At 60.4% G+C, this 56,795-nt stretch carries 55 protein-coding genes, 1 tRNA gene and 2 pseudogenes (1 of these 58 running past the window's edge); 24 read left to right on the top strand and 34 right to left on the bottom strand.

Annotated features, from left to right (window positions below):
- The 5 genes in view from FHT87_RS14335 to FHT87_RS14315 are tightly spaced (at most 49 nt apart) and all read right to left on the bottom strand, a layout consistent with a single transcriptional unit that may run on beyond the window.
- Positions 1-421 carry the beginning of a DUF1932 domain-containing protein gene (locus FHT87_RS14335; protein ID WP_183802804.1) on the bottom strand. It extends 446 nt beyond the left edge of the window, so only the first 421 of its 867 coding nucleotides appear in the window; the start codon lies at positions 419-421; the stop codon falls past the left edge of the window.
- A gap of 49 nt (positions 422-470) precedes the next feature.
- Complete coding sequence (locus FHT87_RS14330) at positions 471-1,517, bottom strand: 4-oxalomesaconate tautomerase (protein WP_348649379.1); 1,047 nt, start codon at positions 1,515-1,517, stop codon at positions 471-473.
- A gap of 4 nt (positions 1,518-1,521) precedes the next feature.
- Positions 1,522-2,193 carry a 4-carboxy-4-hydroxy-2-oxoadipate aldolase/oxaloacetate decarboxylase gene (locus FHT87_RS14325; RefSeq protein WP_210276779.1) on the bottom strand — a complete coding sequence of 224 codons (672 nt, stop codon included), beginning with the start codon at positions 2,191-2,193 and terminating at the stop codon, positions 1,522-1,524.
- Positions 2,193-2,921, bottom strand: coding sequence for a PIG-L deacetylase family protein (locus FHT87_RS14320; protein WP_183732572.1), 729 nt, complete (start codon positions 2,919-2,921; stop codon positions 2,193-2,195). Before FHT87_RS14320 ends, FHT87_RS14325 begins: the two co-directional genes overlap by 1 nt.
- A gap of 3 nt (positions 2,922-2,924) precedes the next feature.
- Entirely contained in the window at positions 2,925-3,884 is a 960-nt protein-coding gene (locus tag FHT87_RS14315) for a VOC family protein (protein ID WP_183802798.1), read from the bottom strand.
- 408 nt (positions 3,885-4,292) lie between these two features.
- Here FHT87_RS14315 and FHT87_RS14310 point away from each other — a divergent pair, with 408 nt between their 5' ends.
- The 3 genes from FHT87_RS14310 (at position 4,293) to FHT87_RS14300 (ending at position 7,512) form a co-directional block, all read left to right on the top strand.
- A complete protein-coding gene (locus FHT87_RS14310) occupies positions 4,293-5,213 on the top strand; it encodes a methylenetetrahydrofolate reductase (RefSeq protein WP_183802795.1) in 921 nt (306 codons plus the stop codon).
- 32 nt (positions 5,214-5,245) lie between these two features.
- Complete coding sequence (locus tag FHT87_RS14305) at positions 5,246-6,442, top strand: LysR substrate-binding domain-containing protein (RefSeq protein ID WP_183802792.1); 1,197 nt, start codon at positions 5,246-5,248, stop codon at positions 6,440-6,442.
- A gap of 110 nt (positions 6,443-6,552) precedes the next feature.
- Positions 6,553-7,512, top strand: coding sequence for an NAD(P)-dependent oxidoreductase (locus tag FHT87_RS14300; protein WP_183732584.1), 960 nt, complete (start codon positions 6,553-6,555; stop codon positions 7,510-7,512).
- Between the two features lie 41 nt (positions 7,513-7,553).
- Here the strand turns inward: FHT87_RS14300 and FHT87_RS14295 are convergent, their stop codons facing one another.
- The 3 genes from FHT87_RS14295 to FHT87_RS14285 are packed head-to-tail and all read right to left on the bottom strand — an operon-like array spanning position 7,554 to position 9,970.
- Positions 7,554-8,480, bottom strand: a complete 927-nt coding sequence (locus tag FHT87_RS14295; protein WP_183802789.1) for a dihydrodipicolinate synthase family protein — start codon at positions 8,478-8,480, stop codon at positions 7,554-7,556.
- Positions 8,477-9,181 (bottom strand): ribonuclease activity regulator RraA, encoded by a 705-nt coding sequence (locus tag FHT87_RS14290; RefSeq protein ID WP_183803974.1) that lies wholly within the window; start codon positions 9,179-9,181, stop codon positions 8,477-8,479. Before FHT87_RS14290 ends, FHT87_RS14295 begins: the two co-directional genes overlap by 4 nt.
- Positions 9,182-9,190: 9 nt before the next feature.
- Positions 9,191-9,970 (bottom strand): SDR family oxidoreductase, encoded by a 780-nt coding sequence (locus tag FHT87_RS14285; protein ID WP_183732823.1) that lies wholly within the window; start codon positions 9,968-9,970, stop codon positions 9,191-9,193.
- Positions 9,971-10,069: 99 nt separating this feature from the next.
- Here FHT87_RS14285 and FHT87_RS14280 point away from each other — a divergent pair, with 99 nt between their 5' ends.
- Entirely contained in the window at positions 10,070-10,951 is an 882-nt protein-coding gene (locus FHT87_RS14280; RefSeq protein ID WP_183802786.1) for a LysR family transcriptional regulator, read from the top strand.
- Here FHT87_RS14280 and FHT87_RS14275 read toward each other — a convergent pair.
- The 5 genes from FHT87_RS14275 to FHT87_RS14255 form a co-directional block, all read right to left on the bottom strand.
- Positions 10,948-11,778, bottom strand: coding sequence for a glycoside hydrolase family 16 protein (locus tag FHT87_RS14275; RefSeq protein WP_183802783.1), 831 nt, complete (start codon positions 11,776-11,778; stop codon positions 10,948-10,950). The genes FHT87_RS14280 and FHT87_RS14275 overlap by 4 nt on opposite strands.
- Positions 11,779-11,828: 50 nt before the next feature.
- Positions 11,829-13,310: a lipopolysaccharide biosynthesis protein gene (locus FHT87_RS14270; RefSeq protein ID WP_183802780.1), complete on the bottom strand. Its 1,482-nt coding sequence runs from the start codon at positions 13,308-13,310 to the stop codon at positions 11,829-11,831.
- A 77-nt stretch (positions 13,311-13,387) separates the two neighbouring features.
- Positions 13,388-14,632, bottom strand: a complete 1,245-nt coding sequence (locus FHT87_RS14265) for a glycosyltransferase family 4 protein (RefSeq protein ID WP_183732598.1) — start codon at positions 14,630-14,632, stop codon at positions 13,388-13,390.
- Positions 14,629-16,020, bottom strand: coding sequence for a glycosyltransferase family 4 protein (locus FHT87_RS14260; RefSeq protein WP_183802777.1), 1,392 nt, complete (start codon positions 16,018-16,020; stop codon positions 14,629-14,631). The genes FHT87_RS14265 and FHT87_RS14260 overlap by 4 nt, the downstream gene beginning before the upstream one ends.
- A 115-nt stretch (positions 16,021-16,135) precedes the next feature.
- Complete coding sequence (locus tag FHT87_RS14255; protein WP_183732604.1) at positions 16,136-16,879, bottom strand: Crp/Fnr family transcriptional regulator; 744 nt, start codon at positions 16,877-16,879, stop codon at positions 16,136-16,138.
- A gap of 460 nt (positions 16,880-17,339) precedes the next feature.
- Here FHT87_RS14255 and FHT87_RS14250 point away from each other — a divergent pair, with 460 nt between their 5' ends.
- On the top strand, positions 17,340-18,053 hold the full coding sequence (locus tag FHT87_RS14250) for a sugar transferase (protein WP_183732607.1): 714 nt from the start codon (positions 17,340-17,342) through the stop codon (positions 18,051-18,053).
- Positions 18,054-18,151: 98 nt separating this feature from the next.
- Here FHT87_RS14250 and FHT87_RS31535 read toward each other — a convergent pair whose 3' ends face one another.
- Positions 18,152-18,274 (bottom strand): hypothetical protein, encoded by a 123-nt coding sequence (locus FHT87_RS31535; protein ID WP_301925011.1) that lies wholly within the window; start codon positions 18,272-18,274, stop codon positions 18,152-18,154.
- Between FHT87_RS31535 and FHT87_RS14245 the strand changes: the two genes are divergently transcribed.
- The 4 genes from FHT87_RS14245 to FHT87_RS14230 all read left to right on the top strand — a co-directional run bounded on the left by FHT87_RS14245 (position 18,264) and on the right by FHT87_RS14230 (position 23,800).
- Positions 18,264-19,892 carry a Wzz/FepE/Etk N-terminal domain-containing protein gene (locus tag FHT87_RS14245; RefSeq protein ID WP_348647622.1) on the top strand — a complete coding sequence of 543 codons (1,629 nt, stop codon included), beginning with the start codon at positions 18,264-18,266 and terminating at the stop codon, positions 19,890-19,892. The two genes, FHT87_RS31535 and FHT87_RS14245, sit on opposite strands and share 11 nt — an antisense overlap.
- Complete coding sequence (locus FHT87_RS14240) at positions 19,889-20,839, top strand: glycosyltransferase (protein ID WP_183732613.1); 951 nt, start codon at positions 19,889-19,891, stop codon at positions 20,837-20,839. The genes FHT87_RS14245 and FHT87_RS14240 overlap by 4 nt, the downstream gene beginning before the upstream one ends.
- A 17-nt stretch (positions 20,840-20,856) precedes the next feature.
- On the top strand, positions 20,857-22,215 hold the full coding sequence (locus FHT87_RS14235) for a polysaccharide biosynthesis/export family protein (RefSeq protein WP_246698150.1): 1,359 nt from the start codon (positions 20,857-20,859) through the stop codon (positions 22,213-22,215).
- Positions 22,216-22,348: 133 nt separating this feature from the next.
- Complete coding sequence (locus tag FHT87_RS14230; RefSeq protein WP_183732619.1) at positions 22,349-23,800, top strand: hypothetical protein; 1,452 nt, start codon at positions 22,349-22,351, stop codon at positions 23,798-23,800.
- A gap of 29 nt (positions 23,801-23,829) precedes the next feature.
- Here FHT87_RS14230 and FHT87_RS14225 read toward each other — a convergent pair whose 3' ends face one another.
- On the bottom strand, positions 23,830-24,126 hold the full coding sequence (locus FHT87_RS14225) for a hypothetical protein (protein ID WP_183732622.1): 297 nt from the start codon (positions 24,124-24,126) through the stop codon (positions 23,830-23,832).
- Between the two features lie 283 nt (positions 24,127-24,409).
- Between FHT87_RS14225 and FHT87_RS14220 the strand changes: the two genes are divergently transcribed.
- The 3 genes from FHT87_RS14220 to FHT87_RS14210 all read left to right on the top strand — a co-directional run bounded on the left by FHT87_RS14220 (position 24,410) and on the right by FHT87_RS14210 (position 27,806).
- Positions 24,410-25,321 (top strand): glycosyltransferase, encoded by a 912-nt coding sequence (locus FHT87_RS14220; RefSeq protein ID WP_183732625.1) that lies wholly within the window; start codon positions 24,410-24,412, stop codon positions 25,319-25,321.
- A gap of 69 nt (positions 25,322-25,390) precedes the next feature.
- Positions 25,391-26,494, top strand: a complete 1,104-nt coding sequence (locus FHT87_RS14215) for a glycosyltransferase family 2 protein (RefSeq protein ID WP_183732627.1) — start codon at positions 25,391-25,393, stop codon at positions 26,492-26,494.
- 100 nt (positions 26,495-26,594) lie between these two features.
- Entirely contained in the window at positions 26,595-27,806 is a 1,212-nt protein-coding gene (locus FHT87_RS14210) for an alpha/beta hydrolase (protein WP_183732630.1), read from the top strand.
- Between the two features lie 37 nt (positions 27,807-27,843).
- Here FHT87_RS14210 and FHT87_RS31220 read toward each other — a convergent pair.
- Positions 27,844-27,960: pseudogene (locus FHT87_RS31220) on the bottom strand (transporter); the annotation flags it as partial.
- A gap of 227 nt (positions 27,961-28,187) precedes the next feature.
- Between FHT87_RS31220 and FHT87_RS14205 the strand changes: the two are divergent.
- Positions 28,188-29,207, top strand: a complete 1,020-nt coding sequence (locus FHT87_RS14205; protein ID WP_183732633.1) for a formylglycine-generating enzyme family protein — start codon at positions 28,188-28,190, stop codon at positions 29,205-29,207.
- Positions 29,176-30,198: an HAD family hydrolase gene (locus FHT87_RS14200; protein WP_183732635.1), complete on the top strand. Its 1,023-nt coding sequence runs from the start codon at positions 29,176-29,178 to the stop codon at positions 30,196-30,198. Before FHT87_RS14205 ends, FHT87_RS14200 begins: the two co-directional genes overlap by 32 nt.
- Positions 30,199-30,445: 247 nt before the next feature.
- On the opposite strand, the gene FHT87_RS14195 is transcribed toward FHT87_RS14200, so the two are convergent.
- Entirely contained in the window at positions 30,446-32,143 is a 1,698-nt protein-coding gene (locus FHT87_RS14195; RefSeq protein WP_348647623.1) for a hypothetical protein, read from the bottom strand.
- Positions 32,144-32,311: 168 nt separating this feature from the next.
- On the bottom strand, positions 32,312-32,611 hold the full coding sequence (locus FHT87_RS14190) for a hypothetical protein (protein ID WP_183732641.1): 300 nt from the start codon (positions 32,609-32,611) through the stop codon (positions 32,312-32,314).
- 186 nt (positions 32,612-32,797) lie between these two features.
- On the opposite strand from FHT87_RS14190, the gene FHT87_RS14185 reads away from it, so the two are divergent.
- Complete coding sequence (locus FHT87_RS14185; RefSeq protein WP_183802774.1) at positions 32,798-34,735, top strand: mechanosensitive ion channel family protein; 1,938 nt, start codon at positions 32,798-32,800, stop codon at positions 34,733-34,735.
- A 57-nt stretch (positions 34,736-34,792) separates the two neighbouring features.
- Here FHT87_RS14185 and FHT87_RS14180 read toward each other — a convergent pair.
- From FHT87_RS14180 to FHT87_RS14165, 4 genes and pseudogenes are all read right to left on the bottom strand, one after another.
- Positions 34,793-35,092 (bottom strand): annotated as a pseudogene (locus tag FHT87_RS14180) (nitronate monooxygenase); the annotation flags it as partial.
- A gap of 24 nt (positions 35,093-35,116) precedes the next feature.
- Positions 35,117-35,362: a 4-oxalocrotonate tautomerase family protein gene (locus tag FHT87_RS14175; RefSeq protein WP_183732647.1), complete on the bottom strand. Its 246-nt coding sequence runs from the start codon at positions 35,360-35,362 to the stop codon at positions 35,117-35,119.
- Between the two features lie 64 nt (positions 35,363-35,426).
- Positions 35,427-36,140: an SDR family oxidoreductase gene (locus FHT87_RS14170; RefSeq protein WP_183802771.1), complete on the bottom strand. Its 714-nt coding sequence runs from the start codon at positions 36,138-36,140 to the stop codon at positions 35,427-35,429.
- A gap of 48 nt (positions 36,141-36,188) precedes the next feature.
- The gene (locus FHT87_RS14165; RefSeq protein WP_183802768.1) at positions 36,189-36,971 is read right to left on the bottom strand and encodes an MBL fold metallo-hydrolase; all 783 of its coding nucleotides are present in this window, start codon (positions 36,969-36,971) and stop codon (positions 36,189-36,191) included.
- 79 nt (positions 36,972-37,050) lie between these two features.
- Here FHT87_RS14165 and FHT87_RS14160 point away from each other — a divergent pair, with 79 nt between their 5' ends.
- Complete coding sequence (locus FHT87_RS14160; protein ID WP_183802765.1) at positions 37,051-37,938, top strand: LysR family transcriptional regulator; 888 nt, start codon at positions 37,051-37,053, stop codon at positions 37,936-37,938.
- A gap of 28 nt (positions 37,939-37,966) precedes the next feature.
- Here FHT87_RS14160 and FHT87_RS14155 read toward each other — a convergent pair whose 3' ends face one another.
- From FHT87_RS14155 to FHT87_RS14125, 7 genes are all read right to left on the bottom strand, one after another.
- Positions 37,967-38,725: a FadR/GntR family transcriptional regulator gene (locus tag FHT87_RS14155; protein ID WP_183732658.1), complete on the bottom strand. Its 759-nt coding sequence runs from the start codon at positions 38,723-38,725 to the stop codon at positions 37,967-37,969.
- Between the two features lie 25 nt (positions 38,726-38,750).
- Complete coding sequence (locus FHT87_RS14150; protein WP_183802762.1) at positions 38,751-39,812, bottom strand: four-carbon acid sugar kinase family protein; 1,062 nt, start codon at positions 39,810-39,812, stop codon at positions 38,751-38,753.
- On the bottom strand, positions 39,809-40,801 hold the full coding sequence (locus FHT87_RS14145; RefSeq protein ID WP_183802760.1) for an oligopeptide/dipeptide ABC transporter ATP-binding protein: 993 nt from the start codon (positions 40,799-40,801) through the stop codon (positions 39,809-39,811). The genes FHT87_RS14150 and FHT87_RS14145 overlap by 4 nt, the downstream gene beginning before the upstream one ends.
- A complete protein-coding gene (locus FHT87_RS14140) occupies positions 40,801-41,808 on the bottom strand; it encodes an ABC transporter ATP-binding protein (protein ID WP_183802757.1) in 1,008 nt (335 codons plus the stop codon). The genes FHT87_RS14145 and FHT87_RS14140 overlap by 1 nt, the downstream gene beginning before the upstream one ends.
- On the bottom strand, positions 41,805-42,764 hold the full coding sequence (locus FHT87_RS14135; protein WP_183802754.1) for an ABC transporter permease: 960 nt from the start codon (positions 42,762-42,764) through the stop codon (positions 41,805-41,807). Before FHT87_RS14135 ends, FHT87_RS14140 begins: the two co-directional genes overlap by 4 nt.
- A gap of 2 nt (positions 42,765-42,766) precedes the next feature.
- Positions 42,767-43,723, bottom strand: a complete 957-nt coding sequence (locus tag FHT87_RS14130) for an ABC transporter permease (protein ID WP_183802751.1) — start codon at positions 43,721-43,723, stop codon at positions 42,767-42,769.
- Between the two features lie 132 nt (positions 43,724-43,855).
- Positions 43,856-45,496: an ABC transporter substrate-binding protein gene (locus FHT87_RS14125; RefSeq protein ID WP_183802748.1), complete on the bottom strand. Its 1,641-nt coding sequence runs from the start codon at positions 45,494-45,496 to the stop codon at positions 43,856-43,858.
- 275 nt (positions 45,497-45,771) lie between these two features.
- Here FHT87_RS14125 and FHT87_RS14120 point away from each other — a divergent pair, with 275 nt between their 5' ends.
- From FHT87_RS14120 to pdxA, 4 genes are all read left to right on the top strand, one after another.
- Positions 45,772-46,677: a dihydrodipicolinate synthase family protein gene (locus FHT87_RS14120; protein WP_183802745.1), complete on the top strand. Its 906-nt coding sequence runs from the start codon at positions 45,772-45,774 to the stop codon at positions 46,675-46,677.
- Between the two features lie 13 nt (positions 46,678-46,690).
- A complete protein-coding gene (locus tag FHT87_RS14115; protein ID WP_183732693.1) occupies positions 46,691-47,875 on the top strand; it encodes an exo-alpha-sialidase in 1,185 nt (394 codons plus the stop codon).
- A gap of 324 nt (positions 47,876-48,199) precedes the next feature.
- Positions 48,200-49,333: an iron-containing alcohol dehydrogenase gene (locus FHT87_RS14110; RefSeq protein WP_183732696.1), complete on the top strand. Its 1,134-nt coding sequence runs from the start codon at positions 48,200-48,202 to the stop codon at positions 49,331-49,333.
- Positions 49,334-49,361: 28 nt separating this feature from the next.
- The gene (pdxA, locus tag FHT87_RS14105; RefSeq protein WP_183732699.1) at positions 49,362-50,354 is read left to right on the top strand and encodes a 4-hydroxythreonine-4-phosphate dehydrogenase PdxA; all 993 of its coding nucleotides are present in this window, start codon (positions 49,362-49,364) and stop codon (positions 50,352-50,354) included.
- A gap of 38 nt (positions 50,355-50,392) precedes the next feature.
- Here the strand turns inward: pdxA and FHT87_RS14100 are convergent, their stop codons facing one another.
- From FHT87_RS14100 to FHT87_RS14085, 4 genes are all read right to left on the bottom strand, one after another.
- Positions 50,393-51,082, bottom strand: coding sequence for an SH3 domain-containing protein (locus tag FHT87_RS14100; RefSeq protein WP_183732702.1), 690 nt, complete (start codon positions 51,080-51,082; stop codon positions 50,393-50,395).
- A gap of 90 nt (positions 51,083-51,172) precedes the next feature.
- Positions 51,173-51,736 carry an ATP-binding cassette domain-containing protein gene (locus FHT87_RS14095; protein WP_183732705.1) on the bottom strand — a complete coding sequence of 188 codons (564 nt, stop codon included), beginning with the start codon at positions 51,734-51,736 and terminating at the stop codon, positions 51,173-51,175.
- Positions 51,737-51,976: 240 nt separating this feature from the next.
- Positions 51,977-52,738, bottom strand: coding sequence for a hypothetical protein (locus tag FHT87_RS14090; RefSeq protein WP_246699607.1), 762 nt, complete (start codon positions 52,736-52,738; stop codon positions 51,977-51,979).
- A gap of 54 nt (positions 52,739-52,792) precedes the next feature.
- Positions 52,793-53,131, bottom strand: coding sequence for a biotin/lipoyl-binding protein (locus tag FHT87_RS14085; RefSeq protein ID WP_183732708.1), 339 nt, complete (start codon positions 53,129-53,131; stop codon positions 52,793-52,795).
- A gap of 225 nt (positions 53,132-53,356) precedes the next feature.
- On the opposite strand from FHT87_RS14085, the gene FHT87_RS14080 reads away from it, so the two are divergent.
- The 4 genes from FHT87_RS14080 (at position 53,357) to FHT87_RS14065 (ending at position 56,482) form a co-directional block, all read left to right on the top strand.
- A complete protein-coding gene (locus tag FHT87_RS14080; protein ID WP_183732711.1) occupies positions 53,357-54,073 on the top strand; it encodes a response regulator transcription factor in 717 nt (238 codons plus the stop codon).
- Between the two features lie 2 nt (positions 54,074-54,075).
- Positions 54,076-55,413, top strand: coding sequence for an ATP-binding protein (locus tag FHT87_RS14075; RefSeq protein WP_183802742.1), 1,338 nt, complete (start codon positions 54,076-54,078; stop codon positions 55,411-55,413).
- Between the two features lie 118 nt (positions 55,414-55,531).
- Positions 55,532-56,071 carry a hypothetical protein gene (locus tag FHT87_RS14070; protein ID WP_183732717.1) on the top strand — a complete coding sequence of 180 codons (540 nt, stop codon included), beginning with the start codon at positions 55,532-55,534 and terminating at the stop codon, positions 56,069-56,071.
- 168 nt (positions 56,072-56,239) lie between these two features.
- Positions 56,240-56,482 carry a cysteine rich repeat-containing protein gene (locus tag FHT87_RS14065; RefSeq protein ID WP_183732720.1) on the top strand — a complete coding sequence of 81 codons (243 nt, stop codon included), beginning with the start codon at positions 56,240-56,242 and terminating at the stop codon, positions 56,480-56,482.
- 219 nt (positions 56,483-56,701) lie between these two features.
- Here the strand turns inward: FHT87_RS14065 and FHT87_RS14060 are convergent.
- Positions 56,702-56,778: transfer RNA gene (locus tag FHT87_RS14060), tRNA-Met, on the bottom strand.
- Positions 56,779-56,795: the final 17 nt, after the last annotated feature.

Below are 56,795 nucleotides of genomic sequence, written 5' to 3'. Positions count from 1 at the left end.
CGGCCGGCGCACCGGCAAGCAGCACTGGCGTCTGATGCTTGCGCGGATGAACCGGCGCCATGACGGCCATATCGAGATAATCGCCGCCAGCCGCTTCCACGGCGGCAGCCGTCTCCCGCTTTCGCCCCGGAGAGACAGAATTGATATCGATCACCACCTGCCCCTGACGCAGATGCGGCACGAGCGGTTCAACGGCAAGCAGGCTCTGATCGGCGGTGACGGCGCTGAATACCCAGTCTGCATCCGAAAGTCCCACAATGGTCTCGGAAATCTCAGCACCACGGGCATGCATTGCTTCCCGCACCGTACTGCCGTCTGAGGCAAGCAAGATGTCATAGGCAATGAAGCTCGAACCCGATCCGCTGAGCCCTTCATGAAAGGCCCTCGCCGCTTCGCCGTAGCCCAGAAACCCGATCTTCATGTCATCCTCCAAATATAAGGATCATGCTGCGCTCGAAGTATCGCTGTGTTCATGCAAAGACATATCCATCGAAGAGCTTGCGAGCGGTGCGCAGCACGGCGGCATCGGTCACGACACCAACCCTGACAGTTGCAATCACGCTCATCTCGCCGGTCGGATGTTCGACTGAGAGCAGCTTTTCGTCACCATCGGGCACGATGGCGAGATCTGCCGCCGGCCCTTCCGGCAGCAGGCAGGCCGTCGCCACACTGACGGCACCGAGCACGCCGATCGCATCATGGCAACGATGCGGAATGAAGGTACGCGTCGAAATCGCGCCACCGGCTCTTGGCCGCGAAACCATCGTCATCTTCGGCACCGATTTCTTCGCGACGTCGCCGAGATTCATCATCGGCCCCGCCTTCAGCCGGATCGCCTCAAGCTTCGCCCGTAGCTCCAGATCGGCTTCGAGTTCATCAGGCATCTCCGTCCCCTCGATGCCGAGATCGCTGGCCAGCATGACGACGCAGGGCATGCCGTTGTCGATCAGCGTGCAAGCGATGCCCTCTATGACATCGACCGCACGGCCGGTCGGCAGCAGCGCGCCGCAACTCGAACCCGCCGTATCTGCGAAGTTAATCGGCACAGCGGCTGCCGTGCCCGGCACGCCGTCGATACGGGCGTCGCCCGCATAGGTCACGCGACGATCCGGTGTGGCGATCTTCGCGGTGGCCACCTGCCCGGTATTCTCCATGAAGATGCGAACGTCCGTCTGCCCGTCCTCGGCCTCGATCAGGCCGCGCTCGATGGCAAAAGGCCCGACACCGGCAAGGATATTGCCACAGTTCTGCGCATCGGTGACGATTGGCTCATCAACGAAGACCTGCAGGAAGAGATAGTCGATATCGACGCCGGGTCGTTCCGAGCGCTTCACGACGGCCACCTTTGAGGTCAGCGGGTCCGCGCCTCCCATGCCATCGATCTGCCGCGGATCGGGCGACCCCATGACGCGAAGGAGAAAGCCATCGCGATCTTCGGGCAGATCCTCCGCCAGGAAATAGCCGCCCTTAGACGTGCCGCCGCGCATCCACATGCAGCGTACGCCCTGTTGCGGAATGGTGTCAGACATATTTCAGCCCCTTCTCAGCGAGCCGCTCGCGCATCTTGTAGATGTCGAGCCCGAGTTCCCCTGCAGCAAGCCGCCGGCGCTTGTCTTCCTCCGCCGCAACGCGCTGTTCGGCCTTGCCGGCGACCTCGGCCGCCTCTTCCCGGCGCACGACACAGACCCCATCATCATCAGCAACGACAACGTCGCCCGGATTGACCAGTGCACCGGCACAGACGACGGGAATATTGACCGATCCCAGCGTTTCCTTGACGGTGCCCTGCGCGAAGATCGCCTTCGACCAGACAGGAAAATTCATTGCCTTGAGATCGGCGACGTCGCGCACGCCGGCATCGATGACGAGCCCGCGGCAGCCCCGCGCCATGGCAGACGCCGCCAGTAGATCACCGAAATAACCGTCCTCGCAGGGACTGGTTGGCGCAAGCAGCAGGATATCGCCTGCCTTGGTCTGCTCGATCGCCACATGCAGCATCCAGTTGTCACCCGGAGGGGCAGAAATGGTGACGGCGCTGGCCGCAATCCTCGCGCCCGGATAGATCGGCCGCATGTAGCTCGCAAGCAGGCCCTTGCGACCTTGCGCCTCATGCACGGTCGCCACTCCGCAGGCAGCGAGGCGATCGATGACGGACTGCTCCGCCCGTGCGATGTTTTGAACGACGACGCCCATCAGAGTTCATCCACAGTGCGCGGGAAGACGGACTGGAAACCCTCCGCATGTGTCGACTTGCGGCCTCCGGACTGCCCGCCGGAATTGCGCATGAAGTGGTTGCCGCGATTTTCGGCGACGTTCTTGTAATAATGCCAGAGGTGTTCCTGCCCCTCCATGCACTGGATTGCCGCCCACTTCTTCTCCCAGACGGGCGAGATATCGAGGAAGACGTCAGGCTTCCATTCCATCTGTTCGGTCTGGTGCGGCTCGAACAGATAGAGCTGCGGCGCACCCAGGATCTTCTCGCCGGGATTATGACCCCATGCCTGCGCAATCATTCGTGCTTCGAGCGCCACCTGCGTCGCATACATATGGTCGGTATTATAGGGATCCCATTTGGAATGGCTGAGCATGAATTCCGGCTGCACGGCGCGGATCACATCGACCAGCCGGAATTTTGCCTCCTGATCCACGGCCAGCGGATAATCGCCGAGATCGAAGAACTGGATGTCGTGCGCTCCAAGTGCCTTGGCAGCATTTTCGGCCTCGACGCGCCGCGCGGCCTTCACCTTCTCCAGCGTCATCCCGGCATTCTTCCAGAGCTTGGCGCTCTCCCCGCGCTCGCCATAGGACAGGCAGAGAACGGTGACCTCGTAACCCTTTTCCTGATGCAGCGCGATCGCGCCGCCGCAGCGCCAGACGAAATCTGCCGAATGGGCGCTGATGACCAAGGCCGTCTTTGCCATGAACTAGTCCTTCCTCGCCACGGGGGGCGTACCATGCGTGTGAAATGTCTCGATCGTCTTCAGGCCCCAGGCCTGGCCCTTCCTGCGCTCCGTCTCCGTCCAGGTGACGGTCAGCCAATCGGGCCTCAGGATCAGCCGCGCCCCGGCATTAGCGAGCTCGACGCGATTGCCCGAGGGTTCCCAGACATAGAGGAAGAAGGTGCCCTGGATCGCGTGCTTGTGCGGCCCGGTTTCGATATGGACGCCATTCTCGAGGAAGATATCGGCCGCGCGCAGAATGTCCTCACGCTGGTCGACGGCATAGGTGACGTGGTGGAAGCGCCCCTTCGCACCGGTATGATCCTCGGAATAGGCGATGTCGTAGGTCTTGTTGTTGACCGTGAACCAGCAGCCGCCAAGCCTTCCATTGTCGAGCAGGATCTGCTCCGTCACCCGGCTGCCGAGTGCTTTGATCATGAAATCTCTGATAGCCCGCACATCGCTTGCGAGCAGATTGAGGTGATCGAGCCGGCGCGGGCAGGCGCCGCGGCCGTGGTAGCGCTGCGCGATATTCTTCAGCGCCGGACGCTCGCCCTCGGGCGCTTCATAGACGTGCGTATCGTAATATAGCTCGAAAATATGGCCATCCGGATCGGTGAAACGATAGGCACGCCCATGTCCGACATCGCCTTCCACCCAGCCGATACCGCAGCCCATCTCCTCGATCACCTTCACCCGCCGCTCCAGCGCTTCCGGAGACGAGGTGCGATAGCCGACATGGCCGACACCGGTCGTGTGGTGGCGCACCAGCTTCAGCGTATGGAATTCGTAATCGTCGAAGGCGCGCAGATAGGCGACGCCATCTTCGATCAGGCTCGGCGTCAGCCCATAGACCCGCGTGAAGAAATCCAGGCTTTCCTCGAAACGGTCGCTGTAGAGTTCCACATGCCCGAGATGGGCAACGTCGAAGCAGGGTTCAGTCATGCGCCGATCCCCCGGCAGCGGCCTCGCCGACCTTCAAAAATCTCATGATGATCCTCCACATGGGGGGCGAACGCCTCCATGTTCGCTTGTCGTTTAAAACACTAGGAATGTCGTCGGGAGCAGGCAATTTCGTTCTTCTGACGGGTCATAAGCTGAGGTTACAGATCACGCGGAGGCGAACTGAAGGAACGCCCGCCAAAACCCTCAGCGGTAGCCGGCCAAGAATTTTCACGTGCAGGCTGATTTCAAGCAGTTCAACATCTCTCAGCAATCGAGATGCATACCGGTTATTTAAGCATTCTCCAGATTTCAGCATTTTACGTCGGAAAGTGACTCATTTTGATTGAATTCTTCTTTTCGATGTATACATTTTACAGGCATGGAGGAGTGCCAAAAGGGAGCGACGGAATGGCGTTGTTAAATTTCACAGGCAAGTCGAGGGAGGACAATCCCGAGCCCGAATTCGCAGATATGATTGAGGGTTGGACGATCGAGGTCATACCGCGCACGGCCGCCAAGATCGATGATTTCCGCGCGCTTCTGCCCACCGGGACACGTGTCTATATCGCTCACATCGACGGCACCCCGATCGAGGACATGGTGGCGACGGCACGGCGGCTGAATGCGCAGGGGTTTCCGGTCATGCCGCATATCCCGGCTCGCAGCGTTCCGGATCGCCGCACGCTGGCAGACTGGCTCGAACGCTACCGTAGCGAAGCCGATGTCCGTCAGGCGCTGCTGCTTGGTGGCGGCAGGGTAAGGCCCATAGGCGATTTTCACAGCTCGATGCAATTGATCGAGACCGGCCTTTTCGATCATCATGGCTTCACCGATCTGCATTTCGCCGGGCATCCGGAGGGCAGCCGCGATGTCGATCCCGATGGATCGACTGCCCTTGCCGATCGGGCACTGCTCTGGAAACAGGATTTTGCCTCGCGAACCAATGCGAAACTCGCGCTCACCACCCAGTTCACCTTCGACGCCCAACCTGTCATTGACTGGGCGGAGCGCATTCAGGAGGCCGGTGTCACAATGCCCATCCATGTCGGCATCGCAGGCCCGGCAAAGCTGCAAACGTTGCTAAAATATGCGATCTCCTGCGGCATCGGTCCATCCATGAAGGTGCTGCAAAAGCGCGCCATGGACATAACCAAGCTGCTGCTCCCCTATGAGCCAACGGAACTCATCGCTGCCCTTGCCGATCACAAGACAAGAAGGCCTGGAAGCCTCATCAGCCAGTTACACATCTTCCCGCTCGGCGGCATTCAGGTGGCAACGGACTGGATGAACAAACACCGTTCCGTCGAAACACCTATCGCGCTACCCTGATGCGGCCCGGCAGCGGGCTTTCAGGAAGAGCCATGCCGACGCCAATCCACCCAAATCTGCGCCATATCAGGCTATTCGTCGCCTGCGCCGAGACCGGCTCGCTGACTTCGGCCGCAACCACCCTCGGCATCACCCAGCCGGCAGCCTCGCAGGCCCTTCGGCGACTGGAGGAGTTGCTCAACGCAACTCTTATCGAACGTGATACCATGGCGTTGACGGCGGAAGGGAAAATCGCCCTGAAGCGGTTCGGCCGCCTCTGTGATCTCATCCGCCAAGCCTGCGCGCCGATAGCAAAAGCGGCAATCGGCGTCATCGAGACGCGTCTGACGTGGCCGCACCTTCATGCCATCACGGGTTTTGCCGAGCATAGCAGCTTCAGCGCCGCAGCCCGAATGCTGTCACTATCAGAACCAGCTGTACAGCGCGCCGCCCGCGAAGCCGAAGCCATGATGGGCATTTCCCTCTTCGAAAATTCCGGCAGGAATGTTCGTCTGACCACCATGGGTCTTTCCGCCGCCCGCTGGTTCGGCCTGGCACTTTCCGAATTCGAAAGCCTGCGCGACGAACTCTTGGAGGCTCGCAACCACTATGCCGGTCGTATTTCGATCGGCACCCTCCCGCTGACGCGCACGTTCCTCGTGCCCGACGTGATCGCCGTTCTCGCCAGCCGCTATCCGCATGCGCGCTTCGAAATCATGGAAGGCAGCTATGAAGTGCTGGTCGACAATCTCGAGCGTGGCCGTATCGATATCCTCGTCGGTGCACTGCGCAGGAATCTTGTCTCCAAAACCGTGCATCAGGAGCCGCTCTTCGATTTCGAGCTTAGCATTGTCGGACGTGTCGACCATCCGCTGAAACGGCATCGAGAGATCGCGCCGGACGATCTCGCAGACTACCCCTGGATCGTCGCCCGGCGCGACACGCCTTCGCGTGAGACCTTCAACGCCATGGCTGCAACCTTTCCCGCGGGCAAACCTGTACGCCAGAGCGTCGAAACCGGCTCGCTCAACGCGATCAGAGGCCTGCTCCTGAAATCCAATCACCTTGCCCTGCTCTCCCGCCATCAGATCCGTTATGAGCTGGAGGCAGGTTTCCTCTCCGTGATCGATCATCCGCTGCCGGATTCCCGTCGCCCCGTCGGCGTTACATTGCGCCGTCACTGGCTGCCGACAGCCCTTCAAGCCGAATTTCTGGCCCTGCTGAGGGAGCATTCGATAGGGCTGGATTGATATTAGCGTCACCCTTCGGAGCCCCTTGCCCGCAAACCATGCTTTCCGGACTTCCGGCAAGCAACGCAACGCAATATGCTTGCAGCATCTGACTCTCAGGGAAAGTGCATATGAGCCAAGAAGAATACCGCGTGCTCGTAACGAGTAATGCGCTGGCGAAGCCTGCTTGCGAAAGATTGGAACTGGCTGGCATCTCACTTGATTTCACCAATGCGGCGCCGGACGAGCAGGCTCTGCTCGAAGCCGTCAGCAAGGGACCAATCCACGCAATCCTGCTGCGCGGCAATCCGCCGATCACGCGCCGACTCATCGAAGCGGCGACGTCTCTAAAGATCATCGCCAAGCACGGCGCCGGCGTCGACAGCGTCGACCTGCAAGCCGCCCGCGATGCCGGTGTCGCCGTCACCACCGCCGGGGAGGCCGGCGCCGGTGCGGTCGCGGAACTGGCGCTCTCGATGATCATGGCTCTGGGCCGCGACTTACCCCGGCTGACCGATCGCATGCGGAGCGGCCATTGGGATCGCGGCGGATATCAGGGCCGCGAACTTGCGAGCAGAACACTCGGCATCATTGGCGTCGGCCTTATCGGCGGACGGCTTGCGACAATGGCCCATGCGCTGGGCATGAAGGTGATCGCCGCAAGGCCGGGCGGCACACCGCGAACGGAAGGGCTTCCCGTCACTGCTGTTGCCTTCGAGGAGTTCCTGCAAACGGCCGATATCGTCAGTCTCCATTGCCCCGCAACGCCGGAAACATCGGGCCTCATCGACGCAACAGCGATCGGCCGAATGAAAGCCGGCGCGCTGCTTATCAATACTGCCCGCGGCGCATTGGTGGATGAGGCAGCCGTTGCCGCAGCACTGCATTCCGGCAAACTTGCGGGCGCTGCTTTCGACGCGTTCTCGGAAGAGCCGATCAATCCGGAAAATCCGCTGCTGAAAGCGCCTAACGTCATCCTGACGCCGCACATCGCTTCACAGACGGTTGCGGCTGTCGAGCGGACAGGGCTTCAGACGGCAGACAACATCATTGCCGCACTGCTCGGAACGGAAACCGACCCCGCATTCTGAACACGAATGGCTCTCCGCTCGACCGCGAGGAGCCATGTTCGTCAGACGGGTGCGCGCGGATCATGCCGCGCGAGACGGCGCAGCAGATAATCGACCTCGGCGCGCGCCGTGGCGCTGAGTGCGCTTCCTGGTTTGCGCTGCGCATCCGAGGTGATGACACCCCGGCGCATGAGAACATGCTTGCGGACGGCGAGACCGACGCCGAGCTGCTGCTCATAACGGATCAGCGGCAGATGCGCGTCGAAGAGATCATGCGCTTTGTCGCGTTTGCCGGCAGCGAAGAGGCCGACCAACTCGACCAGCATGTCGGGAAAACCGTAGCCGGTCATGGCGCCGTCTGCGCCGCGCTCCGGTTCGAAATCGAGGAACATGCCGCCATTGCCGCAAAGGATCGAGAAGGGACGCAAATCGCCGGCTTTCTGCATGGCGCGCAGCTTCGAAATCTTCTCCAGCCCCGGCCAGTCCTCATGCTTGAGCATGACGCAGGAAGGATGATCGGAGATGATCTTGGCAATGACGCTGGCCGACATGACGACCGTCAGCGTCAGCGGATAATCCTGCAGCACGAAGGGAACATCCGTGCCGACTGCCTCGACGGCCTGCGCGAAATACTGAACGATCTGCTCGTCGGTGCGCAGCGCCGGCGTCGGCGCGATCATGACGCCGGCAGCCCCCATGTCCATCGCATCGCGGGCGAGCGAGCGCATCGCCGCTAAGCCGGGTGCAGAGACACCGACGACAACGGGCACCTTTGAGCGGCCGACGACCTGGCGGATGATCGCCCGCGATTCCGCAGGCTCCAGCTTCGGCGCTTCGCCCATGATGCCGAGGATCGTCATGCCGGTGACGCCGCTATCCTGATAGAAATCAGTCAGCCGGTCGATCGATGGCGTGTCCAAGGCACCATCAGGCAGGAATGGCGTGGTTGCGATTGCATAGACGCCCTTCGCGTCAATTCCGAAGCTCATTGTGCATCCTTCCACGCCTGATAGCGCGCCTTCGTTTCCGCATTCATGGGATAGAGACCGGGAAGCGGTACGCCCCGGTCGATTTCGGTCATGATCCAGCCTTCCATGCGCTCCTGCTCCGGCGCTTCGGCAAGCACGGCATCGAGCAGGGCGGTCGGGATGAGCACGGCGCCATCCTTGTCGGCGACGACGATATCGCCGGGGAAAACCGCGACACCGCCGCAGGCGATCGGCTGCTGCCAGCCCACGAAGGTCAGCCCGGCGATGGAAGGCGGCGCGGCCATGCCGTCGCACCAGACAGGCAAGCCGCTGCCAAGTACGCCTTCGAGATCACGCACGACACCATCACTGATCAAGGCGGCCACCTTACGCTTCATCATCCGGGCACAGAGGATATCGCCGAATATACCGGCATCCTGCACGCCCATCGCATCGACAACGGCAATACAGCCCTCCGGCATGTCCTCGATTGCCGCGCGCGTGGAAATCGGCGAAGCCCAGCTTTCGGGCGTTGCCAGATCCTCACGCGCCGGCACGAAACGCAGCGTGAAGGCGGGACCGACCACCCGTTCCTGACCAGGCTTCAACGGCTTGGTGCCGCGCATCCAGATATTCCTGAGCCCCTTTTTCAGAAGCACGGTCGTCAACGTCGCGGTGGAGACGCCCTTCAGGATTTCAATGGCCGCTGGATCGAGAGACATCATTGCACCTCATATGCTCTGGATGAGGCCGCCGTCGATGCGAATGACGGAGCCGGTGATATAGGATGCGCGTGGGCTGGCGAGAAAAGCAACTGCGTCGCCATATTCCTCAGGCCGGCCGTAGCGCCCAACCGGGATAGAGGCCGTGCTTTCCGCCGTAACCTCCTCTACGGGCCGGTTCTCGCGCTTGGCCTTCTGTTCATCGAGGAAGGTAATCCGCCCGGTTGCGATGCGGCCCGGCAGCACGATATTGGCAGTGATTCCGTCGCGGCCGACTTCGCGAGCAAGCGTCTTCGACCAGCCGACCAGCGCCAGGCGCAGGCTGTTGGAGATGCCGAGATTGGGGATCGGCGCTACGACGCCTGATGATGTCGACGTGACGATGCGGCCCCAGCCGCTCGCCTTCATGCCCGGCAGGACGGCATCCGTTACGGCAATCACCGAACGCACCATCATGTCGAAATATTTGGACCAGGTCTCCGCCGCCTGGCCGGAAGCCGGCGTCGGTGGCGGTCCGCCCGTATTGTTGACGAGGATATCGACCGGTCCGAAGGTCTCGGCGATCGAAGCCAGCCTCGTCTCGATGACGGAGAGATCGGCGATATCCCAGCCGATGGCGAGCGCCTTGCCCCCTGCGGAAACAATAGCTTCCGCCGTCTTCGCGGCAGCGGCTTCGTCGATATCGGCAACGGCGACGCGAACGCCTTCCGCAGCCAGCGAGCGGGCAATCGCCCCGCCCAGTCCACCACCAGCGCCGAATACCAGCGCGGTCTTTCCATTCAATTGCATGTCCAAGGCAGATACTCCGGTTTCGCTCTTATTATGGCGATCCCAAGAAGAAGAAAAATCTCGCTTTTTATGATTTCAGAAGATAGAAAAACTCTTCTTATGGAAACTCGCTTTCTCGATACTTTCCTGCTGGTTGCCGAGCTCGGATCGCTGGCCGAGGCCTCCCGCCGCCTCGGCATTACGCCTGCTGCGGTCGCCCAGCGCATGCAGGCGCTGGAAGACGATGTCGGCGTGCCGTTGCTGACCCGCGTCGGCCGTCGTGTCCGCCCAACCGACACCGGCCATGCCATCATCCAAAAAAGCCGCAAGATCCTCGCCGAGGTCCGCGACCTGAAGAGTCTCGCCAATGCCGACCTGCCCTCCGGCGAACTTCGCCTCGGGGCCATCACGACAGCGCTAACCGGACTGCTGCCGACAGCCTTGCATGAGGTCTTCGCCAGCATGCCGCTTGTCGAGGTCTTCCTGCTGCCTGGCCCCTCCACCGATCTCTATCAGCAGCTGATGGACAGGCATATCGACGCGGCAATCCTCGTAAAGCCGCCCTTTCCGATACCGAAGACATTGGAGTGGGAACTCCTGCGGGCCGAACGCCTGGTTCTTCTTGCCCCCGCCGACTGCCGGGGCGAGAACCCGCATGCTCTCCTGAAGACCCGTCCCTTCATCCGCTACGACCGGAACAACTGGGGCGGACGTCTTGCCGACGAATATCTTCAGAAACAAGGCTTGAAACCGGCCGAACGTCTGGAACTCGATTCCCTTGAAGCGATCTCGGTCATGGTCGCCAACGGGCTCGGCGTCTCGCTGGTGCCGGATTGGGCAAGACCGTGGCCGGAGGGCCTCAACATCGCCATCCTCGAACTGCCGGTGTCCTTCCCCCCACGCGAGGTCGGTTTACTCTGGCCACGCAGTTCGCCATCGCGCCGGCTGACCGGCATCGTGCTCGATGCACTGAAACGCTCGCAAGCCGCTAGCAGGCCCTAGCCGTTACTCGCCGACATCAAGCTTTTGCGCTGATAGACGTGGATATAATCAACCAGGAGGTAAGACGGGTTCGGCGTTTCATCGATCGGCCAGCCCGGCCCGAGTGCAAGATTGACCAGTGGATAGAAAGGCATTTGGAATTCCGGCGGTGTATCGAAACTCCACAGCGGCTTGCGGTCCAGATAGAAGGTCGATCTCTGCGGGCCGATATCCACACCGAACGTATGGTAGTCGCTGCTGAGCGAACCTTCGGGCACATTCGTCAGATGGCCATCCGTCGTATGCTGGTTGCTCGGACGCCAGACGTGATACCCCATGCTGAACTCGCCGGGTGCGCGGCCGTAATATTCGATCACGTCGATTTCCGAAGTGAATTTGGACCGGTCGAGGCCAATCAGCCAGAAGGCCGGCCAGACGCCCTTGCCGGGCGGCAGCTTCATGCGTGCTTCAAAGTAGCCGAATTTCTGGGAGAAACCCTCCCCCTTCGGATTGGTCGAGGCAAGCAGGCCGGAGCGCCACTGACCGTCTGCCTCCTTCCGCGCCTCGATCCGCAGAATGCCGTTATCGACCGTGAAGGGGAAACCGTCCATAGGGTCGGTAAAGCGCGCATCGCCGAAATCGCCGTTCCACGGCGTATGAGCAATCCAGCGCGATTTGGTCTCGCCCCATGCCGAAACGTCGAGCGTGTCGAAGTCTTCGGCAAAGGTTATCTGGAAATCATCGAGGTTGAGCGGCTCTTCCGCTTCGCTGGGCCGAGGGCTTGGCGGACCGAAAAGGCCGATGACAATCAGAAGCGCAAATCTTCCGGCGAATTTCGCGTGACGCATTTTTCTCCCTCCCGGAGATTTCGACCCCGTCGCGGGGTTTAGCGAGCAGATCATGAAACGACGACCCCGTTGCGCCGGGGCGTGATCTTCCTGATGACGATGGCTTCCAGCCCGTCGGGCCGCCCGACGGCCTGCCACAAGAGCAGGGAGAAAACCCAGAAGATCACCAGCGCGCCACCGCTGCAGAGGCCGACGCCGATGACGAGTTCTATGCCGAGCGGCATGGCGATCAAAACGGGCTGAACCCAAAGCAGGAAACCAATCATCGGCAGGCAGGCCGTAAGCGGCCGGATGAACACGTAAAGCTGCGCGCCGATCGCGGCACCGATCAACCGTCGCGTGATGACAAGGCAGACAAGATAGGAAACGACGGCGGCGATGACACGCGCCGCCAGCGCACCGTCAAGCCCGAACATCATCACGCCGAGCACCGTAACCGGCGCCCTCACTGCAAATTCAGCAAACATCCGCAACGCCACATAACGGGTCTTGTCGAGAACCATCACGAGCGGCGGCATGATGGTCGTCGGCAGGCCGATCAGGCTGACGATACAAAGCCACTGCAGGATCGGTGCCGCAAAGGCCCACTTCTCGCCGACGACGATGCGCAGGATCGGTTCGGCCAGGAAAATGATGATGAGCAGGATGGGTGACGCGACGACCATGATTGCATTGGTCGCCTTCAGATAGGCGGCAATCTGCTTGCCTCGGTCGCTGACATTGGAAAAGGCGGCCATCAGCGGGCGCATCAGCGGGCCGACGAATGTCTGATAGGGAATGCCTGCGAGATTGTCCGCAACGCTGAAGGCGCCGTAGGTGGAAAGGCTTGTAAAGCGCGGCAGCAGCAGCCGGTCCATCTGCCAGTTGAGCGAGTTGAGAACCTGCGAAATCGTGTTCCAGCCGATCATGTCCTGGAAGTGCTTCCATTCCGAGAGGCTGAGCCTCGGTCGCATCGGCGCAAAGATATAGGAGACGATGGTCGCCGCCGTCGGTCCCGCGACGGCCCCGATCGCCAGCCCCCAGTAGCTGTCGGTCGCAAGCGCGACGCCGACGCCGCAGATCAGCGTCGATCCCTTGGCAATGAGATCGAGGGCGAATTCGCGCCGGAAATCGAACCGCTGCATGAAAAGCACCATGCGTGGGCTGATCACGCTGCGCATCGCGGGTGCGATCGAAACTACGGCAACCAGCGTAAAAAGCCGCGGATCGTTGTAAATGAGAGCCATCGGCCAGGCGATGACGATCATCAGCAGGCTGATCGCCGTCCCTCTGATGAGGCTTAATGTAAAGGCTGTGGCAAACATCCGCTCGGACGGCGAGGAAACGCGCACCAGCGCCTGAGTGAGCGGCAGGTCGAGGATCGCCTCGACGATCACAAGAACCGATGTGGCAATGGCGACGATCCCGAAATCTGCCGGGCTCAAAAGTCTTGCGAGAATGAGCAGGCTCACGAAATCGAGCAGTCGTGCCAGGAATTTTCCGCTGATTGTCCAGATGCTTGCTGTCGCAGTTCTATGCGATACGCTTGACACGATCTATTCCTTGGCCATGAGCAACGAACCTCTTCTGGGGAACGCCGGGTGCCGCCGCTTCGGTTTTTTTGTGCGTGTCAGCTTACTTTCCTCCTGACGGGGCTTACAGCCTGATGGCCATGCTTGACGAGTTGCTCATCGATGAGCGTGCCGAGGCGATCGCGGAAAACCGCTGCGGAGAATCTCAGGGCATGGTTACGGATCGCCGCCGGATCGAGCGTATCCTCGACCGCTTCGAAGGCAGTGATTGTTTCCGTCAGCGCTTCCGCAGTCTGGTCCGCAAAGCGGAAGCCGACATGCGGTGCGCAGACGGTTTCGCGCGCTCCGCCCGCATCGAAAGCCAGAACCGGCCGGCCGGACGCCATCGCTTCCACCGGCAGAATGCCGAAGTCTTCGATGCCGGGGAACAACAGCGCGCGGCAGCGCGACAGATGATCGCGCAGAACCGGGAACGGCTGATGGCCGAGGAACTGCACCGTCGGTCCGGCAATTGACCTCAAGTAGGCTTCCTGCTCGCCCTCACCGATCACGACCAGATTGCGTCCCATTTCGGTGCAGGCCTTCACGGCAATATCCGGCCGCTTATAGGCGGTGAGCTGGCCCGCATAGAGATAGAACTCGCCCTTGCCTTGCCCAATCGCGAAATCATCGGTCGCAACCGGCGGATAGATGACAACGGCGTCACGGTCATAGAAACGGCGGATACGGCCCGCGACATAGCTGGAATTCGCCACGAACGTATCGACGCGCGAGGCGGTCGTCACGTCCCAGGCGCGCAGCATCGGAGCCGTGATCGACATCATTGCCTTGCCGATCCAGGAAACACCGCGCCGGTATAAGTGGAACTGATCCCAGATGTATCGCATCGGCGAATGGCAGTAGCAGATGTGAAGTGCATCCGCCCGCGTAATGATGCCCTTGGCGGGGCCGGATTCGCTTGAAATGACAAGATCATAGTCCTGAAGGTCGAAGTGCTCGAGCGCAAAGGGCATGAGCGGCAGCATCTTCGTGTAATGGCGCGTCGAACGCGGAATCTTCTGCAGGAAGGACGTATGGATGTTGCGGCTGTTCAGGAAATCGCTGGTACGATCAGGATTATACACCAGCGTGAAGATGTCTGCCTGCGGGAACATCCGGCAGAGCTCTTCCACCACCTTTTCGCCACCACGCATCGATACCAACCAGTAATGGACGATAGCGACGCGAAGCGGCTTCGCATCGGCCCTGCTGCCGGCCTCGACGGCACGGCTTCTTGCCACGACGGGCGCATCGCCCCGGAAGGCCATTGCTTCGGGGAGAGAGCTTGCTGCTTTGACAATCACCTGAACGCTCCTTGTACGATCGCCCCACCCCTCGGCTCGGGCACCACCTGTGTCGAAATCAGACTGCGGTATTGCGCGAGAAGGGCATCGCGCCATTCTTCATGCGTCGTTGCCAGATTGGGCGACAGCCGGAAGGCGCGTTCGCTCATGAGGAGGACATCCTCCCTCGGCATGTTGCGGAAGGCCGTCAGCGTTGCGGCGAAGGCTTCCTCGTCCGTCGTGTCGCAGGAGATCGCCATTCCGGCCCTCTCCATTTCCTCGGCAAGGAAGGCGCCCTTGGTCATGATGACGGGAAGGCCGCTGCGAGCCGCCTCGATCGCCACGAGGCCGAACGGCTCCGGATAGCGGGACGGCATGATGAGCGCGCTTGCCGTGCGGATGATCTGGCCGATCTCGGCATGCGACCGCCAGCCCATGGCCCTCACATGATCGCCGGCCGCCGTAATCTTGGAGATAAGCGGCCCGTCGCCGATCACGCAAAGCTTCACACCGGCCCTGGCCGTGGCGGCAAGCGCATCCTCAATACCCTTTTCCTCATCCAGCCGGCCGATGAAGACGAATTCGTCATTGTCCTCGGCCGCGACACGCTCGGCCGTCAGCGGCGCGATCGGATTGCGGATGGTGACGAGCCGTTCCGGCTGGTAGCCGGAGCCCACAAGGAACTCGGCCATCTTCTCATGGAGCAGGATGATCCTGCCGAAGGCGGGGCGGCTTCTGAGCGCGCGGAAGAGATTGGCGCCGCGGACCGTCCGCCAAAGCTTTTGCGCATAGCTGCGCTTGTCGCAGGAGGTGGCAATGCAGCCTGTCCCGAGCGGCGGCCGCTTGCAGATCTCCTGCGCCTGGTAATCGAAAAAGGCCCCATTGGGACAGCCGGTGAAGAAATCGTGTGCGTGAACGACGCATCGGGCGGCAACGGGCGTGAGTGCGTCGAAGACGGCCGGCGACAGGATCTGATGCCAGCCATGAACATGATAGGCAGTCTTCGGCGTATCGTTGGCGCGCACCCATGCGGAGATCATATTGCCGGCAGCGGGATTGTGAATGCCGGTCGCAAAAGCCTTGGCACGGCTGGAATTCAAGAGGTCACGGCTGTTCAGCTTGACGATTGAAACGCCGAAAGATGCAAGTTCCTCGTTCGCTCCATCGTCGCCGCAGATATAGGTCACGGCAATGCCGAGTCCGCAGAAGAGCTTCGCCGACAGGACCGCAAGCGCGGTCGCCCCACCCCTCGCCGTGGAATAGTCATCGATGATGACCACACGGTCGAGCGCTGGGCGCACAGCGATGCCGTCCCTCCATAGTTTTGCATAGCGCCCGGAAGCCGGCCACCGTAACGTTGAAACGGCAGATCCATTCTCATCAGGACGCAATTGGCCGATGTCGTTCATAGAAGCTCTCCGACGACAGACACAATGGATGCTTTTTGACGGCCCCGACGCCGTCCATGCGGGTGGAGTGGTCACGGACCGGCTGCGGGTGGCAGCCGGATCGTGACGAAGCGCATTATTTTGCCGACACTGCACCGTCGGCATAGGCTTCCAGCGCCTTGCGGTTGAGGATACGGATCCTGCCCTGGGCTCCTTCGATCACCTTGCATTCACGCAGGCGCCGCAAGCACTGGTTGACTTTTTCACGGGAAGCCGGAAGCGTCGCCGCCAGATCGTTCTGGGAGATTACCAGCACGTCCCGGTTGGCCGGCGTGTCCCTTCCGTAGACCGAAGATAGCCGCAGAAGCATTCCCGCCAGCCGCGATTGCAGGCTCGATCCGGCGTTCGAAATGATGCGGCGTTCCAGCTCGGAGACGCGCGCAAGCGTTCTCGAAAAGACCTTCTCCTGAAACTGCGGATCGGTTGCGTACCTTTCCCGCAGCAGACGGCCCTCGAAAAAGTAAAGCTCGCAATCCGAACTGGCTCTATACTCCAGATTCAGCATTTGCTTGCGCAATACTTCAAGCTCGCCGATCAAACCTCCCCTCGGAATGATCTCGACGATGAACTCCCTGCCGTCCGGCAGCATCGTACTGGCGCTGACCAGCCCGCGCTGCACGCGAGCGAACATGTCCACAAAGACTCCAGCGCCTGCAATAAGTTCGCCGCGACGGAAGTTGCGTACAGTCGCGCGGCAGAACGGGAAGTCGTCGTCACTTGAGATGCGATTGTTCAAAGACGTATCCGGAACAACGCTAATAGCCGCTTTGCCCACCGCGACTCTATAGTCTCTCGTTTGTGTAGCTCCGTCCATGCGCATAACTCCCCAACAAAAACAGATTGGTCGTAGCTGATGCTGCACTGCATCATTTATATTGTCCTAACTTGAGAGTCAAATAACAATCGAAGATGACAAGAGCATCTCAAATAATAGTGACATTACCACCAGTTATATAGATTATATTTTTTCTAGTATCCGTCGAATTCAGGAGGAGTACTACGCCCAACTGCCCATTTTTGGGGCTATCAGGATTAAAATTGTTCAAAAAATAGCTACAACGCCCGGCTTCATCTATTCCAGCCGTGCGCGCAAGACGCCATCTAAGTTAAATTTTCGAATAAATTAGGGTGCAGAAATCCCCAGCCGCCGAATTCGTAGAGAATTCCGTAGCGTTACAGTATTAGCATAAAGAATTTGCTAACCATTATGACCGCGGTCACAGACAAGCACATTGCGCTGCACCAAACTTCATGAGGTTCTAAACTTTTGGAGTCGGTCGATGACTTGGGAAGCACAGAGTATTGAAGTTCGTGAGCCCTGGCCGAACGTTGACCAGTCCGAGCCGAATAACGATCGTCGCATAGTATCGCGGCCTCACGTGGTCGGCAGGGCATCCAAGCGGGCGGTTGATATCGTGATGGCAACCACCGCTCTGGTTCTGCTGTTGCCTCTGATGCTGATCGTGGCACTCATCGTAAAGTTGAGCGACAAGGGGCCGGTCTTCTATTCGCATACACGCATTGGATATGGAGGCGCCGCCTTCGGCTGCCTCAAGTTCCGCACCATGAAGACCGATGCCGCCGCTCAGCTCGCCGAGTTGCTGCGCACCAATCCCTCAGCGCGGGCCGAGTGGGAAACGACGCGGAAGCTGAAGAACGATCCGCGCATCACCGCTGTCGGCGACATCCTGAGGAAGTCCAGCATCGATGAGCTCCCGCAGCTCATCAATATCCTGCGCGGCGAAATGAGCGTCGTGGGGCCGCGGCCGGTGACGGCTGAAGAACTCGCGCGTTACGGCGAACATGTAACGAGCTACATGGCCGCCAGGCCAGGCCTGACCGGACAGTGGCAGACCAGCGGCCGGAACGATGTCAGCTACGAATATCGAGTAGCGCTCGATGTCCAGTATATTCGCGACTGGTCGCTCACGCGCGACTTCATCATCATCGCGAAGACCGTTCCCGCCCTGTTCTCGCAGCGCGGCTGCTACTAATCCAAGAACGACGTATGGCCCGCCTGGGCCATACGCACCTGCTTGATATCAACGAAGAAGACCCTCTCGCTCTTGGATCAGGACACTATGAACTCAAATCACGTCTTCAGCAGCGTCTCCCCGATATCTTTGCCGGCCACTGCCAGCGGTAGTTCGTCGCTGACGCTGCGGGACATGTCCTTTTTCGTCAGGATGCGCTGGCCTTGGATCGTGTTTACCACACTGGTCTTCCTCGCACTCGCCGCTGCCTATCTCTTCATTGCCAAGCCGACTTATGTGGCCAGTACCCAGCTCATGGTCTTCCCGCAGGTGAACGGCTCGGATGCTCAAAGGGCGTTCGCCGAAGACGCCTTCATCGATGCCCAGCTCGAAATAGCAAAGTCCAGCGACGTCCTTGGCGGCGCCGCCAGCGCGCTGAATCTCGCCAACGATCCGGCCTTCTCCGATCAGGCCCTTTCCCTGCAAGACAAGGTCAAGGATTGGCTGACGGGCAACCCGGCGGCTACCGCACAGTCCGAAACGGCACCTGGCGACGCGGCCTCGGGCGATGCCCAGCCCGCCGCGGCGAGCCGGGAAGCGCCACGGACCGATCGGGCAATCGCGCGGCTGCGCAATATTGTCGCAATGCGCCGCATCGGCCAGTCGACGATCCTTGAAATATCTGCGTCCGCCTCCAACCCGCAGAAAGCGGTCGAGATCGCCGATGCGGTTGCCCAGCAGTATATCCGCAAGAATGTCCAGATGAAGGCTGCTGCGGCCCAGCAGTATAGCGAATGGCTGGAACAGTTCGTCAACGAGCAGCAGCGCGGGCTTGCCGAGGCCGCAAGCGCGCTTGCCACCTTCAAGGCAAATCCGCGCGACCAGTTCAAGCTTGCCGAGCTGCAGAGCGCGACCGACGCCCGCCGCACCCTCTTCGAAAACACCCTTACGCAATACACCGAGGCCAAGCAGCGCATTTCTTATCCGGTCTCCGACGCCACCATCGTTTCGCAGGCAACCTCGCCGCTCTCCAAGGCGCGGCCGAACAATTCGCTGATCCTCGCCTTCGCGCTGGTCGTCGGCGCCGGTTCTGGCCTCGGCCTTGCCATGATCCGCCACGTCAGCGACAGGCGCATCATGCGCACACAGCAACTCTCACAGGCGGCTGGCCTGTCCTTCGTCACGCCTCTCGGACGCGCAAAGAGAACCAGCCGCGCGGCGGCGCTGCCTGCTGCCGACGACAGCGGCACCGTCGCCTATCCGCTGATCCCCGGAATGGCAGCACTTGGTGCGACTGTCACGGGCTTCCGCCGCAGACGGCGCGTGGTGATCGGCATCGTTGCCGTCAACCCGGGCGGCGGCGCATCCACCATCGCCTGCGAGCTCGCCGTGCTCTCGGCGATATCAGGCTCGCGTACCCTGCTGATTGATGCTGCGGCGGCAAAACCCTCGCTCAGCAGATCCATTGCGCCGAACAGTTCAGCCGGCCTGATCGATGTGCTCGACAATATCGAGGCGATCCGCACCGCCACCCTCTCGCTGACGCCGACGCTGAAGTTCCTGCCGCTTGGCAGGGTCCGCGCCGTGACACCCGCCATCCGCCTGAGCTCGCGCCGCACCCAGCTCAACTTCAACGATCTGAAGAAGGAATTCGACGCCATATTCGTCGATATTTCCGCCTTCACCTCGTCGCCGGACGCCAATGCGATCGCCCCGGAGCTGGACGGTGTTCTCGTCGTAACCTCCTACGGCCGCACTTCGATCGACGAGACCGTTCGCGTCATCGACAGCATGCGCAATGTCGGCGCAGAAATCCTCGGCGCGATCGTCAACAACACACCGTCGAGTGTCCAGGCATGACGGCTCCGATCTCACAGGCACCGAAGCTGAAGATCGCCGTCGGCATTGCCTCCGCGGGCCGGCCGGCGACGCTTCTGGAGACGGTAACCTATATCGACAGCCTCCGGCCTCACCCGGAGCGTATCATCATCTGCGTCCCCAACCTGGATGATGCTGCCGGGCTCGCCGACCGCAAAAACGTGGAATTGATGGTCGGCCCTCGCGGACTGACCTGCCAGCGCAACCGAATCATTGAGGCTGCAGGCGCGGACATGGACGTGCTGATCTTCCTCGACGACGATTTCATTCCCGCGCCCGGCTTCATTCCACGCATGACAGCCGTTTTCGCCGACAATCCGGATGTGGTCATCGCGACCGGCGACGTTCTTGCCGACGGCATTCTCGGCGAGGGACTGACCCAATCCGAAGCCATAGATGTCATCAAGACCGCGGGCGAAAGAGGCGAGCAGGTGACCGAAGTCTACAACGCCTACGGATGCAACATGGCGGTTCGACTGGCGCCAATCGTCGGCCACGGACTCGCCTTCGATGAAGAACTGCCGCTTTACGGCTGGCTGGAAGACGTCGATTTCAGCCGGTCCATCGCCCGCTACGGACGGTCGGTGCGTATTTCGGGCGCCTGCGGCGTGCATCTCGGCGTCAAGTCCGGGCGCCAGCCCGGCAAGAGGCTCGGCTATTCGCAAGTCGCAAATCCCGCGCATCTGATGCGCAAGGGCACCATGTCCTGGACCCGTGCCCTGGCTCAGATCGGCCGCAATATCCTGGCGAACACCCGCGGCGCCCTGCTCAATGATCGCGCAGTCGACCGTCGTGGCCGGCTGAACGGCAATTTCCTGGCTTTGTCCGATCTTCTGATGGGACGGGCGTCTCCCATGCGCATCCTCGAACTCAGCCAGTCCTCAAATCGCGAGATGTCTTCGCCATCCATCGCGGCAAAACGGAGGTAACAGACGCTATGTGGCCCATGTCTTTCCTTGATCGTCTTCCGTTCGTTGGCCTTGCCGCCGTCTTTACCTGCGCGATGGGATGGAGCGCTGCTCATGCCGACAGCTATACGCTCGTCCCCGAGGACAAGATAAAGCTGCGGGTCGTGGAATGGCGTTCCACCGATTCCAAATATGCGAGCTGGGAAGCTCTCGATGGAACCTACAGCGTCGATGACGCAGGCAATCTTTCGATCCCGATCGCCGGCCAGATCAGAGCCTCCGGTCAGACGACCGAGCAGCTGTCGGATGCCATTTCAGACGCGCTGGCCGAAAAAGCCGATCTTCCGGTAAGGCCTTTCATCGCCGTCGAAATTGACCAGCATGCGCCGATCTTCGTCAACGGCAGTATCGAGCGGCCGGGACGCTATCCCTTCGAGGCCAATATGACCGTCATCAAAGCCGTCAGCATCGCAGGCGGCTACATGCGGGCGCGTGACGACAGCAGCTACTACGACCGAGACCGCATTCAGGCGGCCGGCGACTATCGCACAGCCGTCCTGAACCGACGCGATCTCTTGATGCGTGCAGCACGCCTGCGTGCCGAGATCGCCGGTCAGTCCGATTTCGGCATTCCCTCGGAGATCGCCGGCGTACCCGATATCGACAAGCTCAAGGCAGAGGAACTGAACCTGATGCGCCTGCGGGCTGTCGAGACCAACAGTAAAGTCGAGGCGGCCGATGATCTGAGCCGTCTTTACACACAGGAAATCCAGTCTCTCGAGGCCAAGATCGTTTCCCAGAAGCGGCAGATCGATCTCGCACAGCAGGAACTGAACAACGTCAATACCCTCGTCAGCAAGGGCCTGACCAGCAATACCCGCCAATTTTCCGTCGATCGAAGCTTGGCAGAAACCCAGAGCGAATTGCTGGATCTGGAGATCGCGCTTACTAAATCGCGTCAGGGTCTGAATGAGAGCCAGCGCGAAAAGGCCGACATCATCAACAAGCGTAATGCCGAAAACCAGCAAGAGCTGAATACGATCAACCTCGCGATCAACAAGGCGGGGATCGACATGCAGGTGGCGCAGCTTCTCGGCGATCAGGCTGGATACAGCGCCGAACTCGCCCGCATGGGTGCGGAATCGACGCTCCTCGGCACAACCAAAAAGAACTTCAAGATCGTTCGCCGCAACGAGGACGGCAGCTACAGCAATATCGTCGCAGACGAGAACACGGCCCTGTTGCCGCATGACATCATCGAGATCGGCGTCGAGGCCGCTACCGATGCCTCATCTGCTGCATCGCAGCCCCAACAGCCAGCCGCCGCCCTCATTCCTAATGTAGCCCGAACCGATGCGCCCCGTCCGAACTGGGTATCGCAGACGGGATCAAACTAGGAGACCACGATAGGAATATGCCTGTTAGCGTTGGAGTTGAGTTCATGTCTGCATTTGCCGTCTTGTTGTACCGCACGCAGGACCTGCGCGGCGTAGCGGCAGGGTATCTTCGATCTGCGTCGGAGGTTGCGGCATGACAATTGAACCGATCGGCTTCCTCGTCCTACTGCTCGGCCTGACGCTCGTCTATTATGGATCGCGCTTCGCGATCACGGCGCTTTGCATCTCCACACTGCTGGGCGCAGCCGCAGCCTTCCAGCTTCCGGCGCTCGGCGGCAGTAGTATTCAGCCGAGCCACCTCCTGCTGCTTTTCGTCACGATCGGTGTGCTGCTGCGTCCGCGCCAGAAACAGGCGGCCCTGACGAGCCTGGCCTATCCCGGCCCTGGCTTCTGGTTTGCGGCCTATGTTCTGTTTTCCGCCGTATCGGCCTTCTTCCTGCCGCGCATTTTTGCCGGCGCGACGCTGGTCTATTCATCCGCACGCAGCAGTTCCGGCTTGATGTCGATCATGGCATCGCCGCTGGCGCCGGGTTCCTCCAATATTACGCAGTCCGTCTACCTGCTCGGCGACCTCGTCTGCTTCGCCATCGTCTGCGGTCTTGCCCGGCTTGGACATGGGCGCTTCATTGCCCGCCAACTCATCGTCACAGCTCTCGTGTGCCTGGGTTTCGCCCTGCTCGACATTGCGACATTCACGATAGGTCAGCCAGACCTGCTCGATTTCATGCGCAACGCCAACTACACAATGCACACAGCCGAAGTGATCGGCGGCTTCAAGCGCATTGTCGGTTCCTTCCCGGAAGCAAGCGCCTACGGCGCCGCGGCTCTGGTATTTTTCAGCTTCACGCTCATCCTCTGGCTTGAGCGTTTCCCGAGCCGCTTCACCGGCTTTGCAACGGTAGCGATCGGCCTGACCCTCATCCTCTGCACCTCGACGACGGCCTATGTCGCCGGCCTCTTCATGATCGGCGTTGCGATCCTCTTCAGCCTCAAACGGCTTTTAAGCGGTAAGGCGACCCGTCCTTATGCGACCTTCCTTTTGATCACTCTGCTGATGGTGCCCTGCGTAATCATGGCTGTAGCATTGATCCCGAGCGCCTGGAACGCCGTCGGCGATTTGGCGAACATCACTCTGGCCAACAAGCTCGAATCGCAATCCGGCGAGGAGCGCACCGCCTGGAACACGCTGGCGCTCATCTCTTTCGTGGAGACGGCAACCTTCGGGGCGGGCCTCGGCACTGTTCGCACATCGAGCTTCGCCGCCGCACTTCTGTCGAACGTCGGCCTCACCGGCACACTTCTCTTCGTGCTCTTCCTTTACAGTCTTCTGACGGCTGCTGCCCGCAGCAAACTGGCGAACCGTGAAAACCGGGCAATTGGAATGGCCGCCGTTTTCGCCTCCGTCGCGCAGATTGCTTCCGCGACGATTTCTGGAAGCAGCACTGACCTCGGCCTGCTTTTCAGCATCACCGCCGGGCTTGCAAGCGGTTGCCTGACCGCCCCTTATGCGCAACCGAACCGCATGATCCGTCTGCAGAGGACACCGGCATCTCTGATGAGTACGCCGGTATTTTCATCGCGATGAGGTGCGGGGCAGAAAAGATGTCGGCGATCTCAGCTTTGCTGCTGCTTGCTCGGCACAGGGGCCGGATCGGCGATCGCACTATCCTTGGTCCGCCTGCGGCTGCGGCGCCAGAGCCCGACCACGAAGACGCTCGTCACGTAGCAGACCTGCATCAGCACGAGGATAGCGAGACCATAAAGGGCGGCTTCAAGCAGCGACGCATTTTGATGAGCTACGATGCCGAAACCGAGGGCTACAACGATTGCGAAAATAGCGAAGGCCCAGGCGCGAATGGCCGCTCCGGCTGCGAGCGAAATCAGTATCACAATGATCGTGCCGTTCAGCATTGCGATGCCTTATTCCTTTCCATCGTCCCACATGCGCCCCATGTCGATCTTCACATTACAGGGCTAAATCCACAACGCCCAGCGTTTGGTCGTGGAGCGATAGCAATGGTTAATATTCTCACAATCCACAGTGATCAAAACGCCGACGAGACACGATCGACTCCCGATCGGATCAGAAATTACCCGCTTGCAACAAGTACACGACAGCACCTCGACAAAGAGAAATTTTTTACAGACTCGATAAAGACAGTTGCCGACGAAGAACTACGAGAAGGATTGTACCATGAGTAATCAGTGCGTGGCCTACGTTACGGATGTCGAATATTCCTTTCCGACTATTCTCTCGGCGCTGCAGGCCCGAAAATTTGCAAATCCTGAGACGGATGTTTGCGTTCTCATGTCAGAACATTTGGACAATTTCGAGGAGCTGAAGAGCCTGCTGGCGTTGAGTGGTGTCAAACTGATGGATGCGACGGAAGCACTGCACCAATCCCTCGGCAAGCTCGATGGTTCGCATTTCATGGGCCGTATCAGCGTCAGCACCATGGCCAAGCTCGTACTCGCCCAGATCCTGCCTGATAATTATACCCAGATCATCTATCTGGATGGCGACACACAGATCGTCAGCAGCCTTGCCGATCTCGAAAATGCGTTCGCCCCTCCCGGAAAGTTCTTCGCAGCGCGCGACTACACCTCCATCCACGGCCTGCTGCAGAACGGCAAGGACAGCAGTTACTTCAATGCCGGCGTTCTGAAATTCCACCGCGACGGCTGGATCGGGCCGGAAGCGCTGCAGCTCTTTGCCACCAACCCGGACGCCTGCGATGGCAAGCATGATCAGGGCGCATTGAACTATGTATGTGGTTCTTCACTCATCCTGGTGTCGAACCGCTGGAACTTCCCCAAACAGTTCCTGCATCTGGTGGACATGTCCTCGCTCGCCATCGTCCACTACATGGCACACCCCAAACCCTGGCACGGCACGTTCTTCCCGTGGAGCGATACCGAAAGCCAGGTCTACATCGATCTGCGCAGGACCCACCCTGCCTATAACGCGCTGTACCGGGGCATCAGCTTCGACCGCAAGGTGGTTTACAAATACCGTTCGATGCGTGAACGCATGAGACATGCCCTGCAGAATGAGACACCCAATCCGCGCGTCCAGACCCTGCTTGCCGGCGACTATGTCTGCTGACGAAAAGTCGGCCCGATCCCTGCAGGCAGAGCCGGTCCTTAGAACCGGCGCGAGTGTTCAGGAGTAGAAATGAGCGCTTTGACGACCAGCATCTCGCACTATGCCAAGGCTCGGCTGCGCCGTTCGCTGAAGGCCGGCCAAGTCGGCTATGCCGGGCTCCGCGACAGCCTGAAGCAGGCCCGCCATGTCCTGATCTGCGTGATCCGCGACGAAGGACACCGGATGGAGTTCTTCCTGCAATATTATCGCGATCTCGGCGTCGAGCACTTCATCTGCATCGACAACGGTTCGAGCGACGGGACAGTCGAACTCCTGTCCGGCATGAAGGATGTCTCGCTGCTTTCGGCCACCGGCTCCTACAAGGCGGCGCGCTTCGGCAATGATTGGATCAACGCGGTCATAAACCGCCATTGCCAGGAAAAATGGGTTCTCTATGTCGATGCGGATGAGTTTCTCGTCTATCCGCATTGCGATACGCGCTCGATCAGCCAGCTGACCGCCTATATGGAATCCGTCGGCGCCCGCTCGTTGCGCTCGGTCATGATCGACATGTACAGCCGCAATCCCGTCAGCGAAAACATCTGCGAACCCGGCTGCAATCCGCTCGACGTGTGCAACCTCTTCGACCGCTCAGGTTATGAATCGCATTTCGACAGGAACAGCCGCACCATCTGGATCAAGGGCGGCGTGCGCGGCCGTGTCTATTTCCGCGGCCGCACCTGGGATGGTCCGGCGCTCAACAAGATCCCGCTGATCTACGTATCCGGCGAGCGCCTCTATCTCAAATCCTCGCACCAAGTCTGGCCGCTCTCCCTCAACCTCGGCGAAATGCGCGGAGCCGTCGGCATCACCGGTGCCCTCCTGCACTTCAAATTCCTGTCGAGCTTCCTCCACAAGGTCGCCGACGTCGCAAACCGCTCGGAGCATACCGCCGAATATACGATGTATTCCTCCCCCGAAGACGCCCGGAACTTCGCCTATACCGGCACCGGCAGTTACCGCCACTGGAAGGACCTCTCCGACAACGGTCTCCTGCAGGGCGAAGGCTGGCAGTACTGGCGCAGCGCCTCCGATGCTGAAGTGAGGCAGAAGAGCTTACCCGCTCCTGAGAAAGCGTCTTCTCCAGTGCAAAGGGGCGATGTCATCTCAGGCGAAGCAACATCGTCGCGTTAACGCTTTACGGGCGCGTATTAACGCCCGCGTTTACGGTAACTTACTTCCCCACGCAATCGTGCAGTCTATGGTGCCATTCTGGTGAAATCAGGAAGCGATCATGCTGAGACGCATTCTCCTCGCCGGGTTCTGCGTGCTTGCAGGCTGCGGCCATCCGACTGGCGTCATGACCCCTATCGCTCTCACGGCCAGCACGCCGAAGACGTCGCAGGTGGACATGCTGGTGGCCACGACACGCCAGCCTTCCGGCGATCCTACGACGCTTTTTAACGGTGAGCGCAGTCCCAAGCCCTACCTGACGGATATCGCCATTTCCATTCCGCCGAAACGTGCGGCCGGCACTGTTCAATGGCCCGAACGGCTGCCGCCGAACCCGGCAACCGATTTTGCCGTCACGCGGGTCCAGCAGCTCGAGACGCGAACAGATGGACGTGCCTGGTTCAAACAGCATCTTGTAGACGGACATGCCCTCGTCTTCGTACATGGCTTCAACAATACATATGAGGATTCCGTGTTCCGGCTGGCCCAGATCGTCCACGACAGCGGCATGAAGGCCACGCCGGTCCTTTTCACCTGGCCCTCGCGCGCCAAGCTGACAGCTTACGAATACGACAAGGAAAGCACGAATTATTCGCGAACCGCACTCGAACAGGCGCTACGGATCCTCGCGCAGGATTCGAGCGTCAAGGATATCACCATCCTCGCCCACTCCATGGGAACCTGGCTCGCCATGGAATCCCTGCGCCAGATGGGCATTCGCGACGGACATGTGAACCCCAAGATCCGTGACGTCATTCTTGCCTCGCCCGATATCGACATACAGGTCTTCGCCAAGCAGTTCGTGGAGATGGGAACGCCCCATCCGAAATTCACGATCTTCGTTTCGCAGGATGATCGGGCTCTGGCGGTATCGAGCTTCATCACCGGAAAAGTATCCCGGCTGGGCGCCATCGACCCCTCCAAGGAGCCCTATCGCAGCAGGCTGGAAGAGGCCGGCATTACCGCGATCGATCTGACGAAGGTCGACACGGGCGACAAGCTCAACCACGGCAAATTTGCCGAAAGCCCTGAGATCGTTCAGCTGATCGGCCAACGGCTGATAGCCGGCCAGCCTCTGACGGATTCCAATATCACCCTCGGCGAAGGTGTTGCCGCCGTCGTCGGCGGCACGGTGCAAACAGTGGGCAAGGTCGCTGGTACGGCCGTCGCCGCCCCGCTGGCAATCGCCGAACGTCCGCCGGTCGCAGCAAAGCCGGTGAAGGTCGAAGATACACTGCGGGGCGACCCGAAATCCGAGCCGTTGACACAGTAACGGCATGGTTTACGCGGCCATTACATCTGGCAACACCGCCGAAGCCATGGTCGTAGCTAAACTGAAAGGGAACGCTGATCAGCGAGGCGACCGGATTGCTGAGTTTCTTGGCAAGATCGCTGTCGGACTCCTGCGCAGCAGCGGCATCGATCATGCCGAGGAGCCACGGCAAAAGCGCCAGCAGACGAGACGCAAACCTGATTGCAGCCCATCATTCCCTCCGATACCCGTGGTAAGGAGAACATAGACGCGACCCGGCAAACAAGTACGTTACCGTAAATTTACGCCGACCTTACCTCATACGCGAACGCGTTTACGGTAACGTACTTCCGCCCCCTGCGCTTACGCGCGAAGCTTTCAGCTCACACTCCGGAGGTGACGATGGCACTGGCATTCGGCGACGCACATGCCTCGAACGGGGCACCCGAAGGCATGGTCTGGATTCCCGGACGAACCTTCACCATGGGGTCGAACGATCACTATCCGGAGGAGGCGCCTGCCCATCTCGTGAAGGTCGACGGTTTCTGGATCGACGAGATCCCGGTCACGAACCGCAGGTTCACGGAATTCGTCAAGGCGACCGGTTATGTCACCTTCGCCGAAAAGACTCCCGACGCCAAGGATTATCCCGGCGCCAAACCCGAGATGTTGCGTGCGGGATCGCTGCTCTTCTTCCAGCCGAAGACCGTCAGCGGGCCTGATATCACGCAGTGGTGGACGTTCAAATTCGGTGCGAACTGGCGCCGGCCGCTCGGCGGCATCAGCGACCTGCGCGGCAAACTCGACCATCCTGTCGTGCATGTGGCCTGGTGCGATGCGAAGGCCTATGCGGATTGGGCTGGGCTCGAACTACCCACGGAAGCGGAGTGGGAACTCGCTGCGCGTGGCGGCCTCGACGATGCGGAATTTGCCTGGGGTGACGAACTGATGCCGGGCGGCATTCCCATGGCCAATACATGGCAGGGAACCTTCCCGGTGAAGTCCACGAAGCCGAAGGGCCACGAACGGACCTCGCCCGTTCGCAGCTTTCCGCCGAACGGCTATGGCCTTTACGACATGATCGGCAATGTCTGGGAATGGACCGCGGACTACTGGTCCGATCGCCATCCCGAACCATCGGCAAAAGCCTGCTGCATTCCGAACAATCCGCGCGGCGGAGGCGTGGAGGCGAGCTACGACCCGCGCCAGCCCGATATCCGTATTCCGCGCCGTGTGCTGAAGGGCGGCTCGCATCTTTGCGCACCGAATTACTGCCGCCGCTATCGCCCGGCCGCCCGTCATGCCGAGCCGGAGGATACCTCGACGAGCCATCTCGGTTTCCGCTGCATCAAAAGGGCACCCGCGTCCGAGGAGCCCATGCCTCAGGAGAATGCCCATAAGCAGGTCCACGCAAACCATTGACGCCAGCCTCGCCTCCCTCGTCGTCGCTTTCGTCCTTCTGATCGCAGCGGCATGGAGCCCGGTCCTCGCGCAGGAACCGCTGCCTTCGTGGAACGATACGCCCGCCAAGACCCGCATCATGGATTTCGTCAAGGCGACCGTCACGGAGGGTGGCGAGGGTTATGTCGCGCCTTTGGACCGCATCGCCGTCTTCGACAATGACGGCACACTCTGGTCCGAGCAGCCCTATTACGTCCAGCTTGGCTTCATGCTCGACCGCGTCAAGACGCTCGCGCCGCTGCATCCCGAATGGAAGACCAGGGACCCCTTCAAGAGCATCCTCGGCGGCGACCTGAAAGGCGTCGCGAGAGGCGGTGAAAAGGGCATGGTAGACCTCGTGATGGCGACGCATGCCAACATGACGTCAGACGAATTCACCAAGATCGTCACCGACTGGTTCGCGGCATCGAAACACCCCAAGACCGGCAAGCCCTATACCGACATGACCTATCTGCCGATGCGTGAACTGCTGGATTATCTGCGCGCCAACGATTTCCGAACCTTTATCGTCTCGGGCGGCGGCGTCGAGTTCATGCGCCCGGTGACGGAACAGCTTTACGGCATCCCGCCCGACCAGATCGTCGGCAGCACGATTGCCACCGAATATGATCTCGTCGACGATGTGCCGGTTTTGAAACGCCTGCCGAAGATCGATTTCATCGACGACGGTCCCGGCAAACCCGTCGGCATCAACAAGTTCATCGGTCAGCGGCCGATCTTCGTGGCCGGCAATTCGGATGGCGACTACGAAATGATGCGCTGGACGACATCAGGCAAAGATCCCGGCTTCGCGATGCTGGTCCACCACACGGATGCCGATCGTGAATATGCCTATGATCGGGATTCGGCCTTTGGAAAGCTGGACAAAGCTCTGGACGAGGCCGAGCGCCGGAACTGGCTGGTGGTCGACATGAAAAACGACTGGAGAAAGATCTTCGCCTTCGAGCAATGACAAGGCGGTCGCCTGGTTGCCACGAGCGCCTTGCACAATCTTAGAAATGGAAGACCACACCCAAAATCGGACCATGTTCGACGATGTCGTTGGTCAAGGTGTCGCCGCTGTAGTTCACGCCGAGGGCGCGGTAACCGGCCATTGCGGAAATGGCGTCGTTCCATTTGTAGCCGCGAAACTGGCCACCGAAGGCGAGCTTGCAGAAAGCCGAGGTCGAACACGTAGGTTACCGTAAACGCAACCTTATTTACGGGTTGAGGGCACTCGTAACGTCATTAAACGCGAACACCGCTCCAGCCTTGGCGAGACCTGCCTCGATCTCAGCCGAAAGCAGCGGCTGGAGGCGTTTTGCTTCCAGCTTCCGCCGCAGGGTCCGTTCGAAATCCGGATCCCTGCCACGCACATCGGCAAGTCGCGCCTTGGCTTGATCGGAACCGAGCTGACCGAGTGCGGCAGCGCGCAAGGCGCGCACGACGAAATCCGTGCAATTCACCTGCTCGGCAAGCAGTGAGGCCTCCGACCAGTCGCCGCGGCGATAGGCATCGAGAGCAAGAACGAGCATGGCGTCGCGCGGCACAATATCGACGGCACGGCCGGCATCCTGCGCCATAGCAACACCAGCGTCGAAGTAACCGGCTGAAAACAATACGGAAGCGAGCTTTGCCACAGCATCCGGATTACTCGGGTTGAGCGAGATCGCCCGATTTCCGGCCTGCAGCGCTGCATCGATGCGTCCGTCAGCGAACTGCGCCATCATCAGCGCCACATAGGCGCGATCCGACATGGGGGCGATCGAAACCGCGCGGTTCGCCAGACCGAGAGCACGGTCGCGCACGACAGCATCTCCGGCCGCGGCCTCCGGCGCGATAAGGACGCGCGCAAGCAACGCCTCGGCATCGGAATTGCTCGGATCGGCGGCAAGCGTCCGTTCGAGGCAGGAGCGCACCGCGGCCATATTGTCCGAACTGCCGTCATCGAGCTGATATTCTGCACGCAGAACGCAGGCGTTACCGATCGACTCTGCGCTGCTGGCATGCGTTTCGATATTGTTGATCACCCCACGCGTCGCTGCAAAGCGGCGCGCAAGAACATCGACGATCTCCTGGCGGGTCGCTGCCGGGCTTTTTCCGTCAATGGCAATCGTTTCGAGCCCCGATTTCAGGAGATCATCGGACTGGCTGTCGACGATCTGCCACCAGACACTCCTGAGATCGCCATCGCCGTAATATTTCATGTCGATTTCATAGGCCCGTCCTGCAGCCTTCTGGGCTCGCGCACCGGCATAACCAGCCTTCGCCACGGTCAGCGTCTGGAATTGCGTCAGCGCCGTCAACAGCATGTCACGCGTCTGGCTGGCCTCGCCTTGCATCCTGGTGTCAACCGCATCCATGGAAAGAGCGACCGACGGGCGGACTGTCAGGGACGGCTTTGAGGCATAGAGAACGACGCCGGCAGCAATCAGCGCGCAGAGCAGCAGCGCCATCCCCGTATGGACCATCAGGGGCCGGCGAAAACGTGAAACGGCAGCGGGGCCTTCCACAGCCGGGCAAACAGGAACATCATCAGGCGCCTGGGGCAGATCGCTTTCCAGCGCCACTTCTTCTTCGTCATGCTCGTAAGGCACATGTGACCGAGGGAAAAGCGTCACATAAGTACCCTTGGGAATGTGGATCGTCACATCCTGCTCGGCACCGAAGGCCTCGTAATAGTTCTCGATCGACGAACGCAGCCGGCTCACCTCGATGCGCACGATCGGATCGTTCGATGCATCGAAATTGCTCGCTCGCCCTAGGACATCAAGTGCGATGGAATAGGCCTTGACCCCCTCCTCGCAGCCGGCGAAACGCCGTTCCGCAAGATACCTCAGAATGGCCCGTTGTCGTTCCGTAGCATGGAATCTGGGATCGGACAGAATTCGTTCGAGTTCCGCCCTGGCCTCCGACAACGATACTTCGCATGTCCTTGCGTTGTGTACTTCAGCACCCATGACCGCCCCGCACGCGCTGATTAGGCTAAAGCATAACAGGGACGTTTATCGCCGAGACGGCGAGAGGTTGCAACTGAAAATTCTAACAAAACCATTAGGCGATCTCTTTTAACGCGAGTCAGCGCCTCAATTCGGCACGTTGGAGCCGCGCTCCAAAACATACTGAATGATATCGGATTCGATTTCGGCACAGATGGTCTCGTACTCCACGACCATAGGACGATGCTCCTCCCCGGGCTGTCGCATGAGGCGTTCCAGGACTAGGCTCGCTTCCTCATAAGCCTCAAAGAGATCGCTGAGCGAGCGGGATTTCGATGCGAGAAGCTGCAGTCTGCCCCGCATTGCAGGCAATTTCAGCATGAGCCGCCACAGCCCGCGCTGTGCGGTTTCCGTGCCGTTCCACTTGATGCCTCCTTCCTTACCCATTGGAGATTCGGGCCTCCTGCTCATCCCGCCGACTATGGAGTGACAGGTACAAGATGGAAGTACGTTACCGTAAATCCGCCGCCATTTACGCCTCTTACCCCGCCTTTACGCCGGAGTTTACCGTAACGTACTCCCATAAACGCATCGGCTGTGCTCATCCTTCCAGCGTGGAAGGAGACATAGGAAATGATCAGGCTGGGGGTATTTCTTCTCGCTTTCCTCGTCGCGACCGCGGCGGCGGCGCAAACCGCGCCACCGCCGCCCCAGCAAAAGATCGACCAGTTGATAGGCCTGCTGCAGGATCCCGAGATCCAAACCTGGCTGGAAAGTCGGAAGAAGGAGCAGGACGCAACAGCCGCAGCCGCCCAGCCATCAGGCTTTGCGACTTGGGAAGCGCGGGTGCGCTCGCGCATCCATGGTATTCTTGCTGCAGTTCCGCGCATCCCCTCCGAAGTGTCGGAAGGCGCCGCTCGTGCTCGCCAGGATGCCGTATCGCATGGCTATGCGCCGATCTTCCTGATTTTTGCCGGCCTGGTCGCTGCAGGCGCGGCCGCCGAATGGCTCTTCAGGCGCGCCCGGTCTCCCTCGATCGGCCCGGTCGCTCGCCTTCTTCCGGTCGCGGTTTTCACCCTGGTCGTTGCGATCATATTCTTCGCCGTTGAATGGCCGCCGCTCGCACGGCTGGTTCTGCTCGCCTATCTGGCCGCCTTCGTCGTCTACCGCGTAGCCGCTGTCTTGATTGGCCTCGTGGAGAGCATCCGCCCCTCGCTCGCCATCCGCGCCCAGCTTTTTGTCGGCATCGCACTGTTTGCCGCGGCAACCGCGACGCTCGGCGCACCGCTTGGCGTCGATCAGGCCGTCACGGAGGCCATCTCCTATTGTTTTTCTCTTCTTCTGCTGGCGCTCGCGATCGAAACGGTCTGGTCGGCATTGGCCCGATCCATTGTCATAAAAACAGGCCTCACCGCCTTCCTCGCTCTTTTGTGGATCCTCTGGTGCCTTGATCTGCAAGGCCTTTTCTGGCTCGGCGTCTACGCTCTCGTCCTGCCGGATCTGTTGCGCGCCATAGGCGGAGCAGCGGCAGCGCTCACGACGGCGCCGTCAGGAAGCGCCAGGAGCATATTGCTCGTCCGCGGCAGCCGGGCGATCATCATAACACTCGCCGTCGGCTGGCTGGCTCTCGTCTGGCGCCTCAGTCCGGATTCCCTTGCAAGTCAGAACACGACCTTAGCTGCCGTCCTCAATGGACTGCTGAAAGGTATCATTGTTCTGCTGATTGCCGATCTTCTCTGGCAACTTGCCAAGGGCTGGATCGACCGCACCATTACAACCTCGGCAGATGCGACCGGCCTCGCCCCTGCCGAAGTGGCGAAACGCGCGCGATTCCGGACATTACTGCCGATCTTCCGCAACGCGCTCGCCGTCATGGTGGCGGTCATGGCCGGCCTGATCGTCCTGTCGCAGCTCGGCGTCCAGATCGGTCCGCTGATCGCCGGCGCGGGCATCTTCGGCGTGGCGATCGGCTTCGGCTCGCAGACCCTCGTCAAGGACGTCATCAGCGGCGTTTTCTACATGCTCGATGATGCCTTCCGTGTCGGCGAATATATACAGGCGAAAAACTACAAGGGAACGGTAGAAGGCTTCAGTCTGCGCTCCGTGCGGCTGCGCCACCATCGCGGCCCCGTCTTCACCGTGCCCTTCGGAGAGCTCGGCGCCGTGGAAAACATGAGCCGCGACTGGGTGATCGACAAGTTCCGCATCTCGGTCGCCTATAACACCGACATTAACAAGGCCCGCAAGATCACCAAGACGATCGGCGCGGAGTTGAAAGAAGACGCCGAGGTCGGCCCGCTTTTCATCGAACCGCTCAAGATGAAGGGCGTCGAGGAATTCGGCGACTACGGTATCGTCCTGAGCTTCGCCATGACGACGGTGCCGGGCATGCAGACCTATATCCGTCGCAAGGCCTATGCCATGATCCGCGAAGCCTTCCAGAACAACGGCATCGAATTCGCCCAGCCGATGGTGCAGGTCGGCGGCGACGACAAGAACGGCGCGGCTGCGGCCGCAACAGCCACGCTCCGCGCCGCCCAGCAGGCGAAGGCCGCCGGCACGGAGGGCTGAGATGACCGTCGCGGAGTCCGGGCAGGACACCCGCATCCGCATCATACACGGCGGCTCCTAGGCCGCTTCGACGATATAGCGCGTCAGCTCGGCGCTCGACATTTCGCGCGCAAGGCTTGCGGCCTGTCCAGCCCACATATTGCTGAAGTCCGGCCTGCCTTCTTTTTCGGTCACGACCCTCAGCGGCGCCAGCGCGCCGCCGGCGGTCGGGAATGCCGGCGCGGTCTTCGACAGCGGTCCGATCTCCCGCATGATGCGATTGACGATGCCGCGAGCCGAGCGGCCGGTAAAGATATTGGTGAGGGCCGTATTGTCGTCCCGTGCCGATTTCAGCGCTTCACGGTGGAAGGCGGTAACCCCTTTGCTGGGAATTGCGCCGTATTATTTCTGTTTCGCTGCCTTTTCCGCAAGCTGCTTGCGGTATTCCGGCACAGGCAGACCGCCCACACCCCAGCTCTCCATCTCGATTTCATCGATGACGACAAAGGTGCTGTCATGCGGCTTGCCCATGATGTCGAAGAGCAGATCGCTGACGCCTTTTATGAGCGCGGCCTTCTGTTCCGGCGTAGTGCTGCTTGCACCTGGAGCCGTGCCTTCACGCGTCACCTTGATATTCACATAAGGCATTGTCGTTCTCCTTGAAGGACAGGCGCTCTTCAGGCGCGCCGTCCGTTGCTTCCCCTTGCAGCTATTACCAACGACCGGCGTGCTGGCCGCCATCGACATTCAGCGTCTCGCCGGTCACGAAGCCGGCATGCTCCAGATAAAGCACGGCATCGACGATTTCGCTCACCTCGCCCAACCGGCCGACCGGGTGCAGGCCCTTAAGGAAATCATGCGTTTCCGGCGCGTGCATGGGCGTCCTGATGATGCCCGGTGCGATCGCATTCACGCGAATACCGCTCTTGGCATATTCGATGGCGAGCCCGCGCGTAACGGCATCGAGACCGCCCTTGGTCAGCGTCGCAAGACCCGTGGGAACACCGGCGATCGGCTGATCCACAAGGGCTGTCGTGATCTGAACGATGTGACCATGGCCCTGCTTCAGCATCTGGGCAATGGCAAACTGCGTGACGTGGAAGAAGCCGGCAACGTTGACGTTGATGACATTGTTGAAGTCTTCAACCGTGTAGTCGGTGAACGGCTTGCCGATGAAGATACCGGCATTGTTGATCAGCGTATTGACGCGGCCGAAACGCTCCACGGCGGTCTTGATCACCTGTTCGGCGACAGCACGATCACCGACGTTGCCGGGGACTGCGATAACGCCCGCATCGGATGACGGCTGGATGTTGCGCGAATTGGCGACGACCGCATATCCTTGATCGCGATAGGCCTGAACGATACCTGCGCCGATACCCTGCGAAGCACCGGTAACGACTGCGACTTTCTGTTCATTGCTCATGACATCTTTCCTTGGAAGATCGGCGCTTTGCGCCACGTGTTGGGAAGCTCAGGCCGTCAGGTCGACGACGAGCGGTTTGCCTTTTTCGAAGAGCTTCAGGCGGTCATCGAGGTTGAAGACCGAGAAAGCGTGCGCGAGCTGGTCCTGATTTTCGCGGAAGTGTACCCAGCCTTCGTTATGCGCAGGCACGAGCAGCGCGTTCGGGAAGGCGTGGGCCGCCTCTAGGGCATCCTCGCTGCCCATCGTCATGTGGAAGCGGCCACGAGGCTCGGCAGCGCCCGTAAACAACAGCACGACTTTGGGAGAAAAGATCCGCGCAACCTCGGCCGTGCCCTCGTACCAGACCGTGTCGCCGGTCACGTAGAGAAGGTCGCCCGGCTTTTCGCGGCCGAGTGCGAAGCCGACCACGTCGCCGGAAATCGGCTCGATACCGACAGGGCCGTGACGGGCCGGTGTTGCCGTGACCAGCAGCCTCTCGCCGCCAGCGCCTTCCAGCGTGACGGTTTCGAATGGAGCAAGCCCAAGGGCATTACTGCCCAGCCGTTCTGCACCGGCCTTAGTCGTGTAGGTGGTGCCGACCGTCGGCAGCATCGCCCGGCCGGCGCTATCGAGATTGTCGAGGTGCTGGTCGTGGCTGAGCAGCACTGCATCCAGCCGGCCGATCTCCTCGACGGACAAGGCAGGACCGGAGGTCTTTTCGAAGCGGACGGGCTTTTCCCTGTAGAGGCCCGGCAGGTCGAATGTCGGATCGGTCAGAAGCCGGAGCGCGCCGTATTCGATCAGCACGGTCGGTCCGCCGATAAGCGTAAGATTGAGACTGGAAGAACTCATGTTCGGCAACCTTTCTGTTTCGAGGTCGCCTCCTGTCTAGTCCCGTTCCCTTCTACGAAAAATTCGCTATTCTTTGTCAATGGCTGATAAAAAACGCACAGAGCCGGACTGGCAGGACATCAGGGTCTTTCTCGCGCTCGGACGGCACGGAAGCCTGTCGGCCGCCGCCCGGACGCTGCGCGTCAACCATGCAACGATCGCCCGCCGGCTTCATTCACTGGAGGAGACGCTCGGCGAAAAACTGGTCGAGCGTCGCCCGGACGGCTACGTGCTGACCTCAGCCGGGACCCGTGCGCTCACCGCAGCAAGCGACATGGAAGCCTCCGTCCAGACGCTCGGACGGGGCTGGAACGATGACACGCCGAAAGGCCTGGTGCGCATCAACGCCTCGCCCGCACTCTCGCAGGGCTTCCTGATCCCCCGTCTGGCGGAGATCACCAAACAATATCCGGGCCTCGATATCGACCTCGCGACTGACCTGCGCACCATAAGCCTCGAACGTCACGAGGCCGACATCGCCATACGCCTAGGAAAACCGCAGGACGGCGATTTGATCGCCAAACAACTTGCCACGATCGGATACGGCTTTTACGGAACGCAGGAGGTTTGCCGGCAGGTCGAAAACGGCGCCGAACCCGTCTTCGTCGGATTTGACGAGGTGAACGGCTATGTGCCCGAAGCGATCTGGCTGGCCCGCCACTTCTCGCACGCGCGCGTGTCTTTTCGCGCCAACAACCAAGTTTCCCAGGCGATGGCTGCCAAGTCAGGCGCAGGTCTGGCACTCCTGCCGCATTACATCGGCCGTCTGGAAGGAAACCTCTATCCCTGCCCGCTCGAACTAGTCCCGCCGCCGCGGGAAGCCTGGCTTCTCACCCGACGCCAGCAGCGCAAGGATCCGCCGATCCGAACCGTCGCCGAATACATCACCAAGATATTCGCGACGGAACAAGCTTTATTCGAGGAATGAGACCTCGACATCCCGAAGCCGGGCTTCTTCAGAAGGACAGGTCGAGCACACGGCCTTCGAACAGGCGATCCCGCGAACCCTCGAGATGCGCCCGCATCAGGTCACGGGCATCTTCCGCCCTGCCCTCGGCGATCGCCTTGTATATTTCGTTATGCTCCTGGTACACCTGCTCCAGGCCCGGCCGCGGACCAAGCAACGAAAGCCCATGCAGATGCATGCCGACGGCGATATGCGCTTTCAGCGCGTCCATGGAGGCGGTGTAATAGTGGTTGTTGGCTGCCTCGGTGACGGCACGGTGGAAGACGAAATCGGCATCCACCCGGTGCAGCTGATGGCTGGTCGCCTCACGCAGGTCTGCAAGAGCGGCCGCGATTTTCTGGATCGCGGCATCGTCGCGGCGCTTGGCTGCAAAATAGGCGGCTGCCGGTTCGATCGTCAGGCGGAATTCGTAGCAGCGCTGGATATCGGCAATCGTCTTGACCGGCGAATAGGCCAGCTGTGCGGTCGGCGAACCATGCGCGCTGACGAAGGTGCCGGCTCCCTGCCTTGCGTAGACGATCCCCTGCTCGCGCAGGCGTGCTAGCGCATCGCGCACGATCGGGCGCGAGACGCCGAGCATCGAGGCAAGTTCGTGTTCGCCCGGAAGGCGTGAATCCGGCGGGTAATTGCCGGCACGGATGCGTTCCATCAACTGGTCGAAGACACGGTCGACCAGCTTCACGGCCCTGCCTGGTCGGGCTGCCGGTGCCGCTTCCGGATTCACCGATCCGCCATTCGCTTCATCCACTCTCATTCTCCCTGCTGGCATTCGCTCAAGCCGCCTGATTCCGAACGATCAGTCTTAGCAAACTATCGGAATTGCCGAAGCCCCCCGACTTGACGGCGCATCGAAATTGCCGCCCGTTGACGCCGGTCACGTCGAACCACGGAATACCGGCCTCGATTTCCCCCTTCGGCAACAGGACCGAAACGCCCAGTTCACGGAAAACGGCAAGCGCAGTATCGCCACCGCCCACCATGATCATATCCGGGTTCGTATCATCTATGACCGATTTCACGCCCTGCGCAAAGCGAGCGGCAACAAGCGCGGCATCGCTCTTAATCTCACCCGTGCAGCGCAGCAGTGCCGGCAGCGCCAACCCCTCGCCGCTTTCGACCGCACCCATCGGCGCATCGACGACGATGCGAAGTGCATGCGAGGCCTCGAGACGATCCATCTGCACGGCCGTGATGGGATCGCGGGAGCCGAAGGCGAAGAGAGTCTTCCGCGTCGCAAGAAATTCCGGCACCAGCCGCGCAGTTCCGCCGAACCCGCGCGCCAGGGCCGAACCCAGACCACGGGCACCGACGGCAAGGGTGGAAAGCCAGTCGTTCTCCACGACGACAATATCGAGATCGGCATCATCTTCGGCATCGGCAACCATCACGTTACGGCCAAATCGGGCAAAGAGGTCGGCTATCGGCAAAGGATGCTCCACACCGCGCCCAACTACGCAACCACGATAGGTGATCCGCTCCTGATCGGGAATGGCAGGTGCCATGAGGATTGTCTTGAGACCCAGCACATCGGCCAGCGCAATGCTTTCGGCTGCGATATTGCCCTTCAGCCGCGAGTCGATCTTCTTCATGAAGATGGCCGACCCGGCAGCACGCAGGGTCTCGGCAACCGCCCGCACACGCGCGGCCGCTTCCTCCTCCGGCAGGCTGCGCGAGGCAGTATTGACCACAACGACTTCGGCGCCGGTTTCCAGCGCCTTGCCAGCCGCTTCGACATCGATCGCGACGGCGACTGACAACCCGGCCTCTATAAAGGGTGTGCCCGTATCGAGCGAGCCGGTCAGGTCGTCGGCAATGATGGCGACTTTCAACGTCATGAAGTCTGCCCCGGATTGACCGCATGGCAGGCAACGAGATGGCCGGGTTTCGCTTCCTTCCATTCCGGAATGACCTTGCCGCAAACCTCCATGGCGATCGGGCAACGCGTATGGAAACGACAGCCTGTCGGCGGATTCAGCGGGCTTGGCACATCGCCCTGCAGGATCTGACGCTTACGTGTCCGCTCAAGCTCCGGATCGGTTTCCGGCACGGCTGAAAGCAGCGCCTTCGTATAGGGATGCAGCGGATTGTCGAAGAGCTCTTCACGCGTTGCAAGCTCGGCCAGACGGCCGAGATACATGACGCCGACGCGGGTGCTGATATGACGTACCACCGCCAGGTCATGCGCGATGAAGAGATAGGTCAGGCCATATTTTTCCTGCAAATCGAGCAGCAGGTTGATGATCTGTGCCTGGATCGACACGTCGAGCGCCGAAATCGCCTCGTCGCAGACGATGAACTTCGGCTGACAGGCAAGCGCACGCGCAATGACGACGCGCTGGCGCTGGCCGCCGGAAAGCTCATGCGGGTAACGCTGGGCAAACCGCGTAGGCAGACCGACATCGGTCAGCAGGGCCGCGACCTTGTCCTTGAGCTCGGCCTTCGTGGCGAGCTTGTGGAAGAGGATCGGCTCGCCGATCGCCTCGCCGACCGTCATGCGCGGGTTCAGCGTGGAATAGGGATCCTGGAAGACGATCTGCAGGTCACGGCGGAAGGGCCGCATCTGCTTTTCGTCCAGCGTCGCAAGGTCCTGCCCCTTATAGACCACCTTGCCGCTCGTCGCCTTGTAAAGATTGAGGATGGTGAAGCCGGTCGTCGACTTGCCGCAGCCGGATTCACCCACGAGGCTCAGCGTCTCGCCTTCCATGATCTCGAGATTCACGTTGTCGAGCGCATAGACGGTCGCCGAACGCTCGCCGAAAGCACCAAGCTTGACGTGGAAATGCTTGACGAGGTTTTCGACCTTCAAGAGCGGTTTGGCACCCATCACGCGGCCTCCTGCATTTTCTGGACGACGAAACAGGCGGCGCGATGCGCGCTGTTTCCGTAAACCGGCTCCAGCCGCGGCACACGCTCATGACAGACGGCTTCCACCAGCGGGCACCGCGGTGCAAAGGGGCAGCCATTGGGGCGACGGCCGGGCTCGGGTGGCGTGCCGCCGATCGAGGACAGGCGGCTTGCGGGCGCATCCGAAAGCTTCGGGATCGAGGACAAGAGGCCACGCGTATAGGGATGGCTGGGACGAGCATAGAGCTCGTCCACCGGCGCATCTTCCACGACCGTGCCGGCATAGAGCACGGCGACGCGATCGACGAGACCGGCGATCAGCGCGAGGTCGTGGGTGATCCAGACGACGGACATACCAAGCTTGGCGCGCAGATCCTTCACCAGATCGACGATCTGGGCCTGGATCGTCACATCGAGCGCGGTCGTCGGCTCGTCCGCGATCAGCAGTTTCGGATTGCAGGCAAGGCCGATCGCGATCATCACGCGCTGGCGCATGCCGCCGGACAGCTCGTGCGGATAGGCCATCAGCCGCTCTTCCGGCCCTGGAATGCCGACGAGGCGCAAAAGCTCGACGGCGCGAGCCCGAGCCTCTTTCTTCGACATCTCGCGGTGATAGATCAGCGGCTCGCAGATCTGGTCGCCGATGCGCATGACCGGATTGAGCGAGGTCATCGGATCCTGGAAGACAAAGCCGACATCGCCGCCGCGCACCCTGCGCAGCTCGCCATTCGACATCTTATGCAGGTCGCGCCCGTCAAACGTCGCCGAGCCCTTCGTCACCTTGATCTTGTTCGGCAGAAGCCGCATCAGGCTCAGCATCGTCAGGCTCTTGCCGCAGCCGGATTCACCGACGACGCCGAGCGTCTCGCCTTTGTTGACATAGAGGTCGATGCCGTCGACGACGACGGCCGGGCCGCGGCGCGTATCGATCTCGATGGTGAGATCCTTCACGTCCAGCAGGCGTTCGTTGCTCGTTGCATTCATCATTTGCTGCCCCGCGGATTGAGTGCGTCGTTGAGACCATCGCCGAGGAAGCTGAAGGCCACCGAGGCAAGACCTAGCACGGCCGCCGGCGCGGCGAGGAGATGCGGATAATGCTGCCAGACACGCAGGCCGTCCGAGATCATGTTACCCCAGCTCGGCGTGGGCGGATTGACGCCAACACCGAGGAAGCTGAAGGCACTTTCCAGCACCATCGCGGTACCGAGGCCGGCGCTGACGGAAACGATCAGCGGCCCGAGCGCATTCGGCACGATATAGCGCAGGATGACGATCCAGTTGGAAAGGCCGAGCGCCTGTGCCGCCATGACATAGGGACGATTGCGGATCGACAGGACCTGGGCGCGGACGAGGCGTGCATAGGGCGGCCAGGAGATCAGCGCCATCGAGCCGAAGACGAGGAGAAAATCTACCCAGACCGTCTGGCGATAGAAGGGATTGAGGGTCGCAAGATACTGCGCCTCCATCCACCTGGTGATCGGCGTTTTCAGCGATGCATTGATGACGACGACGAGCAGCAGGTTCGGCACCGACATCGTCATATCGGTCAGCCACATGATGACCCGATCGAACGGATTGCCGAAGAAGCCGGCGACAGCGCCGAGCACGAGCCCGATCAGGACAGCGATGAAGGTGACGATGACGGCGACGAGGAAGGCCGTGCGCGTGCCGAACACGATACGGCTGAAGACGTCGCGACCAAGATCATCGGTACCGAAGAAATGCGCCAGCGACGGTGGTGCATTGCGCGAAGCGAGATCCTGGCTGAGATAGTCATAAGGCGTGAGAGCGGGGCCGAAGATCGCCGTGAAGGCGAGGATCACAATCACGATCAGACCGAAGATTGCAAGCTTGTTGCGCCTCAGACGATGCCAGGCATCACGCCACAGATTGACGGGCGGCTCCTCGGCCGTATCGATCGTCGAAAGAGGGATTGCGGACATGATCAGCGGCTCCTTCTGGAGTCATTGGCCCGCGGATCGAGCAGCGGATAAAGCACATCGACCAGCAGGTTTGATACCATGACCAGGAAGGATCCGATCAGGGTGATCGCGAGAATGACGGGATAATCGGAATTGATGAGCGCCTGTACGGTCAAGCGCCCGAGGCCTGGCAGGCCGAAAACGAGCTCGACGAAGATGGCGCCGTTGACGATGGTGATCATGATGAGGCCGAGCTGTGTGACGACGGGCGTCAGCACCGGGCGGAGGATATGCTTCAATGCCACCACGATTTCCGGCACGCCCTTGGCCCGCGCGGTGCGGACGAAATCTTCAGACAGTACTTCGATAACGGCGGCGCGCGTCTGGCGCACGATCAGCGCGATCGGCTGGAAGGACAAAACGATGAGCGGCAGGATGATGCGCACGTCAAAGACGCCGCCCCAGCCATAGGGCACCTTGATCATCGGCAGCAGCACGATCAGCGCCACCATCAGAAGCGGACCTGCGACATAGGCCGGGATCGCCCAGAGAAAAAGCGCCGTGCCGAGGATCGTGTAGTCGACGCGGTTGTTCTGATTGAGGGCGGCGATCATGCCGAGCGGGATCGCGACGACAGCCGTCAGGATGATGGAACAGAGCGCGAGCTGGAAGGAAACCGGTGCAGCAGCAGAAACCATCGCCCAGACCGAGCGGCCCGATGTCAGCGAGTTGCCGAACTGGCCGTGCAGGAGGTTCCAGACGTAAAGGCCGAACTGTTCGATGAAGGGTTTGTTGAGGCCCGCACTTTCGCGGATCGCCTCGATACGCTGCGGGTTATAGGCAACGTCACCAGGCGCGCGAAGGAAGATCAGCTTGATCGGGTCGCCAGCACCGTAGAATGCCATCGCATAGACGGCCATCATCACGATCAGGACCGACGGAATCCAGATGGCAAACCGCGTGAGCACGTAGCGTAGCAAGGCCACCTCCCATTCTTGCCCGGCGCATTCCCGCGGGAGGCCGCAGCCGCCGGTTCTGCTTGAAATATAGCGCGAAGGTCTTGCGACCTTCGCGCCCCTGCTTCAGCCGCGTCATGCGGCCATGTATCGGCCTTAGCCGATGGAAACATCCCAGGGAGCCACGACCTGCCAGTCGAGGTTCTTTTCCATTGCCTTGACGTCCTTGGTCGCCCAGCGCGACATCGCCTGAGAATACCACGGGAGGAAGGCCCAGTCGTCGCGGAAGGCCTTCTGGGCTTCCTGCGCGAGCTTCACTCGATCCGGATCGTCGGCAGCCTTGGTAGCGGCCTCTGCAAGCAGGCTGTCCACCTTGTCGTTCTTGTATCCGCCGAGCTTGTTCTGCGCGTTTGACGAGGTAGAGGCGATGGAGCCGGCGAGATAGGAGACGGCATCGGGAACACGTGTGCCGACGTCGTCACGGAAGATCTGAACCGAATTCTGGTCCGGACCGGCATAGGCATCCTGCTGCGGCTTCATGTCGACGGCGGTGATGCCGAGGTTCTGGCGCCACTGCTCGGCGATGAACTGCGCAGCCGCCTGGATCGCCGGGCCGGAAATGCCGACGAACAGCAGCTTGGGAAGACGCTCCGGACCGCCATAGCTCGATTCGGCGAGCAGTTTCTTGGCCGCTGCCGGATCATACGGATAGGGCTCGAAGCCGGAATTATCGGCACCCGGAACCGAATTCAGGATCTGGTCGGCCTTCTTGTGCGGACCATCCGGATAGGACGCCTTGAACAGGCCGTCGCGGTCGACCGCCATGATCAGCGCCTGGCGAACCTTGGGATCATCCATCGGCGCGCGCGAGGTGTTGAACCAGAAATGCTGGCTGGTCGGGATGAATGGGCCGGCAGAAAATTCCGGGCCGAGATCCTGGACGATCGTCGAGGTGATGAGCTCGGTGTGAGCATTGTATTCGCCGGACTTGATCAGCGAGGTCGCGGTGACATTGTCTTCAATCGAGCTGATCTCGATGCGGGCGAGTTTCGGCTTCGGTCCGAAGAACTTTTCGTTCGGTTCGAAGGTCAGCGTACCGGCGTCGATATCGAGAGCCGTCAGCTTGAAGGGGCCGGAATAGACCGCGCTGCTGTCCGGCTTGTACCAATCGGCCACTTCCTCGCCGTCACTGCCGCGCGACTGGGCAGCCTTGGTGATCGGGACGATGTGGTTGGCAAGACGCATGAAGAAGATCGGATCGGCTTCCGTCAGCGTGCAGACGACCGTTGATTCATCAGGCGTCGCAACACCCGTCAATTCGTTGCCGGAGCCGGCGGAGATTTCCTTGTAGCCCTGAACCTTGCTCAGCACCTGATCGACGCGCTGGTTCTTCGTATTGGGCATGGAAGAGACTTCCCAGGAGCCCTTGATATCGGCCGAGGTGATCTTGCTGCCATCGGAGAAGACCGCTTTCGGGTCGATCTTGAACGTCCAGACCTTCTTGTCCGGCGAGTCCCAGCTCGTGAAGACGTAGGGCTGGATCTTACCCTCGGCGTCGAAATACATCGGCGAAGCCCACCAGAACGAATTCCAGCGGAAGGTTCTGCCGCCGCCGCGCAGCGGCGACCAGTCCTGGTCGAAGGCAGGATTGATGGCCTTCAGGACCTGGCCGTCCTGCGCCATGACGATGCGGGCGCTTGCGCCGAAAAGCGAGAAACCAACGCCGGCTGCAAGCCCCAGCTTCAGCGCGTTACGCCGGGAAATCTGCGAAAAGTCTTGGTCGTTGCGAATTGTCATTTGCTCCTCCATGGCAAATAGCGCGCCTTTCGAAAGACCTCCCCGAAGCTGCGCGACATACCGCAGACATTTGCGCGATAATGTAAATCTGTCAATGGAAAATAACTGATGAAGCATTAAATCGAGGGATCGCAATTATTTATTGCATAAAATCAATATGTTAAAAATTGACATGTAGAGATTTCAAATTTGTAAGATTGACAACTACCTCGATTGGGATGAATACGACAGCGTAGGAACGTGCCGGGAAGGCCCGGTCTGACGAGGAGGATACCTTGAGCAATCACAAGATTACAGGCGTCTACAGCGCCGCCACCACCCCTCTCAACACCGATGGCAGCCCGGATCTCGGTCTCTTCACCGAACATTGCCAGCGGCTGATCGAAGAGGGCTGCCACGGCGTTGCACTGCTTGGCACGACAGGCGAAGCGAACTCCTTCTCTTCTGCCGAGCGCCACATGCTTCTGGAAGCAGCGCTGAAAGCCGGCATTCCCGCGGACAAGCTGCTGCCGGGTACCGGCGTCGTCGCCATTCCCGACACGGTTGAACTGACGAAGCACGCCCTTTCGCTCGGCGTCACCAAGGTGGTGATGCTGCCGCCCTTCTATTACAAGGGCGTTTCCGACGAAGGCCTCTTTACCGCCTACGCCCAAATTCTGGAGAAGATCGGCGATAGCAGGCTGCAGGTGATCCTCTATCACATCCCACAGGTTTCGGGCGTTCCGCTCTCCATTCCGTTGATCAGCCGACTGGTCGAAGCCTTCCCGGATACAGTTGTCGGAATCAAGGATTCTGCTGGCGATTTCAATAACATGCAGGCAATTATCGCCACCTGCCCGGGTTTCTCCGTGCTCTGCGGCGCCGACCCGCTGCTGCTGCCGCTACTGAAAGCCGGCGGCGCGGGCTGCATCACCGCCACTTCGAACCTTGTCGGAAATTCCCTGCGCACGGTTTACGACCACGTCCATGACGAGGCACGCAATGCAGATGTCGAGGCAGCGCAGGCTCGTATCAACGCTTTCCGCACCCTGTCGAACTCCTATGTGCAGATCCCGACCATCAAGGCGATGGTGGGACTGAAAACCGGCAATGTCGGCTGGCTGCGCACTCGCCCGCCGCTGATACCACTCAATGACACCGAATATGCGGCGCTCGCCGAAAGCTACGCAAAGCTGCCGTAAGGGAGGAAAAGCCATGCAATCCACAGGCTTGAAGCCGGAGGACGTTCCGGCGCTGATGGACGGTTTACTCAGGGCAAATGATGCCCAGGCCGGTCGTTTTGATGCCTATCTGCCGTCTCCCTGCATTCAGAACCACGCGGCCAACTTGGCGTTTCTTGCCGACGGCACCCTGACCTGCGTCTGGTTCGGCGGCACGATGGAAGGCATGGGCGACATCTCAATTTACATGTCACGGTTGGCCCCTGGTTCTAACCGCTGGTCCGAACCGGAAAAAATGTCTGACGATCCGGCGAAATCCGAACAGAATCCCCTGATTTTCAGCGCTCCTAATGGGTACGTCTGGCTGATTTATACCTCGCAGACATCCGGCGATCAGGACGGCGCAGTTGTCAAATGCCGCATCTCCGAAGATGGCGGCAAGAGCTTTGCACCGCCCACCATCCTCTGCGACCTGCCCGGCACATTCGTGCGCCAGCAGATTGTCGTCAATGGGAGAGGTGATTGGCTGCTTCCCATCTTCCGCTGCATCAGTTTGCCTGGGCAGCGCTGGAACGGCGACGCCGACACGGCGGGCGTGCTGATCTCCCGCGACGGCGGAAAAAGATGGCAGATGAAAGAGATAGAAGGCAGCCTGGGCGCGGTGCACATGAATATCGTGCCACTCGACGGCGACAGGATGATCGCCTTTTTCCGTGATCGTTATTCCGAGAATATCCGCGCCTCCCTGTCATCGGACCAAGGCGAAACCTGGAGCGCACCGGGACCGACCAATCTGCCCAACAACAATTCCTCGATCCAGGCGGCTGGCCTTAAGGATCAGAGGGTTGCAATGGTTTACAACCACAGCAGCGCCGCTTCCTCCGATGCCCGACGCCAGTCGCTCTATGACGAGATTGAAAGCGACAAGGCTGCTGCCGTCGAAACGACCGATATGCCGACCAGAAAAGCGGTCTGGGGTGTTCCGCGCGCACCGTTGAGCCTCGCAGTTTCCGCCGATCAAGACGGTCATTTCGAGCGTAAATTCGACCTCGACACAGGCGACGGCTATTGCCTGAGCAACAATTCGAAGGACATGCTCAATCGCGAGTTCTCCTATCCCTCAATCACCCAGGGACCGGACGGTGCGCTTCATGTGGCCTATACCTATTACCGGCGCGCCATCAAATATGTGCGTCTTCCGTTGGAATCAATCGCTTAACGACCACCGAGATCACAAGCAGCGCATGGGGGAGGCCGATCGGCGAAAGCACTTGGCCCTCCCATCTGAATTCTTATTTTTACAAATGCACGACAATCCTTTTACAAGTCCCACTGCCCTTTCCGCCGATCACCAAATTTCTAAATATACATTTAACTTTAATATGTTGACTGGAATTCGAAGCGTTAAATCTGGTACTTTCACCACCCAGATGGACTGTAAAACAAGAAAATTCCTCATTCATTCTTGCCAAAAATCACCGGACGGGATAACAAATTTACATCATTGACGGCCCAGTTCCGTCGCGCATCAGGAGGACCGCATATGGTCAGTTTGGATTCACCTATTGCCGTTGTCCGGCCGCACCTGATCGAATTCGGTCTGGAGACCGCGGGAAAGCTCGGCGCCTGGGCCGCAAACAAGGGCTATTCCCGAACACTGGTCATTTCGGATGCATTCAACGCGACACGCATTGATCTGTTGCAACTGAAGGGTGACGTTTCGGTCTTCTCGGACGTGACGCCTGAGCCGGATATCGCTAATCTCGACAAGGTGCTCGCAGCAGCAGAAACTGCACAGGCAGACTTTATCGTCGGTTTCGGTGGTGGCAGCGCCATGGATCTTGCCAAGCTGGCTGCCGTGCTCGCCGGCTCGTCGCAGAGCCTTCGCGATGTTGTCGGCCCCAATAAGGTTCAGGGGCCGCGAAAGGTAGCGCTTGCGCAGGTGCCGACAACATCGGGCACGGGCAGCGAGGCCGGTATCCGCGCGCTGGTCACCGATCCCGAGACCAAGGCGAAGCTTGCGGTCGAAAGCCTTCACATGCTCGCCGACATCGCCGTGATAGATCCTTCCCTGACTTTCTCCGTCCCGGCCCGCACCACCGCTGCAACCGGTGTCGATGCCATGGCACATTGTGTCGAGGCCTTCACCAATCGCAAGGCGCACCCGATGATTGACATCTACGCCATCGAAGGAACGCGGCTTGTCGGCAAATATCTCGCAAGAGCCGTGCGCGACGGCTCGGATGCCGAAGCACGTGCCGGTCTTTCGCTGGCCTCGCTCTATGGAGGCTTTTGCCTCGGCCCGGTCAATACGGCTGGCGGCCATGCACTCGCCTATCCGCTCGGCACCCGCTGGCATGTAGCCCATGGCGCGGCCAACGCATTGATCTTCCCGCATGTTCTCGCTTTCAATACGCCGGCCGTGCCGGAAAAGACGAAAGCGGTGATGGAAGCACTCGGCTATGACACATCCGACACCGTCAAATCGGTCTTTGATGCGGCCTATGCTTTCTGCGCCGAACTTGGCATCGAGATGACACTTTCCGGCCTCGGCGTGCCGGAAAATGATCTGGATGCCATGGCCGACGACGCCTTCGCCATCCGCAGGCTCCTGGATAACAATCCGCGCGACTTGACGCGCACTGATATACGCTCGATCTACGAGGCTGCCTATTGAGGCAGGGCTTTCAAGAGGAATTTGACTGATGGACAGAAATGCAAAAGTCGCAGTAACCCTCGGCGATCCCGCCGGCGTAGGCCCTGAAGTGATCGTCAAGGCGCTGGCTGCATTGCCGGCTGCCGAACGTCGCGACTTCGTCATCGTTGGCAATACGGAAGCCTTGGAACGGGCCGTACGCGCAACCGATATCAGCCTCAGCTTCGGCCCTTCCGCCTCCGAGGATGGAAACACCATCGCCGTGGATGAGGTCGCGCTGGACGCTCCCCTCCCCGAGATTGGCAAGGTCAGCCCAGCCGCTGGCGATGCATCCGTCCGTTACATCGCTCGCGCCGTTGATCTCGCAATGTCGCAGGAAGCCGACGTCATCGTCACGGCGCCGATCAACAAGGAAGCCATGAACCTCGCCGGCCACCATTACGATGGTCATACCGGCCTGCTGGCGCATCTGACCGGCTCCAAGAGCTCCTTCATGCTCCTCGCCTCCGAGCGTCTGAACACCATCCATGTCTCGACCCACATCTCGCTGAAGGGCGCGATAGAACGGGCCAAGACTGAACGTGTGCTTGCAACGATCGAGGCCGGCCACGATCACTTCGTGCGCCTCGGCAAGAAGGCCCGCATTGCCGTTGCCGGTCTCAACCCCCATTGCGGCGAAAACGGCCTTTTCGGAACAGAAGACACGGAATTCCTCGCACCCGCCGTCGAGCTGGCACAGGCCAAAGGCATCGACGTGGTAGGCCCGATTTCCGCCGACACGGTCTTCGCCCGCGCCTATAATGGCGCCTTCGATCTAGTGATCGCACAGTATCACGATCAGGGCCACATCCCGATCAAGCTCGTCGCCTTCGAAACCGCCGTCAATGTCTCTCTCGGCCTGCCGATAGACCGAGTCTCCGTCGACCATGGCACCGCCTTCGACATCGCCGGAACCGGTAAGGCCAACCACGTCAACATGCTCTCGGCGATTGCCTATGCACGGTTGATGGCGAGATCGCCGCGCCGAAGAGGCTCTGCATAACGAAGATCTCGGTCATGTTCCGTCCCGGGGCTCTGGGGTTATCGTTGAAAACTGCGCGTGCCGGTCGCCGTACCACCGCGCGGACCTGTTCTCGTCACGCTGCACGAATGCGTGTTGGCGCTGCAGTTGCGGACGCGTGAGGCACTGTTGCCGTACGGCCCAACGGTCTCCCTCGTAGCCGTGCACTCCCCGCCGCTGCACGTCCGCGTATGGTTCGTGGAGCCTCCATAGACACCTGTCGCTGAACGCGTCGCGGTGCAACTTCCGTCGGCGCAGTTGACAGACCGATCATAGGAGGTGACGCGTGGCGGAGGAGCGATGGGATAGGCCGGATAGGGGCGATAATAACGTGCCCAGCTTCGATACCATGGATAGGCAGCATAGTAGTTGTCCCAGTAAACCTTGTTAAAGGCGATGATCGTCACGCCGACGGAAGGCGCCACTGCGGAAGTAAGGACCACCGGTCCGCCTTTGTAGACGACCTGGATATAGTTGGCCGCCACCCAGCCACGATAGTTGGCAAAGCTTATGTCGCACCAGGTATACCCGGTCAGGCATCCGTGGGTGACAATCCGGGCGCTGGCCGGAACAACGGTCACAACCGGATATCCGGTCGAAGGACCGGCTCTCAGGTTGACGTTTCCCGTCGCAACCGCGACCGTGGCCGCGGCGGCGATGGATGAAGCGCCGGCAAAAATGGCCAGCGCCAGCAACAATTTCTTCAGCATCGGGTTCTCCTGTCGTGTTGCAACGCCGGCTGGCGAAGCGGGAATAAGGAGAAGATCGGTCCCGAAGTTAGCTGCGGTCTTTCACCGGCGTTACGTTTTGTTGCGATTTGTATCAGCCGGGGCGCTCCCACCCGGCCCGGTGGCGTTTTCGGCGACAATCCCGCCATCCCTGAGTTCGATCGTCCGGTCGAAGAGGTCCTGCACACTGCCTCCCGACAACCGAGCCGGAAGATTGTCGACGCGATGCGCGAGATCGACGCTGCCAAGCAGCTGCGAAGCATAATCGCGCGCCGGCACATCGTCGATCTCGAGCGCAAGCGCCACGTTTTCGACCGCCGAAAGAAACGGAATGAGATTGGCCTTCTGGAAAATGAAACCGATATTGTTGCGTCTGAAGTCACGGAGGCCGTCGAGGTCGGCATCGGGTTGGGAAACGAGCCGGTCGCGAATATAGATTTCGCCGGTCGTGGGCAGCTCCAAAAGGCCGGCAATCAGTAACAGCGTACTTTTGCCGGACCCGCTGGGTCCCAGAATGCCAACGACTTCGCCCGGATGGATATCGAAAGAGACGCCGTCTAGGGCGCGCACCACTGTCTCGCCGCTGCGATAGTGGCGGCACGCGTGGCGGACGCATAGAATCGGCATAGCGTTCATGCAGGCCACCTGCCCCGATCAGATAGGACTGTTCGGCAATTGTCCCGACAATGACGACACTGCGTGCGCCGATCAGCTTCAGCATGGCGATCTGATGGCGCTTTTCCATGGTCAGCATGTAGATGATAAGCGAAATGACGATGGCCATCACCACCAGAAGGACCGCGGTGAAGGCAAGAATTTGGACTCTCAGCCGCCAGAGCCTCTGGTTGAGCAGGAGATTTTCCTGATCGGCCCTGCTCAGAACATTTGCATCTCCCCAGGCCATGATCGCCGCGCGAGCTGCTTCTCGCTGGCGGCCGGCTCGAGCGTCACCAGCGTCGCGGCAATCTTGCTGTCCTGTTGCACCGAACTGCCGTTTGCGGCGCTTCGGCTACCGCCTGTTTCCTTTCGGGCAAGCAGCACCTCTTCGCTTGTCCGTCGCTGGGCGATCGCCATGGCATCGTTCACTGAAACGAAGAGCAGTCCATCGCCGCTCATGTCGACCATTCCTCGCGTCAGGCCAACGATGGTATAATCGTCCTGCCCCAGCCGGACGCGGTCGCCGAGACTGAACCCGATGCTTGCGTCTGCGATGGCCTCGAAATGCCCGTTTTCCAGATGCCGGCCGGCGGTCAACGGCACCCATTCCCCGCGGTCCTTCGGATAGTCGACACCCGTGATGGAGGCGCAGCTGTCGATCGCGAAAGGCGAATTGCTGGCTGATCTGCACGAAACGGCAGACATCGGCCACGCCGGCAATGCCCTCCACCCGGCGATCCATATCGGAGGATATCGCCGAGCTTTCCGAAAAGGGACCGGAACGCCCGCCTTGGGCGAAGCGATGTCGCCGAGATTGAGGTTGCGAGCCGCCACAATTCCGTCGATCGGAGCGCGGATCACCGACTTGTCCATTTGTGCCTGATTGACTTCCACCGTTGCAGCGGCCTCGACTTCCTGTGCCCCGGCCTGCAGAACGATGGATCGCGCTTTGGCGAGATCGGCCTCGGCTTGCTGGACCACGGTTTGGGCCGATTCCAGTGCTGAACGCGTCGACGTTCCGGCGCGCTGCAACTCCTACTGCCGGGCAAGCGTCGAGCGGGCATTCGCAAGCGTGGCTTCAGCACGTCGGCCGTCGGCATGCGCCGCTTCCACGACCTTGCGCGCAGCCTCTTGCGAGGCAAGGGAAGCGTTGAGTTGCGCTTTCAACTCACCGGCGTTGACTTCGGCAATGATCTCTCCCGTGCGCAGCATGTCATTGCGGTCGACGTGGAGGGCGGTAATCACCCCCTGCAAACTGGAGCTGACATTGGCCTTGATGATCGCGTCCAATGTGCCGGGGCCTTTTATGTCCGCCTGGAAGAAGCGGCGGCCCACCGGCATCAACTCTTCGGACTTGGGCATCAGATAGCGCATCGGACGAGATGACGCTCCTTCGAAGGCGCGGCCACCATCACGGGATGCTGTCCAAGCCCGAAACCACTGCATCCGGAACCGGGATTGCCACCGTCGGCAAATTTCTTTGCTGGGCCATCAACCGGGCTTTTCAGGTTGTTGAGATATTTTTCCGGCCGGTATCGTTTTGTACACGCGCGGGTTTTCCTATTGATTTCCCGACCGCGAAATGTCCTGTTGAAGATCATGGAGAAAGAGGCAAAAACCATCCTGATCGTTGATGACGACCCCGAGATCCGGCGGCTGGTTGGCGATTTTCTGCATCGCGAAGGTTTCGACGTGGAGCTGGCACAGGATGGACGGGATATGGACAAGGTGCTTGAGCGCATCAGGCCGGACCTCGTCATCCTCGATCTGATGCTTCCTGGCGAGGATGGCCTGTCGATCTGCCGGCGGCTGGCGTCGGAACGGAGGTTGCCTGTCCTCATGCTGACGGCGAAAGGGGACGAGACGGACCGGGTGGTCGGGCTCGAGATCGGCGCCGACGACTATGTCGTCAAGCCTTTCGGGCCGAGGGAACTCCTCGCGCGTGTCAGGGCGCTGTTGCGTCGGACGGGCGCTCAACCGCTTCAGCTTGCCTCGCGCCGTTATGCATTCGATCGTTTCGTCGCCGATCTCGACGCCCGCCAACTCCGCACCGAAGAGGGCGGTCTCGTTGCCCTGACCAGCGCCGAGTTCGACCTGCTTGCCTGTTTCGTCCTGCGCCCGCGCCGCGTGTTGTCGCGAGACCAGATACTGGACTGGACCCATGGGCGCAGCGCAGATCCTTTCGATCGCACGGTCGACATTCTTGTCTCGCGCGTTCGCAAAAAGCTGGACAGCCTGAGTCCTGGCTGCAACCTCATCAATACCGTACGCAATGGCGGCTATCTTTTGAGCGCACCAGTCCGGCAGGTCACATAAACATGCGTTTCGGCCTGACCGCGCGACTGCTGGCGATTGGCGCGAGCGCGCTTCTCGCTCTCTGGATCACTCTGATTGCCTTCTTCTACTGGACGAGCGACCTGTCGCGAACCGCTAACCGTCTGCCGCCCGAACAATTGAAGGCGATCATCGATCTCGTATCCAACATCGCCCCAGACGAGCGGCAACTCGCCCTCGCGGCTCTCCAATCCTCAATGCTGGAGGTGCGGATCACCGACAGCTCATCTGTGCCGGCTGCAGGCGACGACCTGGCCGATAGCGCTGATTTCGCGCTTTATCGGCAGTTTCTTGGCGAAAAACTCATCCACATTCAGTTAGGGCACAACACCGAAGGCCTCCGACCTGGCTTGTGGACCCGCACAGCGCGGCCGCTCGAATTTTGGGTGGCACTCGACAACGGCAATATCCTCGTCGCCGAAGCGCGCACGCCCTTTGTCGTAACGTTTTATGGTTTGCCGGCGGGAACGGGGGCGGGACTGTTGGGAACCCTGTTCGCCTGCATCGCCTTTTACATGTTGCATCGGGAAATCAGACCGTTGACCAGACTAGCCTCCGCCGTCGACCGCATGGATCCCTCAGGCGACCCGATCCCGCTTCCCCCTACCCGCGCGACGACGCCGGAAATCGGCGCCCTGGTCAGGGCTTTCGACAGGCTCCAGAACCGGCTTCACGCCATGACGCGTTCCCGTACGGCGTTGATCGGGGGGATCCAGCACGACGTCCGCAGCTTTGCGACGCGACTGCGGCTCCGGCTCGAACAACTGCCCGATGACGCGGAAAGAGAACGGGCCACGTCCGATATTGCGGACATGATCGATCTCCTCGACAATGCGCTTCTGACGTCGCAGGCGGGTGTCGGAGCGCTCAATGAGGAGATGCTCGACCTCGCTGAATTGCTGCGCGCCGAAATAGCGGATTTCAGGAGCGCGGGCCTGCCTGTCATTCTGGAAACAGACACAACGCAGGCCGAAACATGGATCATCGGCGATCGGCTGGCGCTTCGGCGGATCATCGGCAACCTCGTCGACAATGCCGTCAAATATGGCCGGCGAGCGCATGTGACGATGGCGGTCGAAGAAGGCCGGGCAAGAATTTCAATCGAAGATGAGGGGCCGGGATTTTCAAAAGAAGAACGGGAGCTGCTGCTGGAGCCTTTCGTTCGCGCAGAGCCATCCCGCGCACGAAAAACGGGTGGAGCGGGGCTTGGCCTTGCTGTCGCGCAAACCCTTCTGAAAGCACAAGGCGGGACGATCACGCTTGCGGACGGCAAGCGTGGCGGTCTGGTGACTGTTACTCTTCCGTTATTCGAGACAACTTGAACCAGACGGGACATGCCGCCCTTCGAGCAACAAATCGCTACATTTTCCTACAAGCGAGCAAATTCGTCGCAAGCTGCGCCGTTCATGGTGTCACCATCAACGAACCACGGAGGTTGCCATGAAAAAAACGGTACTATTCTCTGTCGGCGCTGGCGCGCTGCTGCTTGCCGCCATCCCTCTGGCAGGGATGGCCCAGGATCAAAACGCGAATGTCAGCCCCGCCGAAGATACCTACGGCGACCAGCGTTTCGAGGTGTACAGGAACGGTTTTCTCGACATCCGTGCCCTCGCCGACCGCCTTGACGATCTGCGCTATTATTATACCGGCAAGGCAATTCGCCTTCGGCTTGCCGGCATGCTCTCGGCGCAGGAGACGGCCATAGGCATCCGCGCCGACCAGAAGGATGCCTGGCGTGCCTATACCGAGGCCTTGCTTGCGTTGGTTCCCGATCGCGACGCGGTCATTTCGGTGATCGGGGCGCCCGATCAAGACCTGAAGGGACCGGAGGCATTCGGCCGGGCGGAGGCTCTTTCCGATGTCATGGCAGGATATGCGGACAAGGCGCAGACACTCAAGAAGGCGATCACGGACCTTCGCGCCAAATTGACGGCGGAACAACTGGAAACGGCCCGCATGCCGCGACTCATCCGGGGGTGACATGCTTCGGCCGAGTTTTCGGATCGATTCATTTTCCCTCCGTTGACCACATCTCGGCTATGACTTTCGGCACGTACCCCAGTGCCGGAACGGACGGCCGCCGCCCATAGACCACACCGCGGCCCGTCCGCCCTTCCTCTCACGCAACCCATTTTCGGGAGATCAGGAATGAAAATCTATTTGATCGTCGCCTTCGTGGCGCTTGCCGGCGCGGCCAATGCCCAGGAGGTGAGCCGCCAACAGATGCGAGACATCCGCTCCGCCTGCGAAGCGGATGTGCGGCGGCTCTGCAACGGCGTCCAGCCGGGCGGCGGAAGGCTGCTGCAATGCCTCCAGCAGAACGCGTCGAACGTCTCGGAGACCTGCACTGCCAAACTGATGGAGATCAAGGCAAGCCGTCAGTCGAATTGACCTGGCCAGCTCGCGCCTTCCCGGCGCGAATCCCCGCCGACAGAAGGCAACTGGCCTCGCCGACATGGCGCGGCCAGTTCACATCAGCCTTGGTCCGGCATTCAACCGCTACATCGCCTTATGGTGAGCATAGCTGCCGACGCACTACGCTTGCCAGGGAAGATGCCGTTTTCGCGCTGGCGATAACTGGTCCTGGTATCGGGGGAAGAAAGGAAAGTTTGGTTGCGGGGGCAGGATTTGAACCTGCGGCCTTCAGGTTATGAGCCTGACGAGCTACCGGGCTGCTCCACCCCGCGATATTTCATTCCGGACG

This window comes from Rhizobium sp. BK316, from assembly GCF_014193695.1.
GTDB lineage: Bacteria > Pseudomonadota > Alphaproteobacteria > Rhizobiales > Rhizobiaceae > Rhizobium.
The sequence above is the reverse complement of the archived record's forward strand: the minus strand, read 5'-3'. Positions and strand labels throughout refer to the sequence as shown.

Bases quoted from the DNA above. Each gene is read 5' to 3' on its own strand.
- FHT87_RS14325 (WP_210276779.1), bottom strand. From the start codon at position 2,193: ATGGGCGTCGTCGTTCAAAACATCGCACGGGCGGAGCAGTCCGTCATC.
- FHT87_RS14320 (WP_183732572.1), bottom strand. From the start codon at position 2,921: ATGGCAAAGACGGCCTTGGTCATCAGCGCCCATTCGGCAGATTTCGTC.
- FHT87_RS14315 (WP_183802798.1), bottom strand. From the start codon at position 3,884: ATGACTGAACCCTGCTTCGACGTTGCCCATCTCGGGCATGTGGAACTC.
- FHT87_RS14310 (WP_183802795.1), top strand. From the start codon at position 4,293: ATGGCGTTGTTAAATTTCACAGGCAAGTCGAGGGAGGACAATCCCGAG.
- FHT87_RS14305 (WP_183802792.1), top strand. From the start codon at position 5,246: ATGCCGACGCCAATCCACCCAAATCTGCGCCATATCAGGCTATTCGTC.
- FHT87_RS14300 (WP_183732584.1), top strand. From the start codon at position 6,553: ATGAGCCAAGAAGAATACCGCGTGCTCGTAACGAGTAATGCGCTGGCG.
- FHT87_RS14295 (WP_183802789.1), bottom strand. From the start codon at position 8,480: ATGAGCTTCGGAATTGACGCGAAGGGCGTCTATGCAATCGCAACCACG.
- FHT87_RS14290 (WP_183803974.1), bottom strand. From the start codon at position 9,181: ATGTCTCTCGATCCAGCGGCCATTGAAATCCTGAAGGGCGTCTCCACC.
- FHT87_RS14285 (WP_183732823.1), bottom strand. From the start codon at position 9,970: ATGCAATTGAATGGAAAGACCGCGCTGGTATTCGGCGCTGGTGGTGGA.
- FHT87_RS14280 (WP_183802786.1), top strand. From the start codon at position 10,070: ATGGAAACTCGCTTTCTCGATACTTTCCTGCTGGTTGCCGAGCTCGGA.
- FHT87_RS14275 (WP_183802783.1), bottom strand. From the start codon at position 11,778: ATGCGTCACGCGAAATTCGCCGGAAGATTTGCGCTTCTGATTGTCATC.
- FHT87_RS14260 (WP_183802777.1), bottom strand. From the start codon at position 16,020: ATGAACGACATCGGCCAATTGCGTCCTGATGAGAATGGATCTGCCGTT.
- FHT87_RS14255 (WP_183732604.1), bottom strand. From the start codon at position 16,879: ATGCGCATGGACGGAGCTACACAAACGAGAGACTATAGAGTCGCGGTG.
- FHT87_RS14250 (WP_183732607.1), top strand. From the start codon at position 17,340: ATGACTTGGGAAGCACAGAGTATTGAAGTTCGTGAGCCCTGGCCGAAC.
- FHT87_RS14240 (WP_183732613.1), top strand. From the start codon at position 19,889: ATGACGGCTCCGATCTCACAGGCACCGAAGCTGAAGATCGCCGTCGGC.
- FHT87_RS14235 (WP_246698150.1), top strand. From the start codon at position 20,857: ATGTCTTTCCTTGATCGTCTTCCGTTCGTTGGCCTTGCCGCCGTCTTT.
- FHT87_RS14230 (WP_183732619.1), top strand. From the start codon at position 22,349: ATGACAATTGAACCGATCGGCTTCCTCGTCCTACTGCTCGGCCTGACG.
- FHT87_RS14225 (WP_183732622.1), bottom strand. From the start codon at position 24,126: ATGCTGAACGGCACGATCATTGTGATACTGATTTCGCTCGCAGCCGGA.
- FHT87_RS14220 (WP_183732625.1), top strand. From the start codon at position 24,410: ATGAGTAATCAGTGCGTGGCCTACGTTACGGATGTCGAATATTCCTTT.
- FHT87_RS14215 (WP_183732627.1), top strand. From the start codon at position 25,391: ATGAGCGCTTTGACGACCAGCATCTCGCACTATGCCAAGGCTCGGCTG.
- FHT87_RS14210 (WP_183732630.1), top strand. From the start codon at position 26,595: ATGCTGAGACGCATTCTCCTCGCCGGGTTCTGCGTGCTTGCAGGCTGC.
- FHT87_RS14205 (WP_183732633.1), top strand. From the start codon at position 28,188: ATGGCACTGGCATTCGGCGACGCACATGCCTCGAACGGGGCACCCGAA.
- FHT87_RS14200 (WP_183732635.1), top strand. From the start codon at position 29,176: ATGCCCATAAGCAGGTCCACGCAAACCATTGACGCCAGCCTCGCCTCC.
- FHT87_RS14190 (WP_183732641.1), bottom strand. From the start codon at position 32,611: ATGGGTAAGGAAGGAGGCATCAAGTGGAACGGCACGGAAACCGCACAG.
- FHT87_RS14185 (WP_183802774.1), top strand. From the start codon at position 32,798: ATGATCAGGCTGGGGGTATTTCTTCTCGCTTTCCTCGTCGCGACCGCG.
- FHT87_RS14175 (WP_183732647.1), bottom strand. From the start codon at position 35,362: ATGCCTTATGTGAATATCAAGGTGACGCGTGAAGGCACGGCTCCAGGT.
- FHT87_RS14170 (WP_183802771.1), bottom strand. From the start codon at position 36,140: ATGAGCAATGAACAGAAAGTCGCAGTCGTTACCGGTGCTTCGCAGGGT.
- FHT87_RS14165 (WP_183802768.1), bottom strand. From the start codon at position 36,971: ATGAGTTCTTCCAGTCTCAATCTTACGCTTATCGGCGGACCGACCGTG.
- FHT87_RS14160 (WP_183802765.1), top strand. From the start codon at position 37,051: ATGGCTGATAAAAAACGCACAGAGCCGGACTGGCAGGACATCAGGGTC.
- FHT87_RS14150 (WP_183802762.1), bottom strand. From the start codon at position 39,812: ATGACGTTGAAAGTCGCCATCATTGCCGACGACCTGACCGGCTCGCTC.
- FHT87_RS14145 (WP_183802760.1), bottom strand. From the start codon at position 40,801: ATGGGTGCCAAACCGCTCTTGAAGGTCGAAAACCTCGTCAAGCATTTC.
- FHT87_RS14140 (WP_183802757.1), bottom strand. From the start codon at position 41,808: ATGATGAATGCAACGAGCAACGAACGCCTGCTGGACGTGAAGGATCTC.
- FHT87_RS14135 (WP_183802754.1), bottom strand. From the start codon at position 42,764: ATGTCCGCAATCCCTCTTTCGACGATCGATACGGCCGAGGAGCCGCCC.
- FHT87_RS14125 (WP_183802748.1), bottom strand. From the start codon at position 45,496: ATGACAATTCGCAACGACCAAGACTTTTCGCAGATTTCCCGGCGTAAC.
- FHT87_RS14115 (WP_183732693.1), top strand. From the start codon at position 46,691: ATGCAATCCACAGGCTTGAAGCCGGAGGACGTTCCGGCGCTGATGGAC.
- FHT87_RS14110 (WP_183732696.1), top strand. From the start codon at position 48,200: ATGGTCAGTTTGGATTCACCTATTGCCGTTGTCCGGCCGCACCTGATC.
- pdxA (WP_183732699.1), top strand. From the start codon at position 49,362: ATGGACAGAAATGCAAAAGTCGCAGTAACCCTCGGCGATCCCGCCGGC.
- FHT87_RS14100 (WP_183732702.1), bottom strand. From the start codon at position 51,082: ATGCTGAAGAAATTGTTGCTGGCGCTGGCCATTTTTGCCGGCGCTTCA.
- FHT87_RS14095 (WP_183732705.1), bottom strand. From the start codon at position 51,736: ATGAACGCTATGCCGATTCTATGCGTCCGCCACGCGTGCCGCCACTAT.
- FHT87_RS14085 (WP_183732708.1), bottom strand. From the start codon at position 53,131: ATGCGCTATCTGATGCCCAAGTCCGAAGAGTTGATGCCGGTGGGCCGC.
- FHT87_RS14080 (WP_183732711.1), top strand. From the start codon at position 53,357: ATGGAGAAAGAGGCAAAAACCATCCTGATCGTTGATGACGACCCCGAG.
- FHT87_RS14075 (WP_183802742.1), top strand. From the start codon at position 54,076: ATGCGTTTCGGCCTGACCGCGCGACTGCTGGCGATTGGCGCGAGCGCG.
- FHT87_RS14070 (WP_183732717.1), top strand. From the start codon at position 55,532: ATGAAAAAAACGGTACTATTCTCTGTCGGCGCTGGCGCGCTGCTGCTT.
- FHT87_RS14065 (WP_183732720.1), top strand. From the start codon at position 56,240: ATGAAAATCTATTTGATCGTCGCCTTCGTGGCGCTTGCCGGCGCGGCC.